The organism is candidate division KSB1 bacterium (assembly GCA_034521575.1).
In the GTDB taxonomy this organism is placed as follows: domain Bacteria; phylum Zhuqueibacterota; class Zhuqueibacteria; order Residuimicrobiales; family Krinioviventaceae; genus JAXHMJ01.
Genome location: JAXHMJ010000005.1, coordinates 1,095,758 through 1,153,428 on the forward strand (window position 1 = coordinate 1,095,758; position 57,671 = coordinate 1,153,428).

The 57,671-nt window shown below is 48.9% G+C and carries 54 protein-coding genes and 1 pseudogene (2 of these 55 running past the window's edge); 4 read left to right on the forward strand and 51 right to left on the reverse strand.

Annotated features, from left to right (window positions below; genetic code table 11):
• Both U5R06_17950 and U5R06_17955 read left to right on the forward strand, forming a co-directional pair.
• On the forward strand, nucleotides 1-138 hold the final stretch of the coding sequence (locus tag U5R06_17950) for a site-specific integrase (protein ID MDZ7724631.1). It extends 729 nt beyond the left edge of the window; 138 of the gene's 867 nt are visible here — the last part of the coding sequence; its start codon lies off the left edge, out of view; its stop codon occupies nucleotides 136-138.
• A 5-nt stretch (nucleotides 139-143) separates the two neighbouring features.
• Nucleotides 144-1,232, forward strand: coding sequence for an IS91 family transposase (locus U5R06_17955; protein ID MDZ7724632.1), 1,089 nt, complete (start codon nucleotides 144-146; stop codon nucleotides 1,230-1,232).
• Between the two features lie 382 nt (nucleotides 1,233-1,614).
• Here U5R06_17955 and U5R06_17960 read toward each other — a convergent pair whose 3' ends face one another.
• The 11 genes from U5R06_17960 to U5R06_18010 all read right to left on the reverse strand — a co-directional run bounded on the left by U5R06_17960 (nucleotide 1,615) and on the right by U5R06_18010 (nucleotide 13,025).
• Nucleotides 1,615-1,962 carry a type II toxin-antitoxin system PemK/MazF family toxin gene (locus U5R06_17960; protein MDZ7724633.1) on the reverse strand — a complete coding sequence of 116 codons (348 nt, stop codon included), beginning with the start codon at nucleotides 1,960-1,962 and terminating at the stop codon, nucleotides 1,615-1,617.
• A complete protein-coding gene (locus tag U5R06_17965) occupies nucleotides 1,940-2,182 on the reverse strand; it encodes a hypothetical protein (GenBank protein ID MDZ7724634.1) in 243 nt (80 codons plus the stop codon). The genes U5R06_17960 and U5R06_17965 overlap by 23 nt, the downstream gene beginning before the upstream one ends.
• 571 nt (nucleotides 2,183-2,753) lie before the next feature.
• Complete coding sequence (locus U5R06_17970) at nucleotides 2,754-3,074, reverse strand: reverse transcriptase/maturase family protein (GenBank protein ID MDZ7724635.1); 321 nt, start codon at nucleotides 3,072-3,074, stop codon at nucleotides 2,754-2,756.
• 489 nt (nucleotides 3,075-3,563) lie between these two features.
• Entirely contained in the window at nucleotides 3,564-4,241 is a 678-nt protein-coding gene (locus U5R06_17975) for a hypothetical protein (protein ID MDZ7724636.1), read from the reverse strand.
• Between the two features lie 106 nt (nucleotides 4,242-4,347).
• Nucleotides 4,348-5,124 carry a CsgG/HfaB family protein gene (locus tag U5R06_17980; protein ID MDZ7724637.1) on the reverse strand — a complete coding sequence of 259 codons (777 nt, stop codon included), beginning with the start codon at nucleotides 5,122-5,124 and terminating at the stop codon, nucleotides 4,348-4,350.
• Between the two features lie 169 nt (nucleotides 5,125-5,293).
• Nucleotides 5,294-6,517, reverse strand: coding sequence for a hypothetical protein (locus U5R06_17985; protein ID MDZ7724638.1), 1,224 nt, complete (start codon nucleotides 6,515-6,517; stop codon nucleotides 5,294-5,296).
• Nucleotides 6,514-9,069: an ATP-binding protein gene (locus U5R06_17990; protein MDZ7724639.1), complete on the reverse strand. Its 2,556-nt coding sequence runs from the start codon at nucleotides 9,067-9,069 to the stop codon at nucleotides 6,514-6,516. Before U5R06_17990 ends, U5R06_17985 begins: the two co-directional genes overlap by 4 nt.
• Nucleotides 9,070-9,255: 186 nt before the next feature.
• Nucleotides 9,256-11,013: an AIPR family protein gene (locus U5R06_17995; protein ID MDZ7724640.1), complete on the reverse strand. Its 1,758-nt coding sequence runs from the start codon at nucleotides 11,011-11,013 to the stop codon at nucleotides 9,256-9,258.
• A gap of 989 nt (nucleotides 11,014-12,002) precedes the next feature.
• On the reverse strand, nucleotides 12,003-12,266 hold the full coding sequence (locus U5R06_18000; GenBank protein ID MDZ7724641.1) for a hypothetical protein: 264 nt from the start codon (nucleotides 12,264-12,266) through the stop codon (nucleotides 12,003-12,005).
• 27 nt (nucleotides 12,267-12,293) lie between these two features.
• Nucleotides 12,294-12,665, reverse strand: a complete 372-nt coding sequence (locus U5R06_18005) for a Fic/DOC family N-terminal domain-containing protein (protein MDZ7724642.1) — start codon at nucleotides 12,663-12,665, stop codon at nucleotides 12,294-12,296.
• 132 nt (nucleotides 12,666-12,797) lie between these two features.
• A complete protein-coding gene (locus U5R06_18010) occupies nucleotides 12,798-13,025 on the reverse strand; it encodes an AbrB/MazE/SpoVT family DNA-binding domain-containing protein (protein ID MDZ7724643.1) in 228 nt (75 codons plus the stop codon).
• A gap of 508 nt (nucleotides 13,026-13,533) precedes the next feature.
• On the opposite strand from U5R06_18010, the gene U5R06_18015 reads away from it, so the two are divergent.
• Nucleotides 13,534-13,728: an AbrB/MazE/SpoVT family DNA-binding domain-containing protein gene (locus U5R06_18015; protein ID MDZ7724644.1), complete on the forward strand. Its 195-nt coding sequence runs from the start codon at nucleotides 13,534-13,536 to the stop codon at nucleotides 13,726-13,728.
• A 137-nt stretch (nucleotides 13,729-13,865) separates the two neighbouring features.
• Here the strand turns inward: U5R06_18015 and U5R06_18020 are convergent, their stop codons facing one another.
• Entirely contained in the window at nucleotides 13,866-14,129 is a 264-nt protein-coding gene (locus tag U5R06_18020; GenBank protein ID MDZ7724645.1) for a hypothetical protein, read from the reverse strand.
• 94 nt (nucleotides 14,130-14,223) lie between these two features.
• Between U5R06_18020 and U5R06_18025 the strand changes: the two genes are divergently transcribed.
• Nucleotides 14,224-15,237, forward strand: coding sequence for an SMP-30/gluconolactonase/LRE family protein (locus U5R06_18025; GenBank protein ID MDZ7724646.1), 1,014 nt, complete (start codon nucleotides 14,224-14,226; stop codon nucleotides 15,235-15,237).
• A 275-nt stretch (nucleotides 15,238-15,512) separates the two neighbouring features.
• On the opposite strand, the gene U5R06_18030 is transcribed toward U5R06_18025, so the two are convergent.
• The 39 genes and pseudogenes from U5R06_18030 to U5R06_18220 all read right to left on the reverse strand — a co-directional run.
• Nucleotides 15,513-17,195, reverse strand: a complete 1,683-nt coding sequence (locus U5R06_18030; GenBank protein MDZ7724647.1) for an Ig-like domain-containing protein — start codon at nucleotides 17,193-17,195, stop codon at nucleotides 15,513-15,515.
• Nucleotides 17,192-18,184: a glycosyltransferase family 4 protein gene (locus U5R06_18035; protein MDZ7724648.1), complete on the reverse strand. Its 993-nt coding sequence runs from the start codon at nucleotides 18,182-18,184 to the stop codon at nucleotides 17,192-17,194. Before U5R06_18035 ends, U5R06_18030 begins: the two co-directional genes overlap by 4 nt.
• Before the next feature lie 80 nt (nucleotides 18,185-18,264).
• Nucleotides 18,265-20,838, reverse strand: a complete 2,574-nt coding sequence (locus U5R06_18040; protein ID MDZ7724649.1) for a fibronectin type III domain-containing protein — start codon at nucleotides 20,836-20,838, stop codon at nucleotides 18,265-18,267.
• A 34-nt stretch (nucleotides 20,839-20,872) separates the two neighbouring features.
• Nucleotides 20,873-21,658: a WecB/TagA/CpsF family glycosyltransferase gene (locus U5R06_18045; protein MDZ7724650.1), complete on the reverse strand. Its 786-nt coding sequence runs from the start codon at nucleotides 21,656-21,658 to the stop codon at nucleotides 20,873-20,875.
• A 3-nt stretch (nucleotides 21,659-21,661) separates the two neighbouring features.
• Nucleotides 21,662-22,825 carry a glycosyltransferase gene (locus U5R06_18050; protein ID MDZ7724651.1) on the reverse strand — a complete coding sequence of 388 codons (1,164 nt, stop codon included), beginning with the start codon at nucleotides 22,823-22,825 and terminating at the stop codon, nucleotides 21,662-21,664.
• On the reverse strand, nucleotides 22,818-24,272 hold the full coding sequence (locus tag U5R06_18055) for a sulfatase (GenBank protein MDZ7724652.1): 1,455 nt from the start codon (nucleotides 24,270-24,272) through the stop codon (nucleotides 22,818-22,820). The genes U5R06_18050 and U5R06_18055 overlap by 8 nt, the downstream gene beginning before the upstream one ends.
• The gene (locus U5R06_18060) at nucleotides 24,262-25,302 is read right to left on the reverse strand and encodes a hypothetical protein (GenBank protein ID MDZ7724653.1); all 1,041 of its coding nucleotides are present in this window, start codon (nucleotides 25,300-25,302) and stop codon (nucleotides 24,262-24,264) included. Before U5R06_18060 ends, U5R06_18055 begins: the two co-directional genes overlap by 11 nt.
• Nucleotides 25,299-26,561, reverse strand: a complete 1,263-nt coding sequence (locus U5R06_18065; protein ID MDZ7724654.1) for a glycosyltransferase family 4 protein — start codon at nucleotides 26,559-26,561, stop codon at nucleotides 25,299-25,301. Before U5R06_18065 ends, U5R06_18060 begins: the two co-directional genes overlap by 4 nt.
• Nucleotides 26,555-27,763: an oligosaccharide flippase family protein gene (locus tag U5R06_18070; GenBank protein ID MDZ7724655.1), complete on the reverse strand. Its 1,209-nt coding sequence runs from the start codon at nucleotides 27,761-27,763 to the stop codon at nucleotides 26,555-26,557. Before U5R06_18070 ends, U5R06_18065 begins: the two co-directional genes overlap by 7 nt.
• 5 nt (nucleotides 27,764-27,768) lie before the next feature.
• Nucleotides 27,769-29,235, reverse strand: coding sequence for an O-antigen ligase family protein (locus tag U5R06_18075; protein ID MDZ7724656.1), 1,467 nt, complete (start codon nucleotides 29,233-29,235; stop codon nucleotides 27,769-27,771).
• Between the two features lie 31 nt (nucleotides 29,236-29,266).
• The gene (locus tag U5R06_18080; GenBank protein ID MDZ7724657.1) at nucleotides 29,267-30,514 is read right to left on the reverse strand and encodes a glycosyltransferase family 39 protein; all 1,248 of its coding nucleotides are present in this window, start codon (nucleotides 30,512-30,514) and stop codon (nucleotides 29,267-29,269) included.
• A gap of 98 nt (nucleotides 30,515-30,612) precedes the next feature.
• Nucleotides 30,613-31,650, reverse strand: coding sequence for a glycosyltransferase (locus tag U5R06_18085; GenBank protein MDZ7724658.1), 1,038 nt, complete (start codon nucleotides 31,648-31,650; stop codon nucleotides 30,613-30,615).
• Between the two features lie 27 nt (nucleotides 31,651-31,677).
• Nucleotides 31,678-33,438 carry a carbamoyltransferase C-terminal domain-containing protein gene (locus U5R06_18090; GenBank protein MDZ7724659.1) on the reverse strand — a complete coding sequence of 587 codons (1,761 nt, stop codon included), beginning with the start codon at nucleotides 33,436-33,438 and terminating at the stop codon, nucleotides 31,678-31,680.
• Between the two features lie 15 nt (nucleotides 33,439-33,453).
• Nucleotides 33,454-34,635, reverse strand: coding sequence for a glycosyltransferase family 2 protein (locus tag U5R06_18095; GenBank protein MDZ7724660.1), 1,182 nt, complete (start codon nucleotides 34,633-34,635; stop codon nucleotides 33,454-33,456).
• Nucleotides 34,636-34,643: 8 nt separating this feature from the next.
• Nucleotides 34,644-36,077 (reverse strand): sugar transferase, encoded by a 1,434-nt coding sequence (locus tag U5R06_18100; protein MDZ7724661.1) that lies wholly within the window; start codon nucleotides 36,075-36,077, stop codon nucleotides 34,644-34,646.
• A 21-nt stretch (nucleotides 36,078-36,098) separates the two neighbouring features.
• Nucleotides 36,099-38,411 carry a GNVR domain-containing protein gene (locus tag U5R06_18105; GenBank protein ID MDZ7724662.1) on the reverse strand — a complete coding sequence of 771 codons (2,313 nt, stop codon included), beginning with the start codon at nucleotides 38,409-38,411 and terminating at the stop codon, nucleotides 36,099-36,101.
• Between the two features lie 9 nt (nucleotides 38,412-38,420).
• On the reverse strand, nucleotides 38,421-39,002 hold the full coding sequence (locus tag U5R06_18110) for an SLBB domain-containing protein (protein ID MDZ7724663.1): 582 nt from the start codon (nucleotides 39,000-39,002) through the stop codon (nucleotides 38,421-38,423).
• 65 nt (nucleotides 39,003-39,067) lie between these two features.
• Nucleotides 39,068-40,294: an MFS transporter gene (locus tag U5R06_18115; protein MDZ7724664.1), complete on the reverse strand. Its 1,227-nt coding sequence runs from the start codon at nucleotides 40,292-40,294 to the stop codon at nucleotides 39,068-39,070.
• 86 nt (nucleotides 40,295-40,380) lie between these two features.
• Entirely contained in the window at nucleotides 40,381-40,953 is a 573-nt protein-coding gene (locus U5R06_18120; GenBank protein MDZ7724665.1) for a GTPase domain-containing protein, read from the reverse strand.
• Nucleotides 40,954-40,961: 8 nt separating this feature from the next.
• Nucleotides 40,962-41,468 carry a hypothetical protein gene (locus tag U5R06_18125; GenBank protein MDZ7724666.1) on the reverse strand — a complete coding sequence of 169 codons (507 nt, stop codon included), beginning with the start codon at nucleotides 41,466-41,468 and terminating at the stop codon, nucleotides 40,962-40,964.
• Between the two features lie 22 nt (nucleotides 41,469-41,490).
• The gene (locus tag U5R06_18130) at nucleotides 41,491-42,216 is read right to left on the reverse strand and encodes a metallophosphoesterase family protein (protein ID MDZ7724667.1); all 726 of its coding nucleotides are present in this window, start codon (nucleotides 42,214-42,216) and stop codon (nucleotides 41,491-41,493) included.
• Nucleotides 42,217-42,340: 124 nt separating this feature from the next.
• On the reverse strand, nucleotides 42,341-44,485 hold the full coding sequence (locus tag U5R06_18135) for a PBP1A family penicillin-binding protein (protein ID MDZ7724668.1): 2,145 nt from the start codon (nucleotides 44,483-44,485) through the stop codon (nucleotides 42,341-42,343).
• Between the two features lie 95 nt (nucleotides 44,486-44,580).
• Nucleotides 44,581-46,146, reverse strand: coding sequence for a bifunctional phosphoribosylaminoimidazolecarboxamide formyltransferase/IMP cyclohydrolase (gene purH / locus U5R06_18140; protein MDZ7724669.1), 1,566 nt, complete (start codon nucleotides 46,144-46,146; stop codon nucleotides 44,581-44,583).
• A gap of 60 nt (nucleotides 46,147-46,206) precedes the next feature.
• A complete protein-coding gene (purN, locus tag U5R06_18145; GenBank protein ID MDZ7724670.1) occupies nucleotides 46,207-46,860 on the reverse strand; it encodes a phosphoribosylglycinamide formyltransferase in 654 nt (217 codons plus the stop codon).
• On the reverse strand, nucleotides 46,857-47,786 hold the full coding sequence (locus U5R06_18150; GenBank protein ID MDZ7724671.1) for an LD-carboxypeptidase: 930 nt from the start codon (nucleotides 47,784-47,786) through the stop codon (nucleotides 46,857-46,859). Before U5R06_18150 ends, purN begins: the two co-directional genes overlap by 4 nt.
• Nucleotides 47,787-47,801: 15 nt before the next feature.
• Nucleotides 47,802-49,079: a GWxTD domain-containing protein gene (locus tag U5R06_18155; GenBank protein ID MDZ7724672.1), complete on the reverse strand. Its 1,278-nt coding sequence runs from the start codon at nucleotides 49,077-49,079 to the stop codon at nucleotides 47,802-47,804.
• A 49-nt stretch (nucleotides 49,080-49,128) separates the two neighbouring features.
• Nucleotides 49,129-49,695, reverse strand: a complete 567-nt coding sequence (locus tag U5R06_18160) for a radical SAM protein (GenBank protein MDZ7724673.1) — start codon at nucleotides 49,693-49,695, stop codon at nucleotides 49,129-49,131.
• Nucleotides 49,676-50,404 (reverse strand): radical SAM protein, encoded by a 729-nt coding sequence (locus tag U5R06_18165; protein ID MDZ7724674.1) that lies wholly within the window; start codon nucleotides 50,402-50,404, stop codon nucleotides 49,676-49,678. The genes U5R06_18160 and U5R06_18165 overlap by 20 nt, the downstream gene beginning before the upstream one ends.
• Entirely contained in the window at nucleotides 50,401-51,879 is a 1,479-nt protein-coding gene (ftsY, locus tag U5R06_18170; protein ID MDZ7724675.1) for a signal recognition particle-docking protein FtsY, read from the reverse strand. The genes U5R06_18165 and ftsY overlap by 4 nt, the downstream gene beginning before the upstream one ends.
• Before the next feature lie 59 nt (nucleotides 51,880-51,938).
• Entirely contained in the window at nucleotides 51,939-53,114 is a 1,176-nt protein-coding gene (locus U5R06_18175) for an NAD(P)/FAD-dependent oxidoreductase (GenBank protein ID MDZ7724676.1), read from the reverse strand.
• A complete protein-coding gene (locus U5R06_18180) occupies nucleotides 53,111-53,173 on the reverse strand; it encodes a hypothetical protein (GenBank protein MDZ7724677.1) in 63 nt (20 codons plus the stop codon). The genes U5R06_18175 and U5R06_18180 overlap by 4 nt, the downstream gene beginning before the upstream one ends.
• Nucleotides 53,155-53,199: pseudogene (locus U5R06_18185) on the reverse strand (hypothetical protein). The gene U5R06_18180 and the pseudogene U5R06_18185 overlap by 19 nt, the downstream one beginning before the upstream one ends.
• 161 nt (nucleotides 53,200-53,360) lie before the next feature.
• Nucleotides 53,361-54,770: an amidophosphoribosyltransferase gene (gene purF, locus U5R06_18190; protein ID MDZ7724678.1), complete on the reverse strand. Its 1,410-nt coding sequence runs from the start codon at nucleotides 54,768-54,770 to the stop codon at nucleotides 53,361-53,363.
• A 1-nt stretch (nucleotide 54,771) separates the two neighbouring features.
• The gene (locus U5R06_18195) at nucleotides 54,772-55,119 is read right to left on the reverse strand and encodes a hypothetical protein (GenBank protein ID MDZ7724679.1); all 348 of its coding nucleotides are present in this window, start codon (nucleotides 55,117-55,119) and stop codon (nucleotides 54,772-54,774) included.
• A gap of 1 nt (nucleotide 55,120) precedes the next feature.
• On the reverse strand, nucleotides 55,121-55,666 hold the full coding sequence (locus tag U5R06_18200) for an HDIG domain-containing protein (GenBank protein ID MDZ7724680.1): 546 nt from the start codon (nucleotides 55,664-55,666) through the stop codon (nucleotides 55,121-55,123).
• A gap of 9 nt (nucleotides 55,667-55,675) precedes the next feature.
• Nucleotides 55,676-56,491: a sodium-dependent transporter gene (locus tag U5R06_18205; protein ID MDZ7724681.1), complete on the reverse strand. Its 816-nt coding sequence runs from the start codon at nucleotides 56,489-56,491 to the stop codon at nucleotides 55,676-55,678.
• On the reverse strand, nucleotides 56,445-57,050 hold the full coding sequence (locus U5R06_18210; GenBank protein ID MDZ7724682.1) for a sodium-dependent transporter: 606 nt from the start codon (nucleotides 57,048-57,050) through the stop codon (nucleotides 56,445-56,447). Before U5R06_18210 ends, U5R06_18205 begins: the two co-directional genes overlap by 47 nt.
• A 10-nt stretch (nucleotides 57,051-57,060) precedes the next feature.
• Nucleotides 57,061-57,531 carry a DUF5683 domain-containing protein gene (locus tag U5R06_18215; protein MDZ7724683.1) on the reverse strand — a complete coding sequence of 157 codons (471 nt, stop codon included), beginning with the start codon at nucleotides 57,529-57,531 and terminating at the stop codon, nucleotides 57,061-57,063.
• Nucleotides 57,528-57,671: the 3' end of a RidA family protein gene (locus U5R06_18220; protein ID MDZ7724684.1), read on the reverse strand. It continues 243 nt past the right edge of the window; 144 of the gene's 387 nt are visible here — the last part of the coding sequence; its start codon lies off the right edge, out of view; it ends in the stop codon at nucleotides 57,528-57,530. Before U5R06_18220 ends, U5R06_18215 begins: the two co-directional genes overlap by 4 nt.

The following is a 57,671-nucleotide window of genomic DNA, read 5'->3' on the forward strand; positions in this document are numbered from 1 at the left end:
GCCGGCGTTGATCTGAGGTTTGTGCAAAAATATCTCGGCCACGAAGATCCCAAAACAACCATGATCTATACTCAACTGATCAATCAGAATCTGCCTGACCCAGTTCATGTGATCAATAAGGTTATGAACAGCCTGTGATCACAATGGCGGACATTATCCGCCAATATGGAAATGAAACAATTGCAAAATATAGACCAAGTATTCTTCCAAGTCATTATAAAACCATGCAGAATATTGTTGACTGTAGAACTTCTGCACTGGGTGGACAGACTTGGAAATGTGAAGAATGCCGCAAAATACATTACAGTTATCATTCATGTAGAAATCGACATTGTCCAAAATGTCAAAATGACCGCGCAAATCAATGGCTTGCCAAACAATATCAGACTCTGTTGCCGACATCCTATTTTTTGGCGACCATTACAATACCAAATGAACTGCATACCGCCTTTCAACAACATCAAAGAATGCTTTACTCGTTACTCTTTCGAGCCGCCGCTCAGGCGCTGCTAATTCTGGCAAAAGAGAAAAAATACCTCGGCGCCGATATCGGCATGATGGGTGTTTTGCATACATGGACGCGCGATCTGAGATATCACCCGCATATTCATTTCCTTATACCGGCTGGCGGACTGACCAAAGATGGCAAACGCTGGAAATGGGCCAAACCCGATTTTCTGGTGCATGTCAAACCCTTGTCAATATTGATTCGCAGATTATTCAAAGATGCTCTCATTCAGAAAAATTTGAATCTTCATCTGCCAGTCAATACATGGAAAAAGAAATGGGTTTGTCATATCAAACCAGTTGGAAACGGACAATCAGCTCTTAAATACTTGGCACCATACATCATGCGTGTAGCCATTTCTGACAAAAACATAATAAACTTACAACATGGCAAGGTAACATTCCGCTATAAAGATGCTCAAACAGATACCGTGAAAACCCGGTCACTGGATGCCAATGAATTCATATATCTGTTCTTACAACATATTCTTCCAAAAAGCTTTGTAAAAGTGCGCTATTTTGGAATATTGGCCACCAAAAAACGAGGTGAATTGGCATATGTCAAAGAACTGATCGGTGAACGTTTACAAACAAATATTGATGATTTAATCACAGACGATAAAATCATGAAATGCCCTGACTGCGGACATGCACTGATTTTTGTCGCGGAAATCCCGAAAACAAGAGGACCTCCAAATATTGGGCTTACAATCTCAAAACTTTAAAAAATCATTTTCAATGACATGGGTGACGTATGTCTTTTATATTAGAAAACAGTAGTTTTGCCTTGTTTACAGCTTATTTTGAACCTTGCTCAGGATTTGATACTATTCATTTTTCTAGTATTTTTTCCGAGATATATTTTCTGAACAGTTTTTAACTGTTGTGTAGAGTGCCTTCCCAAAAATGTAAATTCCATTAACTTACAACTCCACTACTAAAACTCGCTACGAGTCGTTAGGGCCAAGTCCAACCCCGCGTTCGCATATCGACCTTCACTGCGTTCAGGTCGAATGCAACGCTTATTCGTTAGCCGTTTACTTGAAATGATCTCATATACTTTAAAAAGTCTGTGCTTGATTTTGCAAATTTTTATCTATGCCCAATTTACACAGCAAAAAAGTTAGCGAGCTCTTCTTTGAAGGAAGTAATATCTTTATTGCTTAATTTACCAAATTGCTTAACGATAATCTTTTTGTCGATGGTTGCGAATCTCATACGAATCATTGAAGGTTTTGGCAAATTTGCTTTTTGCCACTCTTGAATATGATAATCGCCTAATTTAACTTTTATATCAATTTTGCTGGTGATAAAAGCAATAACAATATCTAAGCCTTTATTATATTCATCTGGTGAGACGACGAGAGCGGGGCGTTTTTTAGACGAAGATAGGTCTGTAAATGGAAATGGGACAAGGACAATGTCCCATTTTTTATAATGTATTGTAGATTTCATCTTCTTCATTATCCCATTCTGAGAATGAAAATTCTGACATTTTCATGATCTCTTTTAGGTTTTCGCTTTCTGAAAGATTAATCAATACATCCTTTTTTTCGTCAATATAGTTTTCAATTAATTCAGTTAGAATACTGCTCATTGATTTGCCTTCAATGGATGCAATAATTTTTAATGCTTTTCTTTTATTGTCATCTATTCTTACACTCATAACACTCATAATAAATCTCCTTTTTGTAGTCTTACCTACAAAAAGTAAGGTAATCATTATTAAATGTCAATGATTAAATTAAATTGCATATACAAATATTTCGTTGTGCTTGAGATTGTGATGTTTTATCAGGCTATTTTCATCGAAAACAATTTACGATTTGCTTTTTTTACGGCTAACATCAAGTATTTTATCCTGCGTTGAGCCCGGAAAAAACCGCACATGACTGCGGTTCTTCCAGGAATGATTACAATAGTTATAAATTGTCAAACAAACAAGCTCAATGCTGGATAAAATAACGGTTGAACGATGCCGCGGTCTATGCCTATCTCTATCCAATATCATAGTGTTGAAAATATTACCTTTTTGCTTTTTATCACTGATTTTATTGACATTTTTCAAGAATTCATCTCTTTTCATTCTTGTCCAACTCGAAAAAACTCGCCAGAGCATACGTCACCAATGGCCCCGAGTGAAATTTTTAAAATTGTGACACCGAAAACATCATTTTATACCTCTATGGTGGTTGATAAACCGGTAATTGCTGATCGCAACCCGGTGCTTATAGCGGCCCGGATAATCAATCACTCGTTCCGGATCGCGATAAACATCTTTGCAAACCGTAATCCACTTTTTTTAATATGCCATGATCCAAACTGTCGAAAAACTTGCTCACATCTGCATCCACTATCCAGCGAATATTCTGCCTGTAACATTGTTCTCTGAGTTCCTTGATGGCCTGGTGAGGGCTGCGCCCTTCACGAAACCCATAAGAAAAATCATAGAAATCCTGTTCGTAGACCGAACTCATAACCATACTGACTGCCCGCTGCACAACCTTGTCCTCGAATGTTGGCATACCCAGAGGACGTTGACATAACAAAGCAGGAAGCAGCTTCATTATGCCCGGGGTGTTTTGTCAACCGGTTACCCCATCGTTCTTTGGTGTGAATACAAGGAAACAGAAGGCTCTCCCAAGTTCCCAGGCTACTCTTTTGAGTACATGATCTGGTCTTAGACCCCGGTGGTGTCTCATGAACTCGCCACTTGCGTTCATGAGACTGCTGCCTTCCAAAAAATGCAGTCCGTCGGCTTTTCAAAGCGAATACCGTTCGCTCCTTATCCTTATGTCCACAACTATACATATTTCGGGGCTCAATACAGACCCTGCACCCTCGATTCCCTCAGCTTCGTACGCCCGTTACCGGGCTTGCACGTGAGGTTCACTACTGCCCTGTTGGCTAAACTTTGAGCAGGTGGGACTTGCACCCACTGGGTAACGTAATCGTATTTCAATGAACTTTGCCATCTCCCAACGATCTGGATTTAGCTTGGCACGAGCAAAATTGTGTTATGCAAAATTATGATTTACCTGATTTTTCCAAATTTATTATTCTACTTTAAATCCAAATAAATCTAATGATACAGCCATCCATTTGGCCACGTGATATGATCCTTGAGGAATTGGCTCGTTATCATAGTCTAGTTCTACATTTGAATGCTGATATACTAAATCAAAAGCCGATTCTGCGTCTGGTACTACTACTAATGTTTCCTTTGGATTCAAATTCAAGTGTTCAACTTTTATTCTCCATTCACGTTCCCACGTGTAATCAATCCCTTGATCTGGTTCATATCGTACATGTCTATATTTTAATTTGTCAGGTAATAATTTAAAATCACTTTCAGGTTGATAAATTACCGGTCTACCACCTTTTGAAAAAAGCCATTCTTTTTTTACAGCTACTCCATATGGTTCATAACGAGTTTTATCGTCTAACGATTCCGCAATATTTATTAAAGAAAACAATGACGCTAACTCTGATATTGGAGATTCTGTAAAACATATACATTTAAATCCACCACGAATATTATTCGATGAGCCCTTAAGTGAACCATCAGATAATATTTTCTCAAGAACCGATAATGCGCTTTGGGGCAATGTTCTATTATATTTATCATTTTTGATTTCAACTTTTGAATCTGGTTTTCTTGTAAAATGGAAGAGTAGGTTCCCCAAATCTCTTCGCACTAAATTTATTCTTTTTTGTAAGCGATTTTCATTCATTTATAATTTTGTCTTTACTTGCATAACGTTATATTATGCATTACTAGTTAATCATATGGTTTTCTATCGAGACATGTCTAGTAATAGTAACCATAATCAGATATTTTTATTTTTTCGATTTTTTTTCTATATATTTAATGATCCAAATATCACTTTTATCGTTGTGTTGCGGATTGTTTTTCCTGAAAGCTAGAATAATTTGTTCATCAGTAAATTTATTGTATTTTGGATAGTTTCTTCTAAGATTTGGGAAAAATGTTTCGGGTATTGTTGGTACGGGTGTAAGTTTGTTTGTTATTTGAGGCGAATTTACATTTATTTTTAAACTTTTAAATTTATCTAATATATTTTTTATTGCTTTCTGGGCTGCAATATTTTCAACGTTTTGTCCAATTTCAGAACCACGTGCAGAACCAGCCCAGACAATTTGACCGGTTTCACAATCAATAAGCTTAAGTGAGATTGCAGCCTTTGAAATAGGCATATAAGCTGGATCTGCCCCTTGAACAACCTGTATATTGGTTTGGATACATTGATATTCACTTATTGAACCTGTTAAAATTGCTTGAACCCCTAATACTTTTCCAATTGATGGAGCAGTACTTTCGTCTATAAAACCAGTCATGCCTAGTTGTTGCTCTTGAAGTATATGCATTGTTTGTGATCTATCTATAATGTTATACTGCGAATTTATTAATTGCATAGAGAGCATATCTGCTACTTGTATACCTGAACCTGGTCTATTGGGATAATCGGTTAATGGGAAAACTGCTATACGATTATATTTGCTATAATCAATATCATTCCTTACAAATACTTCGCTACTAGCACATTGAAGAAAAATGTAAATTGTAATTGTGATTAAGATTTTATACCATTTCATGACATCACCTATTTAGAAATGCATAACCCAGCATCAGCGGCGGCGCGCAGCGCCGTCTGCTGCATGCTGTTGGGCCTACATTGAGTTATGATTGCGCCAATCCTCGTAATCATGGATAAGTTGTCCTGTGGTGTGTTCCCGAGCTCAACCAATAATAACTAACTGCATCTCACGAGCCCGCCTTTACAAAATGAAGTATAACTTCCTCTCGCATCCGATTCTGCATTCTATCCCCGGCTTTTATAGATTCAGGAGGCGGCAAATAGCGTCGTCTTGTTTCAATTGGACGAGTAGTACGCGAAACAAGCGTAAGCCCATGTTGCTTTGCGAGAGAAGCCAGGGCTTCCGAGTTTTTTATAAAGACGCCGCGTATTGTTGAGTCACCAACAACAAAGATCGCTTTCCCATTCACCTTCAATACGCGGGCACATTCTTTTATAACTTGCTTCATATCCAAAACATAACGACGTATCATGCCCAAGTGTCGTTTACTCATTTCGTCAAGGGTTGCCATGGAGGACATGGCTTCCTGAATTGCTATATCTGTGGAATGTTTTATTGATACTTCCGCCCCAATGTTGCCCGATCTGATTGATCGAATTTCAGGGATCTCGTGTCCCATCCAAACAAGCGACAGTTTGTGGCCGCGAAGATAGTCTATGGCGTTCAAATACGGCGGGGATGTAAGGATAATATCCATACTTGAGCTTTCAATAGGCAATGATCTTGCATCACCATGCTGGACATTTACAGAAGGAGCGACCTTGGCTTCCATTGTAAATGGGCAGTTTTTTACCACTGTTGCCACGGCTTTCTGAAAAATATTGAACGGCTTCACAGGTGCAACAGCATAAGCACGATGGGGCCTACTATGTGAGACATCCCTTGCAAGCGAAACCCCCGCGGATTTCGTTATTATCATTCGCGAGAATGCGCACCACAAAAACATTCTTTCAGATTCAGACCGCACCCTTGAGATACAAGTCGATAAAGCGGTCAAATCACGGCGTGTTTCGGGATCGAACCAGAAATCGATGAACTTGCGGGTCTCGACGTCAGCGCCTTTAGGATATGAGTTTTCAAGCCTCAAGCATTTGGCAAGTTCTATTGCTCGCTCTAATACGAGTTTGGCGCGACGCAAGACCTTTTCTGGATCGGCATCGGCGCACCAAGTGCGCGAAATTAACAGCGCCAGTGGATCTGTATCACATCCAAAAGCGTGATGCCCTCTCATCCTTGCGCAGGCAAGCGTTGTTCCCGATCCTGACATCGGATCGAGAACTTTCAAGGAATCGCCTTGCGACGGCAGTGCATCCCACACAATCGAAGGCGCCATCCTTGCCGGGAATGGATGAACAGGTCGAATGTGAGCTTTTTGCGTTGCCGGAATCATATGTGTATTGTCCTTCTTTCCGCTTCGGGATATTGACCAACAGCCGTCTGTATATCCTGTAAAATCAAATCGGGCCTGCGGTTGATTTCAACGGTGTTCTCACGAGCATACACAACTCCGCTTGCAAGTACCTGCATTGCTTTGCAGCAGTCGACTAGTTCAGCCTTTGACATTCTTACCGGAGGCTCTCGATGCCGAAGCTCGGTCACAACGGCGGCATATTCCACTGCTTCATTCGGAACTTCTTCTGCCAATTTCCAAATAGTTTCAAGTATCTCTTTGTACGGCCTTCTTTCTGGTTCCTCTTCGGAGAGGACATCTACCCAGTCCTTACTTTCTTCAGGTGTAACACAGTCTCTGAAAAGGCCACGAAGGCGGCTGAGACCACCAATTCGCTTTGCCGAAGCGATACGGATCAATCGCGCCAAGTCGTCAATATGCATCAGCGTGATTGTTCTTCTTGTCTTTTCCTTGTGGTTGTTGATATCACGGACCGTGGCTGAATTTACTTCATTCGAGGTAGCAAAGCCATTTCCGATCACCAAATGATGGTCGCATCTGTAATCTTCCATGTGCCTTGCAATTCCCGATACATTCAGGCGATGAGCCGAAACAGTCTTACCGCTCTTTGCCTCAAGGCCGACTTTATAACGTTGAACGGAACCATCTTCCGATGCGGCTAAATGGGCTTCGGCTGTGCCATCCGGCTTGCCGCTTCCGCCGATGCGAATTACATTCGCAAAACCCATTGCCTCAAAAGCTGCGCGCATTTCTTCTTCCAGTTCGTTTGCGTCGTCACGAGCTTCGGTGAGCGCGAGTGCAATCATGCCGGCCGTTCGGCGCGCAGAGGATCTGACAAACTGTCGTAGCAGCTCGTCACGTCTCCCAATCGCATCGCGAATCACGCTTTCATCCAAGCCCATGTGGTATAAATGGGCCTCAAGGAGGATTTCCGCCATGACTACCATTTCGAGAGGAAGGCTTCGGGCAGGATCGGAAAAGAATTCCTGAAAGGCAGCGATGAAAGGATGGGAAGAATTAACGAGAAGTTTGCCTTCTCGAGCATCGAAAACCGCCAGACCGTCCTTCGAGTCCAAGACGCTGATCTCTAAGCGAAGTAAGCCATCCGCGCCTTCAGCCTGTTCCTGCAGGGTCTTAAGTAAGGCGGCATTCTCCTCAGCGGACAGTCCGGATGGGAAGCGAAGATAAAATGGCGTCGCCCGATTTTCGGCAACCATCCGGGCCAGCGCCAACAGGGGCTTTCTTGTCAAACTGCCCGGAGCTGCGGAGATACTGGCAAACATTCGGGCTGATGGCGTTTGTGTGCGGTCATGTTCCACGAGCTTGTTGCGCGCCATATTAAAGGCGGCACGTAGGAAATTCTGAACAGCTTCATACAAATCGCCTTGTTGAAACGATTCTCGTGAAGATCGGAGCGCTTCATCCAAACTGTCGATATGAACGACCATCCTGAAACGAGAAAACGTGCCATGCCGTAAGAGATTCCGCTCAATGCCAAATCCGGGATCATCAACATTGACCCTTCGTCCTCTGACATAAACGAAGAATCCACTGCTTTGCTCAAACTTTTCTTTCCCTCTATCAAGTTCATCTGCGAAAATCTCGATATACCCCGTAATCCTGCCTAGTAATTCCTCGTGATAAACTCCATAGCGGTGAATGGAATCTTCCGATTCTCTTGTGTCCTCACGCGCAATCAATCCTGTCGGGCATGGTGGCGACATTGCAATGACATCTTTGCCAAGGACAAGCTTCTTGAGGGGGCGATCCATTTCGGGAGGTGTTATCGGATCACCATCAAGAAAAAGCCGAAAATCGATCTGCTGAGGCATGGCGGTTCTCAAAACCCACCTAAGGCGCCCAATCTTGACCTTTTGGCCCATTTCTTTGAGGTTCGACATAATCGCGACGGTCCACGATTCAGATGCTTCTTCTCCAAACAGCCTGAGCGCCTGATAACCGTCCTTATCCCCACGGGTCCAATACTGAACTGCCTCTCTTGCCTGTTCCATGGTCAACGTTCGTAATGGTATCTGGATCGTTTGCTCATCAAAAACGCCCTCAGAGGCATCGGTGACGCTTCCGGTCAAGTTGGAATAATCCATTGTTGCGGCATAATACGTATCGCCGGATTTACTAATATGGGTCAACTTTGCAGCCAGGACGTATGTTGACAACTTGCCGATTCCGAATCTCCCGATGGGCTTACGTCTCGAAGAACCACCGGCTCTTCGCCGTGTGCTTTCTCCAATGATCCAATGCTTCTTCAAACCGTCTCCATTCATTCCCTCGCCATCATCAATGATTACGATTGTCGCGTCTGGAGCTCGGAGATCCGGCGCGAGTAAGATGTGAACATTGTTTGCGCCGGCGTCGAAGGAATTGGAAACGAGTTCTTCAATAGCCTTGTTAGGACTGGAATATAGCCCTTCCGAGAATAGCTGTATGATTCGATGGCTGATTCGGACATCTATTTGGTCCGTTGTTGCGCCCGCTGTCGCATAGGATGCTGTCTTATCAGGAATCGGCATTACTCGTTGTTCCTTTCCAGAACCAGATCGCGATCATCTACAAGGCAAACGATCTTGTTCATTCTAAAACTGTGTGCTTGTTGGTTTCTCAAGAAGTTGTTTCTCTTCATGCGTACGTCGGCCCAACGACAACCATCACCGGCGCGCGCGCCTTTGGCGCGTCCGGTGAATAATTTTATGATGTTTTTAATCCGCCGACCATCTTGCCTCAAATTGATCTCTTTCCATTTTTAAGCCTTGCTTGATTTTATTTGAAATATCCGCATTCATCATAGGCAACATATTCAAACTTTGGCTCACTGCGGCTCGTATACCTGCCAAACAAGTTTTTGTTTTAATCCAATTCTGAGGGCTAAAAACTCTATTGGAGGGTTGCGGCTCATTTGCAGCCGACTCCAAAGCAAAGTTCAGAGATCTTCCGGCTAAATCAACTATTTGGTCCATAAGATCAAAATCCTTTGCTCTATTAATAGCTATGCTTGGATCAGGTACGCTTTCCATTGGCATAGAATTTGATACACCGAAACAAACCGAGATTGCATAAAGGTGGTGATATGGGGCATAGGCACGCATTGCCAGTAAACTTTCATTCAATCCTAGCGGATTATTTTTTTCCCATTTTTCCCAAACCTTTTTCATCCAAACGTTTAACGCCTGAGCTTTTTCAGCAGAGTAGTCCTTTTTAAATAGTTGATCAAAATACTTATCAAAAATTCTCGTTTCACTATACGCTATATTAGGTCTCTGTGAATGCCACGTGATCAAATATTTTCCTAAATTAAGTAAATCCAACACATAGTCTTTATCTTTGGTGGCAGGAGGAATTTCACCTCTTTTGCTTACAAAATATCCATTGGAATATTTCTGTTCATAGGATTTTTTAATATTTAGAACTCTTTTGTCATTACTTCTAAGATCCCTCGGCTTGACGGCGCTTTGCGAATTTGTGTTGATACTTATTTTGTCGCCACGCTCCCGCTGGGGGATTTCATAAAACCGAAAAAGAATATAGGTGTCGTCTAATTGTTTTACTTTTTCGCTACAATTTAAAATTGTTGTTATAGATTGGCATCCGTTCACAACGCTTAAGCCGTGAAGCTTTAATTTATTATTGTTTAATGACAACTTATTACAAATAGCTGTAATTCCGTTATGATAGAAAAAAAAGTCCTTGTGTTGGTCGGAATATATTGTACTTTTAATTCCTTTATTTACCCTGTTGCTTAATCCCAAACTTTGTCTAACATTTTTTTGAAATAGGGTGCCATCCTTTATTCCGGGCATTTTAATGCACTCTTTGAGGGGTAGAGCGGCCACCACCACTTTGTTGCCAGCAATTTCAATCTCCATAGCTTTACTGTTGGCCAAACTGACCTCATGATTAATCGTTGGATTATCCTTTTCAAGAGCAAGATCGTAACGCCTTTTCAATTCGTTCTTATCAACTATTTTGATATTTGCATAAAAATCGTTAGTTTCACTAAGCTCCACTAATTGAGCTTGAAATGTATCCAAATCGGCTTTTGCTGCTTCAGTTAATTCACCGGTTGTTATAAGCTCAAATTCAATTTCGTATTCATCTTCAAGTGCTTTAGCAACCTCGGACAACTTTCTTTTTAATTTACCATTCCCAACCTCTTGCAGTCTGACCAAATCTTTTAATTGTATCCAAGAGGACAATACTTCACGTAGTGGTTCCGCATCCACAGATCCATTACCAATGAATTTGCCTTGAATGACAAAGACAGTTTGCTGATTGTCATCAATAAATAAGGCATCAATCTGCTTGTCATCAGCACCATCTGTCATATCATCTTGGGTTTCATTCATATCTCTCAAATGAATGTTGCGTAAATACCACGCAACAAATCGTTGCCCATCATTCGGAAAATATTGCTGATAGAATTTTTCTTTAATTTCATCGGTAATTTTTTGATAAATCATTACTTTCTCCTAACAAAGTAAAGTATCAAAACATAACATCAACATATAATTTATCAGACTAATATAGCTATTCATTTTTTTCTACTATTAGAAAACATTCAGGGCTCTATAAATTTTCCAGTATTAGAAAAAAGTCAAACCGCTATTCATCAACTCTGCCGGCACAACACAGGTACCCGCCAGATGTTACAGTGATCAACTGCCATAAAATTCAAGGGATAGCGATTTTTAACGCTATTTCGAACGCTATGTGAAAAAAACAATTTAAAGACAGGCGGGCAGAAATTGCCGCTGGTACACCCCTGAACGGCTCCGTGTGGGGTTCGTTTCCAAACCTGTACAACCCCAAGCGACACCCCGCGTTTTATTGTTTTTGCATTTTATTGATATTTTTGCAAAGATGCAAGGAAAAGTTACGAGTTTTAAGCGGTCATATACTGCTTTGAAAAAAAGCCAATGCATTGAAACAGGATATCCGGGGCAGACAAACACACTCGTTCTTCTGTCCGATGCACGTGTGTCCGCGTCATCCATGTTCTATGAATCAGCTGCAAAAACGGCACAATCTGGGTTTATTGCAGGTGCGCATCGAGTCGTTCCAAAGTCAGGCTGTCACCGCAGGGGCGATCCGGGCTGTTTCAAAACCCTGGATAATAACAAGCGATCCAAAACAGCAAAGCCGCCGCGAAAAAATTCAGAGGGATCTCATTCCCCCCCCGAAAGCTCGGGGCTAAGCCAAACAACAGCCGATCAACATGTTGTACAGAAATATAAACGATCTATCGAGTGAAATCCACCATCACTGAATAAATATGCAAACAAAATATTTCACAGCTACGCGCTTTGCTTTTGGATTCAAAATCACCACGGAGAAAATTTAGAGGTTTGCAGCTCCAAGAGACTACTCACATTTCATAACCAGGCGCTTTAGCGCGTGGACATCAATATTCCCAAGGGGGGGTTAGCCCACAAACACGGCGATCTGTCCATTATTCGTCTTGATCAACCGGTAATTTGGGTAATTCCTGCAGTTGACGAACATACAGAGCCTCGTCAAACGCAGTTTCAGTTTGCATGATGCTATAGATGTGAGCCATAACAACTGAAGCGATCAATTCTTTGGCTTTTTGTTGAGAATATCCTTCTGAAACAAGACGATCCAATGTCTTTTTCGTCTCCGCCGGGTTATTGTAGCGAATCTGATTATTAACGACCCGGATTAACAACTTTTTTATTTTTGGATTCTGCTGCATTTTATCCTCCTGTATAACAGGTCACGGCTAATCTGCAAAACCGTTCAACCAGGTTGAGTTGATTCCGGGTGAACAGTTTGGCTTTTTGGACTCTTTCATATCCGATACGCAAGGCGCGGGCATAGGTTTGCACGTTTTTGCCGGCCGATTTTTCACCAGATTTTCAAAGAGCGATTCTTTGTACAGCTCGTCACAAGTCGTAATGATTTTTTCAACCGCAGAACTGTCTTTTGCTTCCAACAGCGGCAGGGTCGCGATGAGTATATCCTGGTTGGCAAGGGTCCCGGATATGTCTTTCAATTCTGCCAGATAGCGGTTGGACGCAGCATAGTGGCGCCGCACAAATTTTGTTTCAATATCAACAGGCGGCGGTAAAGGCCTCAGGATTGGCCCATTCAAACGCTTTCTCCTTTCAACACCGTGCGCAGGGCAGCATAGAGCTTTGCAGCATCACCCATTCAGGTTTCGAATGATCAGTCCGTTTCCGTTCCGGTCCGCCCTTGTCTTTTGTCTCATTATTAATTAAATTATTTATGCCGAAAAACACAAGCCCTTTTTTTTAAAGTCGACTTGATGCAGCGGTTCCATCACCATTTTTCCATTACCGGCAAAAAGATTCAGATCATCACCCACATCGATCTGAGCCTCCTCAAGAATATGTTTGGGTAGCGTGTAATCCCTGACTGTTTCCCCATGTTTTGATTCCAGTATGCATATTATAACCTCCTTTACATAGTAGGATATCGCAAGTCTATACATTATATCAAAAAAATCAAAAAGAGCATCATCGGAAGAGATCTTTAAGCAAGGTGTCATTGTATGACTGCGGGGCGAAAGCCCCCTTGAAGACGTCAGGAGGATACTGAGCTGCACACTTGCACCATCCCCTTGCATTGAGTGTGGAATGATTTTGAATCCAATCCCAAAGCGTATGCCTATGAAACAGGTCACTCGCCAAAGTTGCCGGTATCCTTGCGTTACCCTGTTTGCCTCCGATGCCGAAAATATTTTGAAAAAATAACTTGCATTTTCGCATCAATTCAATTAAAATAAGATTCATCCAGTATCCGGCCCGTACCCAATCGAGACGTGTGCGTTACTCCTCTTGATTTTACCGGGCCGGATTCTTGAAAATTAACAGCATAGTGATATTAATGCCGGGGGCACATATTATAACACGGCATTTCAAAACACCCGGCTTTTACATTTTCAACAACTTAGACAGTACGTACTGCGGTACGTTCTGTTTCAAATCGGAGAGATTTTTATGAGCAGAAAACGGACACATGGTAGTGGGCGGGAAAAAATCCGAAAACTTACCAGAACATCAAAATACTCCTATTACATCACGATCCCCAAAGCTTACATTGACAAACTGGGCTGGCGCGAACGGCAAAAAGTGGTGGTAGAGTTGGAGGGTGAAACGCTGGTGGTGCGGGATTGGGAGGAAAATGGAGAATAGCACGATCTGCCGCCGCTTCCGCTCATCATCGGACAAATGATCACCCTCGTGCAGCCCGTGCACCAATGTGGAGGACCGGCGTTTGCACAAAAACAGACCGGCGTTGCCGTCCAGCCATGTTTTGCAGGAGAAACAGTCTACACCCCATAGTGCACCCTCCACTGCCTCCCTGCAATCTCGTCAAATTTCCGTGTCATCTCTGCATCCCGGTTTGTCCATTGGGGGATGGGCTTTTTGGCGTTGGTATTGACCTTGCGGCGGCCCATGCGCTTCAGATAGCGGCGCGTGTCCTCATCCGCAATGCCGAGAAAGCGGTTGATGCGGTACAAGCCTTTTTTTCCGGGATTTAGGGAAATATCTTCAAACGCGATTGAGATGGATTCAGAAACGATTTCTTGCATTTGGCGGAGAATCTTTTTATATATATAAAGCAAAAACACCCCGGATAATCGGGGTCAAAATACCATCACTTTGGACAGCAAAAAGGAAACAGACATGAAAAAACTGATTTGGACAGGACTGGCGCTGGCCGTCATCGGATCGGGATGCAGCGGCAGTCAGGCGCCGGAGAGCATCGGCAGCATCCACCGCGACGACGCACGTATCAATACACTCATCCCGCAGGATGCGGTCATCGAGGCGCTGGCCGAGGGATTCGAGTGGAGCGAAGGACCGGTCTGGTCAAACAAATATGAATCCGTGCTGTTTAACGATATTCCGGAAAATACCACCTATCAATGGAACGACACGGACGGGCTGTCGATTTTTCTACGTCCGGCAGGGTATGCCGTGGGCGACAATCCGCCGGGCAATGAACTGGGAAGCAATGGGTTGTATGTGCATCCGCAAACTGGCGATCTGCTATTCTGCGATCACGGCAACCGCTGCATCGCCGTGTTAAACCAGAACAACTGGACCAAATCCATTCTGGCGGATCGATATGAGGGAAAAAAGCTCAACAGTCCCAATGATCTTGTCATCAGCTCAACCGGGCACATTTATTTTACAGATCCCCCTTATGGGCTCAAGCGCCCGGATTTCCCGAATCAGGAACTTGATTTTTCCGGCATCTTTCATCTCACTCCGGATGATGAACTGATCCTGGTGTCCGACGAACTGGATCGGCCGAACGGCATCGGCCTGTCTCCGGACGGCAAAACGCTGTATGTGGCCAATTCCGGAAAACGCAAACTCTGGCTGGCGTTTGATGTGGCAACAGACGGCAGCCCGGGAAAATCGCGCGTCTTTTTCGACGCCACCGGTTTTGACAAATACGGCCGGGGCGGCGGCTGTGACGGTCTGGCCGTGGATGAACAGGGCAATATCTGGGCGACCGGTCCCGGCGGTGTGATGGTGTTCACCCCCGAGGGCGAGCACCTGGGCAGCATCGAAACCGGCACCGCCATTTCCAACTGCTGTTTCGGCGGAAAACACGGCAACGAGCTGTATATGACCGCGGATATGTATTTGTGCCGCGTCAAGGTCAATGTAAAAGGGCTCGGATTTTAACTGCAGCAACAATCCCGGCACGAAAAAGCAGTGCATATTTCTTTTATCGACTATTAAAACAGCTGACCCCATCAAAGGTACAAATAGTTGTGGTCAGTTGTTGATCAATGAAAACTCTCAGACAGGGTGGGTCGCGGAGAAAACCCGGATGATAAACGGTATTTCGATAGACACAGATATCCCTATAGACTTTTTGCGGGGAAACCCGGGGGCCCTGAATCATTTTAAAACCATCATTCGCCCGGCAGAAAAGACCGCATTCACCGTTCTTATTGTCAGCGCGGGATGATTATATCATTGCCTTCATTCGGCCAGCGCGACCGGATGGACACGGTGTCGGAATAAACGAAAAAGACTTCCGCCGGCTGCCAGGGTAAGGCCTGTCCATAGCTGTAGCGGCCGTTCTCATCCGCATCGCGAAATCCCTGCAGCAGATAATCTCCCGGCAACAATCCCCGGAAGCGGAACGGACCGTCCGTCGGCAGGATGATTCTATGGGGTTTATCCGCATTTCGTTTGCGCGCGTACAGAAACACCGGACCCTGCGCAGCGGTATCCGGATCAATGACCGTACCGGCGATCTGTGACAGGGTATCGGGATTCCAGGTTTCAAAGTCCTGCTGCACCAGGGTATCGCTCAGTGCATTTCCGGCCCGGTCGGTTACAGCTGTGACGTCGAGACAAAAGCGATAATGGGTATGCGGCGCCAGTGAATCGGGAACAAAGCGCATACGCGCCAGATTCGGCCATTCAAAGCGTCCGCCTATCGTATCGGCACCCAGGGTATCGACCAGCGAAAAGGCCTGCTGCACAGACCACTGGTCCATGGCTTCGGAAAAGGTCATCTCAATTGGCGTGTCCGGTGGCTGCAGGCGGGTGGTGTCATTGGGGAACCGGGCTATAACCGACGCGGCGGCCGTATCCGGCTGAGCGGCGCCGTCAAATTCCAAAGTCGCGGAATCCGGCGGCAGGGGATTGTAAAACGTATCGTAAGCTTTGGAAATGCGCATGCGGTACGGGCCGGGACGCTGGGTTCCGGTCACCAGCCGCAGCACAGCGTTATTGCGAGAGTCCCAATAAGCATCGTATACAGCCAATGTATCGCCATTCCGGGTCGGGGGCTGCAGAAACAGGGAATCCGGATGCGTTAGCATAGCTTTGGAGAAACGCACATTCAGGTGTATGGCATCGGGAGCCTCCGCCCTGGCGATCACCGGCGGCATCGTATCGCGCATCGCGGTGCGGATCCCGATCCACGGCGTTTCAGACGAGTCCGTGTACACATCGGCGGGCGCCACACCCAGCTTGTCGAATCCGGCGTTGTAGAGATTGTTGAGATCACGGTCCAATACGGCAAACAGACGATACCGGCCCGGAGCCATATAGTTGAGAGAAAACCCGCCGTCTTCCCCCACCTGGGTGATATACAGAGGCGACTGCCGGGCCGGATCAGGATTTAATGAATCATTGAGAGAATAAGCCCAGACTTTGGTTCCTTTGACCGGTTGATCCGAGTACACCTGTCCGGTTAATTGTCCGCGGTCAATAGACTCGCCGGTCGAAAACGCCAACGTAAAGGAATATCTCATGGAATTGCTGCGGCGGTCGCGGGTCCCGGCGCCGATAGTGATCACATAGGTTTTGTCCGGCATCAGGGGATCCTTAAACCGGAGGGTCAGTTCCCGGTCTTTTTTCCAGTCAAACTGCAGACGGTCGCGACTGACGAACGGGGTGATAAACACGAGTGGTTCACAGGAATTGGGCTGCACCGGTTCGCTGAACCGAATAATTACATCTGTCTGCGCCGAGACGCCGATGCTGTCTGCAGCAGGCACGGTTGAAAGCACAACCGGCGGGGTTTCATCCACCGGACCGCCGCCGGGATAGCCCTGTGAGGCGCAATGCAGTCCTGCAATCACTGCCGGCATCATGATGAGTATCAAACAAAAACGTCTCATAACCTCTCCGTTGTCTTGGATTGCCCGGTTTGCCTTAATATCGACTCGAGTTGATTCAGCACCCGGTCGGCTGTAAAGTGTTGTTTCACATAATCAAAGTTAAACAATCCCATGCGAATTCGCAACGCTTGATCGTCCGTTAGCTGTTTTAAATAGCTGCAAAGGATATCCGGATGCGGTTCATCACAGAGAAACCCCATTTTCCCATGCTGAAAAAAATCCTTGATACCGCCAGCGGGACAAGTGACCACCGCGCATCCGAATGCCATTCCTTCCAGAACGGCGGTCGGCATACCTTCCCCGTAAGTGGTGGGCAGCAGCAGCACATCGGCCTTTTGCATCAGTCTCTTTTTGTCCTCACCCTGGACAAACCCGTGAAACCGCGCCGGAACTGATTGCGTTTGTGCATGCTGCTGTGCAGCTGTTAATTGCGACCCGATCCCGGCCACATTTAGCTGGACATCCGGATGTGAGTATTGCAGCTGTTTGACCGCGTCCAGAGCGGGAAACAGACCTTTGCCGGGCTCCAGCCGCGCCATGAACAGAATGCGCAGGCCCGGGGAGCCGGCTGTTTCACGAATACGCTGCTCATCCCAATCCGCGGTCTCGTCGTCATTGACAAACGTGGACAACCGGTACACCTTTCCTTTGAATCCCTGTTTACAAAGTGCAGACTCGAATTCAGAGGCCAGTACAATCACCGCCTCTGTCTTGAGTAATGCAAACCGGATGAATCCGGGGGCCAGTTGCTGCATTTTGTTTACAAACGACCAATCCCAGCCGTGAATAAAAACCACCGCTTTTTTGCGCCTGACCCGACATACATGCACAAACAGCATGTCTCGCATGACGGATTTGAATCGCATCGAGGTATTGATCAGGACAATGGAATTGCGGGAGAGTTTCTGATTAAAACGGATAATATCGCCGACAAAGCGCAACACATTGCGAAACAAACCGGATTGCCCCAGACGTTTGCCGGTGATCATCAGATCAACAGGCAGGGTAAATTTGGGAACAAGGTGACGGAAAAAGTTACCGATTCCGCCGATACTGCGGATATCCTGGGTCAGGCATAATACACGACTGTCCGCTTTACCGTAGCTTCCGCATGAATACCACGGGGAGAAGAAGGAGGGGTAAAGTCCAGGGGACGGTCCGCCTGCAGATTCAGATTATCAAAGGCTACGGCATCGTTGTACGATCCCAGTCCCAGTTGTCCGGCGGGCAGGGACAGCGACAGTGAGAAACAGAGTTTTTTATTTACAGCGGCTTTGAGTTCACCATTGTAAAAAGCCAGATCAAACCGATGCTCCTGATCCAGATTGACCGTCAAAGGATACTCTTGAAACAGCACGCGTTCGCCGTTTTCAATATGATTCACCGCCACATTATATGTGTGTACCTGAACATACCAGTAGTTAAACGCGTCTTCATAGGCAAAGACCACCGCGTAATCGGCGTGTGCGTTGGAGAGCAGGTCTTCCAGGCTTGACACGTGGCAGCGCAGATAAAACCGAGTCGAGTAAAATATACTGTGAGGGATAATCATATACTCTCCCAGACGTTTTCCGCCCGGACTGTCAAAGGATGTGGATTCCAGAACAAGAGCCCGGTCTTTACCCTGTGGAATTATGTTCCATCTGTCCGGATTCAGAAACTGATAAGAGCTGAACGTGGAGGATTCAAAATCATCAAACCAATCTTTGAGAATCACAAAGCGCGGGGAATCCACACGGATCAGAGGAACGGGAGTCACCGACTGGTCTGTCAGGTTACGCACAGTGACATAATAGGACATCCCGGTTTGCAATTCGGACACATTCAGGATCACAGTCTTTTCATCCGCGTCCAATACAGCGGAATTGACCGACCCGGAGGGATAGAGCGAATAATTGGATACCGTTTCCGCGGTCAGACGGCTGAGGGGCTGTGAGAATTTGATTTGAACGGAATGCCTGCCTGCGATCTCGACGTCACGAATCCGCGACACGCTAAAATCGGCCGGAGTGGTCAAGGATACCGTGGCGGGCTGTTCGGAGAGATTGCCGGCATTGTCCACGGAATAAACATTATAGCGATAAAACGTGCCGGCATCGAGTCCCGCATCGAAAAATTCCGTATTGAACACATCCGTGATATAGCTGCCATTGCGGTATAGTTTGTAAAAGCGGGGCTGATCGCCGTCCCGAGCCGCGTCCGGAGTGGTCCATTCTAGTCTGATGGTATTCGAATTGTCTTGATATCCCTGCAGATCATCCGGTTTCAGAGGCGGGATATCGTCCGGGTCCGAGGACTGTTGGCGCGCCGGTATTTCAAACATAAACAGATCACCGTAGGATGTGTTATAGGTGCTTCGAAACACGATGCGGTTGCCCTGGCGATTGATGACCGCGTCCGGCGTGGCAAACTTGCCGGTCCGGCCTTGCACAGGCCGGGAGCGGTGATGCAGCAGCCGCCTCACCTGGCCGGAGCCGTCTGTGGGAATTTCAAGAATCTCGCCCCAGAACGGCGCCCAAAGTTCATAGGGATCATCGGTGCGTGTAGAGGTCAGGGACACATACAGATAATCGCCGCCGTTGACGGAATTGCAAGCGGACATGCTGTAATGCGACCAGATCGGCACGTCTTTGAGCAGCCGCACATAGCCGTCGCGCAGGCGGATCGATATAAAATCGCCGGTGCTGATGCCGTCCAGGGCGTCAAACTCGGGATAACTGGTGGTGCCGGCGCAATAGACCACCTGTTCGCCGTAAGCATCCACTCCGGTCTCCCAGTGAATGATGCCTGGGTAAATTTGCCGCTGAAAATTCCAGTTTTTGTCATAGACCTCGATGCCGCGATAGCGTCCGATTCCGGGATCGGTCCCCCAGGCCACAATGATATAATCGCCGCGCGCGGAAATGGTCGCATAATCCACACCCACTGAACCCGATTTTGATCCCAGACTGCCCAGATCAAAGGTGCTGACCGGGTGCTTTACATCTTTGATGAGATCATAGACAAACATTTCCTTTGCATCGCCGTCCAGCACCCAATAGCGGCCGTCATCCGACAGGTCGCCCTCTCCCCCGGATGGACCGATTTCACTGTACTCGTCGAACTTGCGCAGCACCACATAATCGTTCATACTGCGCACATCGTAAAGACGAATCTCGTTGCCCACATAATTGTAAAAATGATAATTGGGATCCATAGTGACAGTCACCCCGTTCACGGTGTACTGTTTGGCCAGCGCCCAGCGGATCTGATAGGGACGGATATGGTCGCGTCCCAGCAGTTTGATGCGTTCGCCGGTCAGGCCGTTATAGAGAAATGTGGTTAACGGGTAATTGTCGCCGTCCCACTCGTTCTCAATGGCCAGAAAATAAAATCCATCCTTGTTAAAATAGCAGATTTCCGCGTTCGAAAAGTATCCTCCAACCACCTCATCGTTGAATCGGGAACTGTTGGTCATGCGGGTCACCCGAGTGCCAAACACCGGATCGCTGTAGGTACTGCCCACAGATAATGGCGGATGAAAGCTGTCATAATCCGGGGGAATGATTTTTTTATCCGTGTATAGCCCGATTTGTTCAGCTGCAGAGACGAGCCCGCCACCAAAGATCGCCAGACTGCAGAAAATAGCTGTAAAAAACTTCATTATAACCTCAAAATAATTAGAATGTTTAATCAATTCAGCGGCGTTTTCGGAATAATCGGTTCCAGGCCAGTTTTCCCATCAGGAATATAAATACCGTGTTGGTGATACAATAACGCTTCCACATGCGCCGGGGTTCCAGGATCAAGCGGAACAGCCATTCCAGGCCGGTTTCCTGCATCCAGCGGGGCGCCCGGCGCGTCGCCCCGCCCAAAATGTCAAAACTGCCTCCCACACCATGAATCACCCGGACGTTCAGATCGTTTTTGTGCCGTTTCACCCAGTTTTCTTTCATGGGTGTTCCCATTCCCAGCAGCAGTATATCCGGATCGGCTTTATTGATAGAAAGAACGGTCTCTTCCTCATCGTTCATGGTTTCAAAATATCCGTGCCGATAGCCCGCAATATTCAGATTCGGAAACACGGTCTGCACGTAATCGATAGCTGATTTCAGCACAGCCTGACGGGCGCCCAAAAAATAAATCGTATAGCCTTTTTGAGCAGCCAGCCGGATCAGTTTTTCCATCAAATCAGTGCCGTTCACGCGTCCCGGAAGCGGATCACCCATCAGCCGGGATGCCCACACAATGGGCACGCCGTCCGCGCCGACCAGATCGGCATTCCAGAGCACGTCGCGCAAATCAGGATCAGATTGAGCCTTGACCAGCTTGGCCGCGTTGATCACCACGATATGACATTGTCGTTTTTCTATAATCGCGGATTCCAGCCGCTGCACACAGCCGGATATCGACATGTGATCCACAGGACAACCGAGTAGATTTATTCTGTGAAATGTCAGCTCATTTCCAATTCGCGAACGCACGCATCAGCCTCCGGTTTTCATAAGCTCGTCGTACACCGTCTCAAAAGCGTTTATCATGGCTGTTTGTGAAAATTTTATCTGAACGCTATGCCGCGCGGATTCTCCAACCGTCAGTCGTTCCGGATTTTCAGTAAGACTCTGAATCTCGGATGCCAGGGCCCCGGCGTCACCGGGAGCGCTCAAATACCCGGTTTTTCCGTGCTCGATCAGCTCCGGGTTGCCGCCAACCCGGGTGGCCACAACGGGTTTTGCCAGATACATAGCTTCGAGAATCGTATTGGAACAGCCTTCCACCTGACCGGAGGACAATACCACGGCATCGGCCGCATGGTAATAATTGGACACGTCGCTGCGCGTTCCGGTAAAGACAATCCGATCCCGAATCCCGAGCTCTGCAGCCGTCTGTTCGCAAGCGGAGCGCAGCGAGCCATTGCCGACGATAAATGCATAGACCGGCGCAGAAGACTGTACTGCCCGGTGCACGGCATCAATAAAAGTCATGGGATCCTTGACTGTCTCCAGACGCCCCACCCAGGTCAGGATAAACGCCTGTGCCGGAATGCGCCACTGTTCGCACAGCTCGTGGCGGCTGCGGGTTATGAAAAGCCGATCCGGATCCAGACCGTTATAGATCACCCGCACCTTTCCGGGCGCTGCTCCGCGGGACATCGCAAATCGTTTACCCGCCCGGCTGTTGGCAATGATCAGGTCCGATTTGCGCATGACGAATTTTTCGGCGAACACGTAAAATCGGCTACCGGGGGTCGAATAAATCACCCGCGCCGTACGTTCCATACTGATGACCCGGGGAATACCGGCATAGCGGGCCGCCATCAATCCCCACAGCCGCGCTGATACATTATAAGACTGCAGAATCGAAAAACGGCCGCGTTTCAAAACGAAAATCAGCCGGAAAAATGCAAACAGGTCAAAAGCATTGCGTTTGTAAAGCCGAACGAGTCGGATTCCGGGGCGCACGGGTACTTGAGATTCCAGTTCATATCCGGCATACAGCACAATCACGGTTATCCGGAACCGCTGCGCATCCAATCCTTTGACCAGAGACAGCAATTGCATTTCAGCGCCGCCGGTCTGCAGAGACGGAATTAGAAACGCGAGATTTATTTTATCGGGTTGCTGCATACTCTGCCCGGTTTTTTTAGGCATATCCCAGTTCACGCATCTGGTTCCAGATCTCTTTATCGAATCCGAAATGGGTAGATTTTGCCACATGCGGGGTAAACGCATCCATCCAGCTTTGCAGCCCGGATTCACACTGTTGTACGTATGGCGCATCGGACGTATAGCGGTTAACCGATTCCGCACGGTCGGCATTCATATCAAAGAACTCGTGATCCCCGTCAGAGGCCCGGATCAGTTTATGATTCGTGGTTTGATAGGCGCGCAGATCGCGTAAATAGTGTCTGAATTCTTCCTTTGTCAAGTCCTTGCGTCTGTTGAGCCAACGGTCTACCATCAGCTCGGGGTTATAGGTTTCGGTCAGGACCGCCGTACGCAAAGCTCCGCTTAAAAACGATTGACCCTGACAATCCCGACTATATGGCCAGTCTATACCCAGCCCGTCCAGGAGGGTCGGCACAATATCCACGGTTTGCGTGAGCGCCGCCGAGCGTTCGTTTATTCGGAACCAGTCCGGGTAACGGACAATCAGGGGCACACGGATCAACTTGTCATAAAGACAAAAAGCATGCCAAAAATATCCCTTTTCCCCCATATTTTCGCCGTGATCCGAGGTAACCATCACCACGGTATCGTCCCAGAGGTTTTGTCTGCGCAGCCAGTCGAACAATCGTCCGAGGCGCCAGTCCAGATAGGCAATTTCGCCGTCATACAATTCCAGATAGTGGCGCACATCGGTTTCGCTAAACCCGACATGACCGGCAAAATATCCCATATGGTCGAATTTGAGGTATGCGCCTTCTTTCCAGTGCGACCCGGAAAAAAAGCGTCGGCGGTACGGATACGGCGGAAAATAAATGGAATGCGGTTCCTGGTAGTGAATATAGGCGAAAAACGGCCGATCCGGTTGGCGCGCCCCGATCTGCTGGAGGAACGCGGATTCCGTGGCGCAGGCGCCGTCATCTCGAGTCAGCATCCTGCGTTTGTTCGATTGATCCAGCCAATCTTTGATATAAAACCGGGCGCGCATGGGCACGGCATCTCGAAGCGTCCGGTACCAGTCCGATTCGCCGGAACTGTGGTCGCCCGGCTGCGATTCGGGTTTTCCCTGATAGAGGAATGTATCAAACCCCTTGTCCAGTCCGGTGCGGCTGCTGACGTACATATTATTGGAAAAGGATAAAGTCTGATAGCCGTGCTCCCGGAGAATCTGCGGCAGCGTGATAAACTCCGGATCCAGATAATAGTATTTATTGGTATATCCGTGCACCGTCGGATACAGGCCGGTGAGCAGTGACGCCAGCGACGCGCCGGTCCAGTTGGCGGCGGTAAATGTATTGTCAAACGCCACGCCCTCGCGGGCCAGCAGGTCCAGGTTGGGGCTGGTTTCGCGCGCGCAGCCGTAACAGGACAGCCGGTCGGATCGCAGACTGTCGATGGAAATCAATAAAATATTCGGGGGTTTATTCGGCATGCTGCTCCTGATGTTTCAAATACGATTCGAACAACCATCTGACCCACAACGTCTGCGGCCGGCAAGGTTCTGACACCCAATCAAGCCCGGAGGATGTATTGACATAATAGCCGCCTGCCTCGTACAACGGACGGTCCTTGTAGCCATAGGACATTTCGGAGACGACAAAATCATCTCCGGTGAACAGGATATCGTAACACATGGAATCAAAATGTAAGGTTTTATTCAATTCAAGGCAATAGCGAATGACAGGTTCGGGAACCGGGCGTTCATAATCGATCACGCCGCTGCCGCTGGCCCGGAAATCATGGCGCCGGTTTTGCCGCCAGAATGCATAGGCATAACGGTCGCCGATTACGGTGACGCGCAGATCCGCGGGATTTCCGCCGATAAACTGCTGCACATAGGCCAGGGCCGAGGTTTCGAACGGCGCATGCAGCCGCTGCCAGACGCGCATCCAGAACCAGGAGGAGAACAGGTTGGACAGTTTGGCGCGAACCGCCCCGTTCTGGCATTTTTTGTCTTCGTAAAGGGGAACCGCAAACTGCCGCTGCAGCTGCCGGCGGGCGTTTTTCCGGGATTGCAGCAGCTTTACATGTTGCCCGGCTGCACCGTCCGATTGTTTGAACACCAATGGAAACTCGCTGTGATCCATCACGCGGTCCGTCCAATTGTGATCCATGAACACTCGGGTTTGCGGTGTTTTGATATCATAATACGTAAACAGATAATGCTGCGCGGCCTTGCTTTCAAAATGCCAGATGCTTTCATAATTGGGAAGCACGCGTTTACCGGAAATCTTTTGCATAAAATACACTTTTTCCTTGAAAAACAAAGCCGATTTCACCCCCATGAAATGAGGTTTCCAAAGCACGATATCAGCATCCTGAATCTGTTGCATCCAGTCCGGCGCCTCCATATTGACCGTTTTATAGTCAAAAGGAAACCCGGCATTTTCGGATTTCAGGGCCTGGACAAACCGTGTATGCCAGTTCAGTTTATCCTTGCCCACCGCGATAATGCAGCTCATACGCTCCTCTTGTTGGGAATTTTCCATCCGGTTTGCCTGCGAATAAACTCGAATATACCCCGCGCCCGGGTTGGATAGGTGTAAGCGGACACCTGTTGTTTTGCCGTCCGCGCCAGCTGTGCAGCAAACGACGGATTGTCCAGCGCCTTGCGAATACCGGCAGCGAGGTGTTGCGGGCTGCCCGGTTTGACGAGTACGCCGTTGCGGCCGTCGTCAAGAACTTCGCGAAACACCGGCAGATCACTGGCCACAACCGGAGAACCGGCGGCCATATATTCGAACAATTTCAGCGGCGACGTATAATCGCGCAGCGCATAATCCGGAGTATTGGGCAGTACCAGTACATCGGCGGCTGCCTGATAGTCGCCGACAACCCGCGGCGGCACAAACCCGGGCAGATGCACATTATCGTATTGATCCGCGCGCGTCATGCGCCGTAGTTCCGCTATGGTACGCGGCGCCCCGCCCAGCAGATAAAATTGAGTTTCGCTATCAGCGAATTCGGCCGCGCGCACCACGATCTCGGCGCCTTTACCGCGGGAGAATCCGCCGGAATAAACCACCAGATTTTTCTCCGGATGGGGGATGCTTAGCTGCCGACGCAGCGCCTGTTTATCTGCAACCGTGTGATCGACCTGGCGCACGCCGTCCGGCGCCACATGAATGCGCCCGGGATCAAGATTGAATTCCTGTACTAAATCCTGTTTCAATGCCTGCGTGATGCTGACAATACCGTCACAGCGGCAAACCACAGACCGGAACAGTCGTTCGGGTTCCTGGGACAGGGCATGAGCCTCGATAAACACGCGCACCGGTTTTTTCTGCAGCAGGCGTTTGTGCTTTAAAAATACAGCCGTTGAATTCAGATTGCGTGAATATATTGCAGTCGGCTCATCGAACGCATGATCGGTTATCTGACTATAAATAAAAGCACCGGTGGATAAAATAACAGAGGCGCCGCCGATTCCCGGAAGCAGTTTTCGATCGCGCGCGGTTTTGTGATAGCCAATGTCAATCCCGTAGCGCGGTTTGCTCAAACTCAATGCAGACGGCAGGATGCGCATGTTAAACGGAGTCTCAATGCCGTAAAATAAAAAGATATCATCCGAATGATAGCCCGCCATATCATGAAACCAGGGCCGCACAAACGTCAAATCCACACCAAGCCGTGCAAAGGATTCCGCCACATGCATCTGCTGAATACTGACGGCATCCCGGGTGGGGAACCTTTCGTTTGAAAAATAGAGCAGTCTCAACATGCAGGCTCCTCCCCGCTCAATTGTCCGCGAAACAGATAAAGCAGCCCGTAACCGGCAAGCAGACGCAGCAGACCAATCGACAGCAATGCAAGGGCCGCGCCGGTGACCGAGAAAGCCTTGACCATGACGTACAGCAGGCCGATGTAAAACAAAGTGCTGACCATATTGACTCGCGTATACCAGCGCAGCGCGACATTATTCAGTTTGCCGACTATGAGACTGGATGACAGGGTGTAAATCAATTTGAGCGCACCGGCAGCGGCCAGAATACGCAGCACGCCGACACCGCTGTCATACTTGCCGCTGTACAGCAAGTGCAAAATCGGCCGGGCAAAAACCACAAAAGCGGCCAGCAACAGCAGGGACAACGCTCCGACCGCGAGACTGATGCGTTTGATGCGCACAGATGCGGTACGGCCGAATTCGGGCACCCAGACATACTTGCCGGCGCGTCCCAGAATACTGAAACCGCGAACGGGCACCAGACAGGCCGCATATAGACCCAGCGCTTCATAGCCGAGCAGGTAGGGAATCATCAGGCTGTCCATCGAGTTCATCACCGTGACCGCGATCTGGGAACCCATCAGGATGAATCCCGACCGATAATACTCACCCGGTACCGGCGTCGGGCCGGAAGGTATGGATTTCAGAGCATACAGGGTACCCGCAACAGCGACAAGTGCCAGCATGCCGACATAGCCCGTCACAACAGAATACAGATTAAGCACAGAAAACAGACCCAGTAGTAAAAGCAGCGGCAAAAACAGTCCCCGGAATCCGTTCAGGATCAAAATTGCACGGTTGTATCGCTGCCGGCTGCGCACCAGATTGGATACGAACAGGATCAGGGTATAAAAAAGACAAGCAACCGCCAGCATCCATACGTTAAAGCCGTTCAGGTCATAGATGAAAAACGCAGCAATCACGGCAGCTGCGGATAAAATCATAGCTACGCACCACACCTTCCGGAACGCCGCATGCCAGTTGTATGTTTCAGGGGAATGACGGCTGAAAAATCGCGCCGTAGACAAATCCTGTCCCCAAATGGTCAAAGGCGGTATAAACAGAATCAGGGTGCGCATCAGAGAAAACTGACCAAAGTCGGATTGGGGCAGAGACCGGGCCAGCACAATGGAAGACAGCGCGGCCAGGATCATAATCAGACCCAGGACAAACGACACGCCCCCGATATGTTGCAGCATCTTTTTCAAGATTCACCGATCCCCGGCTGCGCGGATTTTGTAGTCTGCATATGTGAGGACGCCGCTGCAATGGCCATAATAATGTAAAACGGGGCATAGCCGCTGGGCGGATGTTTATCCACCAGGCCATGCAGACACATAGCGCCGATTCCGGCCAGCAAAGCCATATTGATAACGGCGATGGTTTTATGGCCGGATTTTAACGTCTGCAGCAAACCCTTGATCAGCATGATCATCAGCAGCATAAGCATGCTAAATCCAATCACACCCGTCTCTCCCATCACCAGGAGATACATATTGTGCACCGGGCGCGAGATCGTCTCAAACTGCAGTCCCAGAATGCTGTCATTGTACTGCCGCATCACTTCCTGGTAATTGTTGATGCCGACACCGCCGATGGGATTGTCCGTGATCAAATTAAAGGCAATACGCATCATGGGAATGCGGCTCATAGCGGATCCGTGATCCTCTCCGTAAAAACGTTGATAGATCATATCCGAGAACACAAACGAAACCACGATCAACAGGAAAAGCGTGAGAAACGCAGGGCCGACCAGGGCTTTCCAGCGCACACGCCTTGACTTGAGCAGGAAAAAAAAGAGGACACCCATGGCAAATACAAAACTGACCCAGGCGCCGCGCGAGCCGGTCATGATGAGAGCAATCAAACCCAGTCCGATAATGGCGGTTAATGCAAATTTGTACAGCTTGCGCGTTTCAATAAAAAAGAGGGCGACGCACAAAGGCAGCAGAATCTCCAGATACATCGCCAGCCGGTTGGGATGGCCCAGAGTTCCCATCACGCGCCAGGGTCCTGCGCCCGGTCCGTCTATACTGGCCTCACCGAAAAACGCCAGGCCCAGTGTACCGCCGGTCACGGTTTGCAGCAGAGCGATCATGCCCTGCATGCCCACGGTCAGGGCCAGCATCCAGACAAGAAATCTGAGGTCCTGCGGTTTTTCCAGATAATTGGCCAGCACCAGATACATAAAAAACAATTTAATCATTTCAACAATCTGCATAATCGCCAGATCAAACTGCGGCGCCCACAGGAGTGTGATAATACAAGCCTGAATGTATAAAATTGCAGGCACGGACAGACGCGGATAAAAGTGCATATCCACATTCGGTTTGCGGACAGCAAGCTCGAACAAGCGGAGAAACAGCAGGATCAATACAAAAATATCAATAGCAGAAATGCCCATGGTATGGGCGCCGGCCTGATTTCTGAAATGATGATAAAAATTTACATCAATATGCAGAGGGATCAGCAGCACGATACCGCCCATCAGCAACTTGCGCACATTACCGATAATCAGAAGAATGAACGGAAAGCTCAGAGCAGCAAGGGCGGCCATCAGAATTTTGGTCGACAGATCGGACAGTACAAAAAAAGACAGTCCGATTCCCAGAGCCAGCAGCAGGAAAAGAAGGACCTGTAAGGATTTGGTATATTTCAACGTATCGAGCATAAATAGAGTCCCGTGTGCAGGGCGTGCGCAGTTACGAGGGATTGAGTTTGGATTTGAGCAGAAAATATATACCCTGCGCGGTGAACAGCAGAATATACGGTTCCACAGGAATCCTGTAGCGCACCTCTGCAGCGATCAGAGAGTACCCTGCCGCCATTGAGAAAATGGTCAACATCATCAAGAGCGTACGATGCTCGAACGGATGATCGGTGATCAGCCCGAGAATCGCGAGCAGAAATACCGGCAGCATGACCGCAATACTCAGCGCTTTGACCCATCTCCACACACCAAACCGCGCCACCGGCACGACCCGGGAATCCTTTTTACGCATCCGGGACAAATAGTCCTGATCTTTCATATCCAGACGGTCGGGATACAGCGCCCAAAAATGTTTCATCTCACCAAGCATGAATTTAACAGAGCGCACAGGATTCATAGCATAGTTCCGGGCAATTTTCAAGATTGAATCATCATCCGTGCCTGTGGGATTGGATTTGAGATAATCGGTGGTTTCGGCAAAGCCGCTTTCAATTTCTTTTTCATTTGATGATGACTGTTCAAGATCCGGGAAAACCGTATGCGGCACCATACGAACCAGGGTAAACCGGCCGTATTTTTGATAGTTATTCATCGTCCAGGGCGTCAACACGAGCGCAAACAAAACCGCAAACGAAACAACATGCAACAGTCGGGCTTTGCAGCCGAAATTTTTACTCAACAGCAGCCAGAGCAGCCAAAAGGGGAAAATAAAAAAGATACAGGGGATGGTCAAAGCAGAGACTCCGGCCGTCAATCCGGCCAGCGCATAATATCCGATTTCCCCCTGCTCTTCCGCATTCAGCAGCAGCAGGGTGGTCAGCGCCAGAAACAACGTAAATATATTGGTCGAGTATAAAATACCCGTAATCAGGACAAAGTGCGGAAATACCGCCGCCAACCCCGCTGCGATGAGCGCCCGTTTGTGATCAAACAACCGGATACCGATCTGATAGATCACCCAAATCAGTGCCAGACCGGCAATGATTTCAAAGAGTCGCATCGCGGTAAAAGACGGACCGAAAAGCATATAGACGCCCGCCATGATGACAGGATACATCGGCGATCGATTGTATTGCTCTCCGAACCCCTCACCCGCTACAAGTTGTTTCGCCGCACGATCATAATGGCGTGTATCCGTGAAATAAATCCCGTTCGGATTCAGAATACACAGAAATGCCACTCTGATCAGCAGAGCCAGTGTAATCACTATTAAAAGTTGAGACGTTTTTGTCTTTAGCATGCGCTCCTCTACCCTCGAATTCTCATATCCAGAACCTGTCCGGATTCCTCTTTAGACTCTCATATCCAGCGAAAAATCTGATAGAACCAACCGCCGGGTCAAAACCCATCGTATTGTTTCTCACTGCCGTGCCCGCAAGGATTCAAAGCATGCATCAAAAAGCCGTACCCTTGTCCGATTCCGTAACTCAAATGCGTGGCAACATAAATTACAAATAAATTTGCAAAGTACAATGGTTTTCCGGCTTTCAGGGCGGCGAAAATACTGTAACAAAAAACAAACAGGCAATACAATAAAAACGGCACGGCCGGCCAGACGGATAAAAAACCAAACACAGCCGCAAGCAGGCAAATCACCAGCAACAGCGGCGCAAACAATATGGGTTCGACAAAGCGCGGATGTTTCAAAATCAGGCGGGCCCGTCCTTTGCCGTAAACAAACATATTCTGCATCCAGCTGCCCGGACTGTCGCGCATAAAGTGCACCACCGCGGCATCTTTTAGATACAAGAGCCGGTACCCCGCCTTTGAAAGGCGAAAACTGAGGTCCTGATCTTCACCGATATTTCCCAGCGCCTCATCAAATTTCAGCGCTGCGATCTCTTTTTTACGGTACAACACATTCACAGTGGGCAAATGCGGTACATAACAATCGGATTCAAAGCGTTTACCCTGTACGGAACCATGACTTCCCAAAAAGGTGTTTAAAAAAATATTCAGCGTCGTGTAAAATCTCCCCTGGTCCGGCGGCGGGACATTGGCGCCGCCCACTCCGACCAGTTTGGCGTCTGTTTCCGCATAGTGCCTATAACCTTCAGCGAGCCGTTTCAGCCAGTTGTGCGGGGCCGTGCAGTCCGAATCGATGTACGCCACATAGGGAGACTGGGCTTCGGCCAACCCTATATTACGGCTTTTGGCGATATTGCGGACCGGATTGACCACGACTCTGGCGTTGGCATGCCGGGAGGCGTTTGTGTGCAGCCATTCCAGTGTGCCGTCTGTGGACTGATTATCGACAAACACTATTTCATACAAATCATCTCTGAAAGTCTGACGCACAAGCGATTCAAAGCAGGCTTTGATAGTCTTGATGGCGTTGTAACAGACAACAACAATTGTGATTCGGGGCATATTCATGGATTTCGCGGCTGCTGAAATTGGGCGTTAGCGGTTTTCAGATTTTTTATTTTTGTCGCGTTTGCGTACAAGATAGTTGCCGATCGCCAGTTCATGAACACATCCCCAGAGCAGATGCTCAACCGCTTCGCGCGGGCGATGTACAATGGGCAGGCCATGCCGATTAAAACTGGTATTCAGGACCACGGGCACGCGTGTTTTTTCATAGAAATGCAAAAGCACCTGATAATATTTTTCATTGGCAGGCGTGACCGTATGCACGCGCGCGGTTTTATCGACGTGGATCGCAGACGCAATATCCTGTTCCTTGCCGGGCTGTACATCAAAGGCCAGGGTCATAAACGGAGACGGACAGAAATTGACAAAATGGCTATGTCCTTTATCCTCGAGACAGCTGGGAGCAAAGGGCATAAACCAGTCGCGATTTTTCATCTGACTGTTGATAACATCACGGGTCTCTGCTTTGCGCGGATCAGCCAGCACGCTTCGCCGGCCCAGCGCCCGCGGCCCCCACTCTTCGCGACCCTGGAACCATCCAACGACTTTGCCCTGCGTCAATGCGGTTGCCACATATTCCGCAAGCTGCCCGTTGAGCTTTTCATATTCAATTTGGTCATCATATTGCTTGAGGGTCAGTTCAATGGCCTCATCATCATATTCATCCCCGAGGTCGGCATCGGTGAGTCGCCGGACCGTCGGATCTCCGGTTTTTTCATGATAAAGTTGCAGAGCCGCACCGACGGCTGTGCCGCCGTCACTGGAATGCGGATGAATAAAAAGCTCATCCACAAAATCGAGTTCACGGATAAGTTTATTGAGTTTAACGTTCAAAAAGGTGCCGCCGGCCATGGCGATCCGGGAAAATGCAAAACGTTCGCGCAGCGCTTTTATGAATTCAAGCACGCGTTCTTCAAGCAGCCGCTGGGCGGCAGCGGCCACGTGTTCGCGTCCGTGTTTTTGAATCAGGCTCATAATTTTTCGGCCCGAGTGCGTTGCCTTGAGAACAGACTCGCGCGGCACCATGATATAATCGATCCAGTACGGATAGCCGTTCCATTTGCCGTTCTCATATTGAAACACCATATCCTTAATATCATCATAGCACACATCCGGGTCGCCATAGGCTGCCAGTCCCATGGTCTTGCCCTCCCCGTCCATATATCGCAAACCCAGACAAACCGTGAACGCGGAATACCAGAGCGCAGTGGCGTACAGGGGGATTTCCTCCATCAGATGCATATTGCCGCCGCTGCACTGATAAACCTGGCCGGCAATATTTACCCCGTCGCCGTTTGGGCCGAATCCGTCCATACTGAGGGTGAGACAATCCTCAAATCCGGAGCAGCGATAGGCGCTTGCCGCATGCGAAAGATGATGATCCATAAAGATGATTTTTTCCTTGGGCGCCCCCAGACGCAACAGACCATTTTTAAACTCGGCGGGTTTGTACATTTTTTTGATATTGGGAGCCAGATATTTTAAAAAACCGGTGAAATTATGCCCGATCAATCCGAATACGGATCGCGGTAGATCGCGGATACTCTGCGAAAACAGGTCCATATAGAACGACGAAGGGGGATATCCCACTGCGAAATAGTCTATGTCATCCACGGTCAAATCTGCAGAACGCAGGGCGTGCTGCAGCGCCTGCTGCGGAAAGTTCATATCATATTTAATGCGGCTGAACCTCTCTTCAGAGGCGCCATAGCGAATATTGCCGTCGATCACCAGCGCCACACTGCTGTTATGATGGGCGCCGGCAACATCATTCAAGCCGATTATATTCATCAAATCCTCGTATTTTCAACGGTTCCGATTCAGGGGTTCCTGGTTGATACCCAGCAGGCTCATATAAAAGGAAGAAAAAACAATCTGAACACCGAGGATAATCAGCGTCGATGCGAACAGGGCCTCACGCACCTGATCAAGGGCGCCGAAATCTTTGGATATCCATGTGATCAATATATAAAGATTGATAACAAATCCGAAGAGAAAAACAATCCCGCCCGCTAAAATTCCGCGTTCCAGATTAAAAAATTTAAAGGCCTGTTCCAACTGCCGGTCGCGTTTGATGAACCGGTGAGTGAGTGCAAAAATGCGGGCGTACAAACCCAGCAACACGATCTGAAATCCCAGTATGGTCAGCATGCTGCCCAGGACCATCACGTGTGTATCAAAATTGTGTCCGGCAAAATAAAAGGGGCCCGGAAGCAGAATAATCATGATGAGCAAACCGAGGGCAAACAGTGTAAATCCGGGCCAGAGAAAAAGGTGCGTGGGACTGTACAGGAGCATAAAGCGCAAATGTCGCCAGCCGTCGCGAAATGAACGCAGGTGTGGTGAACCGCTGCGGCCGTCCCGGTAGAGAGTAACCGGGATCTCTGTCATGCGCAGGTCTGACAATGCCGCTTTGATGACCATTTCCGAAGCAAATTCCATCCCGGCGGTGGTCAGATTCATGGTATCGTAGGCATGACGGGTAAAGGCACGCATACCGCAATGGGCATCCGAAATGCCGGCGCGAAAGAACAGGTTCAGGACCCCGGTCAGCAGCGGATTGCCGATATAGCGGTGCAGCCAGGGCATGGCTTTTTTCTCAATACTGCCTTTGAACCGGTTGCCCATGACCACGTCATAGCCTTTTTCCAATTCGCGCACAAACCGCGGAATATCGCCAAAATCATAAGAATCATCCGAATCCCCGATGATGATGAATTCGCCGCGCGCCGCGGCAATGCCGGCGCGGTAAACATTACCGTAACCGCGTTTGGATTCCTGAATGATTCGGGCCTGATGGGCGCGCGCAATATCCAGAGAAGCATCGGTCGATCCATTGTCCGCGACAATAATCTCGCCCTGCATATCAAGGGTTTCCAATGCGCGTTTCGCTTTTTCGAGGCAGATGGCCAGGGTTTGCTCTTCATTGAGACACGGCATGACCACAGAAACGCGGGGTTGTTGCATAACGGATGATGTATTGGACATGATACGGCCTATTGTCCTGTGCATTTGAACAGAACGGGTACGGTTTTCATCAGAATTTTGAAATCAAGCATGATTGACCAGTCATCGATATATTTTAAATCAAGTTTCATCCAGTCCTTGAACGCCATATGATTGCGTCCACTGATCTGCCACAGACAGGTTAATCCCGGCCGCATGCTGAACCGGCGTTTTTGCCAGGTTTCCTGGATGCCTCTGACATCGCGCAGCGGCAGGGGCCTGGGTCCCACCAGACTCATATCCCCGCGGATCACATTAAAGAGTTGCGGCAGTTCGTCCAGGCTGGTTCGGCGCAGGAAACGCCCGACCCGGGTGATCCGCGGATCATCCTTTATCTTGAATACAGGACCGTCTGTCTCATTCAGATGTTCCAGTTCAGTTAGCATATCCTCCGCTCCCGGCACCATGGTTCTGAATTTCAGCATGGAAAATTTCCGCCGGTTGTAACCCATGCGCTTTTGTTCAAACAGCACAGGTCCCCGAGAATCGAGTTTGACCGCAACAAAGATCAACATAAAAATCGGCAGACAAACGATCAGCAGCACACTTGCAATGGCAACATCAATCAGACGCTTTAGCCACAGATATTTCATCTGGCGCATCGATCCGGTGTATAAAGTCATAATGGGCAGCCCGTCCAGATCAAAGGCATCGGTTTGATTGGTTTTCAGATCGAACCAGTTGGACGGAATGCGGCAGGTGACACCGATTTCCTGACATTGTTCAATGATCTCCTTGACTTTGCGGTAATACGCTTCGATGGGCAGTGCAATATAGACTTCATCAACAATTGTTTTATTGAGAAACTCGCCGAATTCATCCAAAGAGCACAAGGTGTGCGCTTTGGCTTTATCCGCGGTTTCCGTTTGTTCATCGTCAATAAATCCGAGCAGTTTATAACCCAGTTCCTTGTGGCTCATAATCTTTTGAGCCAGTTCGATCGAGCCGCGGTTGGCCCCGACAAATACCACAAAGCGTTTATTGCGCCCGCGTTCACGCAGATGCAGCAGGATCATTTTTATGATCAATCGCCCCATAAAGGTAATGACAAAACAAAGAGGCAAAAAGTACAGCAGCACATCCTTGCTGATGTTTTTGCGTACGAACAAAAGCGAGACCGCGCCGATCAAAGCCGTACCGATGCCGATGGCCTTGACCAGCTGCATCAATTCTTTATAGGAATTCATCACCCCGCGGCGCTGATACAGTCCGAACGTTTCAAAAAGTTTCAGCCAGATCAATATCAGAATTACGGCAGCGGCCAGATTGACAATCGTAATTTTGAAGGACAGAAAATCAACGATATTAGCCGGATACTCTTCCGGCGCATGAATGTAGAGCGTCGCCATGAATGTAGCGAGCATGATCAGCACATCATGAATCCGTAATACATTGTCAGCCACTGTCCGGCGCAAATTTCTCATTCAACGTCCTGTTGCAAAAATTCAAACTTTTCTTTTTTTACCAGCCGAATAATACGTATAATAGTAATCGTAATTCCCGTATAGATGCCGGATCTGCACGCGATTGAGTATAGACCCGAGCAAATTTCCCTTGACGCGTTTCAGCGTATTTTTGGCTTTGGTCAGAATCAGTTTATCATTACGTCCGGATTCCACGACGATCACCGTAGCATCCATTAGCGGCGCCAATACAGCAGCATCGGTAACGGCAATAATCGGCGGTGCATCCACAATGATCGAATCGAATTGCTGAGCGGCAAGACTCAGAATATCTTTCATCAACTCCATACCCAGAGCCTCGGAAGGATTCGGCGGTATGGTTCCGCTGGTCAGCAGAGAAAGATTGTCAACTTTGGTTCGGTGAATCACTCCGTAGAGGGCAAGCTCCAGGTCTACCATTTTTTCCACAGCCACCTGGGCATGAACCGATGTCGAACCCGAAGCGTGGTCATAGGAAGATTCTTCGTGCGGGTGAACCTGGCGGATTTTATCATGCCCGCCGTGATGCAGCAGGACATCGGCAAGACCGGGATCGCGATTCACATTAAAGATACGGTGCTGTGTCGGGCGCCTGAGGTCCGCGTCAATGAGCAGGGTTTTCAGTCCCATCTGCGCCGTAGCCACTGCCAGATTGGCGGAGGTGGTGGACTTGCCTTCCTGGGGTCCGGCGCTGGTCAACATCAGCGAACGCAACGGGTTGGACGCATTCGAAAAATTCAGATTGGTGCGCAGGGTCCGATAAGATTCTGCAACCGGCGAAGACGGAAGCAGGAACGTCACCAGATCGCCGGGTTCACCCGGCTGGGTTTCCGGAGATGTGGCATAGCGGCCTTCCCGGGACAGCGGGATGGCGCCGAGAACCGGCAGACCCAGTTTGTTTTCCAATTCTTCCACCGTTTTCAGGCCCGTGTCCATTGCTTCCATAAAAAACGCGAGTCCCACCCCCACAGTCAAACCCAGCATGACGGCAATCGCCAGGTTCAGGGCGCTGCGCGGTTTGATGGGCGAACCGGGGAGATGCGGACGGTCAATAATACGCAGACTGCCGATTTTTTCAGCTTCATTGATGCGCGCTTCTTCCCGGCGTTCCGAGAGCATCATATAGATACTTTCCGCCAGATCACGTTCCCGTTGCAGCCGCGCCAGTTGATACTCTTTCTGCGGCAGCTTCTGCAAACCGGTCTCGTAGCGCTCCAATGCCTGCTGCAGGGAGCGCTCCTGGGTGCGGTACATGTCCAGTTCCAATTCCAGCTTTACTTTTTGTTCATAGAGAGATGACATATTGGAAACCGGATCAAACCCGAATTCGGATTCAGCGACCCGGCGGGCTTCTTCGGCAAGTTCTTTCTGCACCGTATTGATTGAATTTTGCAGTTCGATCATTTTGGAATTGGTTTCCGACACGCCCTGCAGCTGCAGATTAATGTACTTGCCCTTGAGGACAGACAACTGTTGTTTAAGCTGCTGCACCTGCTGTGTGGACATGTCTGCAATGGACGGGGCCAACTGTGACTTTTGCTCCTGGATTTTCGAATTGATGGTTTTCAGGTGCTGTTCGGCTCTCTCCCGTTCCGATCGCGCCTCCTGATATCGCAATTCGATATTGCTGGACAGCTTTAGCTGTTCCTCTATTTCCCGGTCCAGAGATGTGACCTGATTGTTGGTTTTAAACCGCCGCAGGGCTTCTTCGGCGTCTTCAAGACGCTGTTTGTAATTCAGCTGCTGCTCTTCAATGAACGAACGCACGCTGCTCACTTCCTGCCGACGCAGACGCAGGTTTCGTTCTTTCAGCACATCACACAAGGTATTGGCCAGAGCCAAGGCCAGCTGCGGATCATGGTTGGCGGTCAGTTTGACCTGAATGATATCCGATTCCGCCAATGGAGCCACGGAAAGGTTACTGCGGATGATTGCGGCATAATAGGCAGATTTGTCAAAGTGATCCGGCCGGTTCTCCGGCAGCGAAAACTGTTCACGCGCCCACTGCGGCAAACTTTGAGCCGTTTCCATGGCCACCGAACGGCTCTTGATCTCCTGGATCTGATTCAATATGGTTTCGTTTTGCGGATACCGGTAGCGCTGCTGACTCATATTGACAGGTAAATTGGGTTGTTCATAAATAAGCGTGGCTGATGCCTCGTAAACCCGTGTGGCGGTGTGGTTATAATACAAAACCGGCGCCAGCAGTACAATCAGGCACAGCGCCACACACCACCAGCGGCGCTGCAAAAAATCAATGAATGAATACAGAAAATTCTGTTCTTCTTCTTTTATGTCCAGTTCTTCAGCGTTCAATCAAAACCTCTATTTGGAACGTAAATACCAGGCATATACGCTGGCGATCAGCGCAACCTGATGCAGGGCCTGAATAAACTCTCGCCATCGGTACCATTTTGTCGTCTTGACATGCACAATATCACCCGGTCTTAACACCGGCGGCGGTGTTTCTGAATCCCGGTTGCTTAGATATTTATTGACGTCAAAAACCACCACCTCGCGGGCCGAGGCTTTAAGCTGCTGCGTCACAAATTCTTTGCTGATTTCACGGTCTCCGGCGCGTTCGGCTATTTTTTTCAGGGTTTCCTGATCGACGTCGCCGGCAATTCTGGGACGTGTCAGCTGGACATTATTCAGACTTGCATCCTTTGTCGGGCCGCCGGCAATGGAAATCAATTCAATCATATCCGTATCGTAACTGACCCGGTATTCGCCCGGATTTCTGACCTCGCCCCAAATATGAACCTGCATTTCCAGTTTTTCTTCGGACCCGAGCAGGTATTCACTGCCGGACGTTTGCGCCTGCAAAGGCATCCATTGGAATGCGAGCAGAGAAACAATAATAATCACCGAACTCTTGTACCTGATTGTACCGTGAAAACAATTCAAAGGTTCACCTCTTTTTAGGCAGCCGTTTTTTAAAATATAAATAATGCAATGTAAAGTATCAACCCTTATTCAGGGTCTCTATCTTTATCTTTTACATGCAAATCGGGGACACCGCGTAAAATAACTCCGCCGGCAATCATGAGAATAACCAGAGCTCCCACAGCTGCCTTGTATTTGACTATATTACCATAGCGGGCAAACGCTAGAGCAACACCGCTCCAGACCATCGGACCGATGATAGCGGCGACTTTGCCGGACAGAGCATAGAGCCCGAAAAATTCTCCCAGGTTCTCATTCGGAACCAATGTAATCAACAGAGGTCTTGCAGCTGTCCAGGTTGACCCCAATAACACGCCCACAATACCGCCCAGTATCCAGAACAGAGTGGTGCTCATGGTCACAATCAGGATAATCAGACAAACACACCAGGCAAACACAACAAAAACCAGTGTCTTTTTGGGGCCAAAATGATCAGTTACAATTCCGCACAGGGCGGAACCGATAATCGCAGTCGGGATGACCAGGATAAAAAACTGATTCGCCTCCACATTTGAGAATCCCATGACCGCCTGGGTATACAGACCCATAAATATAATGATCGTTTGTATACTGTCTTCGTAGAGAAGTTTGGCGACCAGAAACCGCAGCAGACCGGGATGTTCCTTGGTGTTTTTAAGCGAATTGATCACACGTTTATAGGATTGATTGATCTTCCAGGACTGAGTCTGTGAATATCCGACACCTTTTTCCTTGACAAAAATAAATATCGGCGCGGCGAACACTGCAAACATAATCGAGGTCGGAATAAAGGCAGCCACACGTCCGCCGGCTTGTACTCCTTCGATCGTCCAGCCGAACACAGAACCGTCCACGAACAGCCTGGCCACCAGCAATCCGGCGATTGACCCCAGATACCCCAGTCCGACCCCGTATCCGGAAACACGCCCCATTGAACGGCGCGAGGCAACGGCAGGCAGCAGTGCATTGTAAAACACCAGTCCACCCTGAAAACTGTAATTGGTAATCACATACAGGACCAGCAGCATGGGTAAAAGCAGAGATGATGAGGTGACCGACAGTCCCAGAGCGCCGATCAAAAAGGTGCCGACAATGCAGATAGCGGTAAATATGAACAAGGCCGGAAGTTTTTTCTGTTTCCGATCTGACCAGTCGCCCAATAACGGCATGGTCAAAGCAACCAAGATCATAGACAGAGAATTGACAATCGACACCCAGAAATCACTATAGCCCAGCTCCAGCACCACCCAGGTACTGAAATAGAGAGACCACATTCATAGAATAGGGGGTATTGGCAAAATCATAGAGGATCCAGGAGAGTGTAGCTGTCTTTTTAGGTACCATAGTTGTCTTTACAATTTCAGGCATATTCAACGGCACATTTGATGGCCAATTTCAAAGTTTCCATTACGCCTTTGCCCTTGATGGCAGAGGCTTCAAAAAAGGGAACATGTTGTCGGTTAAGATGTAATTGGAGGGTTTGAACAGTGTCAATATTGTTCAGATCGCGTTTGTTATACTGCAGCAGCCAGGGGACCTGGCCCAGGGCGAGTCCCTGATTGTTCAGCAGCTGATTCAATTCTTTCAGGCTGTTGATATTATCAGCGCGTCGGTCCATTTGCGAGTCCGCGACAAACACAATAACATCTGCACCGTGAATGACCAGCTTGCGTCCGTAACCGTAGTGCTGTTGTCCCGGAACCGTGTACAGGTCAAACCGCGGCCGTTTGCCGTCTATGGGGCCCAGAGACAGGGGCATAAAGTCAAAGTACATGGTGCGTTCTTCACGCGTCTTGAACGATATTAATTTTCCGCGCCGTTCCGGATTTAGGGATCCGTAAATATATTCCAGATTTGTGGTCTTTCCACCCAGCCCCGGTCCGTAATAAACGATTTTGAATCGGATTTCGTTGTGTTTCCAGTCAATATGCATGAATAGAACTATCCCAGAGCTTTATCCAATTCATCATCAAGGCCTTTCTGAAAGTTATCATCCAGGAAACGGGCGACCTTGCTGTTTTCCTGTTTCAGACCCTCAAGATACCGGGACAATCGATCAACCGCTTGATGCGTCAGTAAACGCACCAGGCCGACGGGAATATTCTTTCTGAACACAATGATCATCATGTAATCCTCACCCACACTGCACATATACGTATTAAAAGGAACACCTTCATGGAAGATATGCTCAAAAGCAGGGGTCTCACTGATGATTTTTGACATCTCGTTCGAAGCCGCAAAACTCCCGGCCGCCACAGCCGTCAGTTCAGAAACATTAAAGTCCGGATTATCTCCGTTATACTCGACCGGATAACCGCTCACATCCGCAAACACGCATATTTCCGCCCGCAACCGAACACGCAATTCATACACGATACGCGAAATCTTTTCGTACGTATCGTGTGAAAAAACCATTCGATCACCGTTGTTCATATCTGTGAGATCCATCTCATTTCTCCCTTTCACGGTCTCAACGTCCAACCGCCAAACGTTCGATCAAAAATTGAGGCAATTTTTGTTCCCGCATTTTTTCCTGAGTTTCGGCTATGTCATATTTCAGACGAATTAGTTTATACGTTTGGTCAGACGAATCATAAAAGCCCACACAGGCTTTGGGATTTGTATCCCGCGGCTGTCCCACACTGCCCACATTGATGATATAGCGGTTATCAGGATGCAGATCAAGAGACTCGCCGGCTTGCAGGACGATTGTATCATTCGCCTCGACTGCGATCATGGGGGCATGGGAATGGCCGACAAAACATGTGTGTTGAGAAAACGCTTGAAATGCCTGCAGGGCATCGATCCGGCTCATGACATAATGCCAGTTCTCAGGCTCAAACGGCGAGGCATGCACACACAAAGCATCGTCGATTTCAGCCTGAACGAGTCCGTCAGCCAGAAAACTCCTGCATTCCGACTGCAGCCGCAGGCCGGTCCACGCTATGGCCTGACGGGCGTATCGATTAAAATAGGAAATATCCATCCGTCCGATCGCCGCCTGGTCATGATTACCCAGCAGAACAATATCCGCCTTTTCTCTAATGCGTTCACAACACGCATTCGGATCCGGACCGTATCCGACAATATCTCCCAAACAGACCAGTTTATCGTATTCGCAAGAGTCCAAAAACTGCAAAACACGATCCAAAGCCGCCAGATTGCCGTGTATGTCGGAAATCAATGCATATTTCATGACATCATCAACCTTTTAGCGTGCATGTTCCTCGACAACAGTTCGCAGCCACCTGACCATAGCGACTATCATAATCGCTGCAAACATTACACCAGAAAAATTCATCGCCAAGCCGGGCCCGGCCTTAATAGCGAATACGGCGTTTGCTCCGGTTGTTCTGCATGGATTTCTGTTCACCCGTATGCACCTGGCAGGTATCCTGCGGCAGGTATCTGACATCACAAATCTCATCCGCCACATTCGGACAGTAAGGGGTGGCGATCTTTTGCGTTTCCAGACAAATCGAAACATCCACGACACCGTCCGGGCGCTCCAGCCACTCCACCGGAAGATCAAGCGTGTCATGCGCTGCTTTCATAAAACTTGCAGTAATGGGCAGCGCTGCCACTGCACCGGATTGACGGTTTCCCAATGACAGGGCCGGATCATCCAGCCCGACCCATGTACCGGCAACGATCTGAGGTGTAAAGGTCACATACCAGGCGTCTGTAAAGTCATTGGTGGTGCCTGTCTTACCGCCGGCCGGTCTGTAGAAATTATACACCGACCGGGACATGGCGCCGGTGCCGCGGCTGGCTACGGTCTGCAGCATGTCGGACATGATATAAGCCGTTTCCGGCCTTAACACCCCCCGGCTCTGGGGACTGATCGTCTGCAGCAGATTATCGTACTTGTCGTAAATCTCTGTCATCGCATTGGGTTCCACCCGCACGCCCATATTCGGGAACACACCGAACGCCGTTATAATCTCGATGGGGATGACCCCGATTGCACCGAGTGCGATGGCGTCGACTTGCTGCAGCGGGGTTGTGATGCCCATGTTACGCGCATATTCAATAACCGTATGCGGCGGAATATCTTCCTGGACCAAGCGGACGGAAATCAGATTCAGAGAACGCCGCAGACCTTCGCGCAGGGTGGTTTCATTGCCCACAGACAGGTCATAATTGGCCGGTGTCCAGCGGCTGCCGTCCGGCATTTCGGCCACCACCGGCTGATTGAGTTTTTGATAATAGGGCATATAACCGTTATCAATAGCTGCGGTGTAGACAATGGGTTTAAACACAGAACCCGGCTGGCGTCTCGCCTGGGTGACACGGTTATATTCGCTTTCTTCAAAGTCGCGTCCGCCTACCATAGCCAGGACATGCCCGGTAGAGGGTTCCAGCGCCACAAAAGCCACCTGCACCCGGCACTTTTCGTCTATGAGAGAATCCACAAACGCGGTATCCGCCATCAATTGTTCCAGGGTTCGGGATTGCAGTATGCTGGGCGGCACCAGTTCTTTAAAATTCTTGCGCTGGCGCATATCGCGTTCAACACGTTCCTGCAGTTTGGGCAGTTGTTCCGCTATAGCACGATTGGCACAGGCCTGCAGCCGGGTATCCAGCGTGGTTTGAACCTTTAACCCGGTTCTGTAAATATCATAACCGTACTCATCATACAGCTTGCGCCGGACATGTTCGACAAAATAAGGTGCACGGTCCGGGTTGAGAGTATCCGATTTTGCGGCCACATTCAATTCTGTTTGAATCGCATCATCGTACTGCTGTTGTGTGATCTCTCCTTCTTCCAGCATACGGTCCAGCACCAGGTTACGGCGATCCAAGGCTCCGTCATAGTTCGTATAGGGATTCAGAGCACCCGGGCGCTGAAGCATGCCGGCCAGGAGCGCACTTTGTTCGAGGGTCAAATCATGGACAGATTTTTTAAAAAAATAACGCGCGGCTGATTCTACACCATAAGTCGAATATCCGAACTGCATCTGGTTCATATACATTTCCAGAATCTCAGTCTTGGTATACGTCCGTTCCAATTGAATGGATGTCAGGATCTCTTTTAATTTCCGGGTGACGGTCTTTTTCGGCGTCAAATAAAGCCGGCGTGCCAGCTGCTGGGTCAGCGTACTGGCGCCCTGCTGTTTGCTGCCGGATGTCATATAACGAAAGGTCACAAACATCAGACGTTCCGGATCCACACCCCAGTGATCATAAAACCCATAGTCCTCAATGGCCAGAACCGCATCCAGCATATGTTCCGGAATTTCAGACAGGGGTGTATAAAAACGCCGCTCAGTAAACAGCTCTTTCACCAGTTTGCCATCAGCAGAATACACATGTGTTGCGAGTTCCGGTGAAAAATTTTCCAACTGCTCAAAAGAAGGAATATCTTTGCTCAACCAGACCACCAAAAGGACGCAAGCGGCAACACCGACGCCGAGCGCAATCAAAGCGATCTTGAACAAAAGATAGTTCTGAAACCATTTCATTATTTGTCCTCAATTTCAAATTTATACAAAAAGGGGCGATATTGTATCGCCCCGAACAATCAATATGTTTAGACCGGTCGAAACCGGTGCATGGTCTAATGACGGAAATGCCGGTGTCCGGTGAATACCATCGTCATATCATGTTCATTTGCAGCCTCGATCACCTCGTTATCGCGGATTGAACCGCCCGGCTCGATGACAGCACGGGCTCCGGCTTTTGCGGCGGCATCCACACCGTCACGGAACGGGAAAAAGGCATCTGAAACCACCACAGACCCTGTCAGATCGAGTCCGGCATCTCCCGCCTTGCGTACGGCCAGGCGTGAGGCATCGACTCGTGACATCTGTCCGGCTCCGATTCCCAGGGTCTGATGTGCATTCACATAAATCACCGCGTTGCTCTTGACCCACTTGCACAACGTCCAGCCGAACTGCATGGCCGCCCATTCGTCTTGTGTCGGTTCCCGGCGGGTCACAACTTTATACTCGGCCGAATCCTCCACCAGCCGGTCATGATCCTGCAGCAGCAGTCCGCCATCCACTGCTTTGATATCATATCCAACATTCACGGGCTTGTCCACAGGCCATTTTAGCAAACGGATATTCTTTTTCTGTGTCAGGATATTTAGCGCATCCCGGGAAAAGTTCGGCGCTACAACCACTTCGGTAAAAATCTGAGAGATGCGCTCTGCCAGATCCGCTTCCACCGAGCGATTGACAGCAACAATCCCCCCGAATGCAGATACATTGTCTGTTTTCAGGGCATTGTCATACGCGGTCGCCAGGTCTTTATGAACTGCAGCGCCGCAGGGGTTGCTGTGTTTGATAATGGAAACCGCAGGCTGTTCAAATTCCAGCGCCATATTGATCGCGGCATTCAAATCCATGATATTGTTATAAGAGAGTTCTTTGCCGTGCAGCTGTTTAGCAGCCACAACACCGGCGGGTTCAATAGAGGCATCCGCATAAAACGCTGCTGCCTGGTGCGGATTTTCTCCATAGCGCAAATTCTGCACCTTTGACAGCTGAATGGTGATATTCTCACCAAAACGCTGCACAGCGCCCTGCTGTTTGGCCAAAAAGGCCGAGATCGCCTGATCATACTGTGCCGTGCGCTGAAAGGCCGCAAGCGCCAGTTTCCGGCGCAGCTGCAGCGTGGTTCCCTGATTTGTTTCCAGCTCTTGAATCACCGCTTCATACTGGTCCGGATCGGTCACCACAGCCACATCCGGATTGTTTTTTGCGGCCGCGCGCACCATGGTGGGGCCGCCGATATCGATATTCTCAAGCGCTGTCTGCATGCTCACATCCGGATCCGAAACCACCGTTTCAAACGGGTACAGATTGACAATAACCATATCAACAGGAACAATGTCATGCGACTTTAGTTCCCGCATTTGTTCGCTGTCCGTACGTTTTGCCAGAATGCCGCCATGGATGCGCGGATGCAGGGTCTTGACGCGGCCTCTTAAAATTTCGGGGAATCCCGTGACATCGGAAACCCGGGTCACAGGAATATCGTTCTGCTCCAGGTGTTTTGCGGTCCCGCCAGTGGACAGCAGTTCAGCTCCGAGAGAATTCAGGGTTTTTGCAATGGACAGTAAACCTGTCTTGTCATACACGCTGACAAGAACGCGTTTCACGTTTTTCAAATCACTCACAATATAATCCTCATTTTTTAAATGATCGCATATATTTTGAATTGACACCAATGGAAATCTTTACCTCACCAGGCGGACTTGGTCGCGAATCACAACCCGGCGTCCGTCAATTTCGATCCGCTTCTCGGCAAACAGACGCACGGCACGCGGCAGTATTCGATGCTCAACCTCGAGAACCCGGGCGGCCAGAGAATCCGGGGTATCGTCGCTGTACACCGGAACGCATTCCTGGACCACCGGCGGACCGGTATCGTACTCGACATCCACAAGATGCACGGTGGCGCCGGAGACTTTGGCGCCGTAATCCAGAACCGCCTGATGCACATGCCGGCCGTAAAGTCCTTTTCCTCCGAATGCCGGCAGCAGGGCCGGATGAATGTTCAGAATCCGGTTTTGATATTTTTGGATCACAGCGGTCGGAACTTTTTTCATATACCCCGCCAAAACAACAAGTTCAGTGTTCAGATCAGTCAGAATCTGCAGCATACGCTGTTCAAATTCCCGGGCATTTGGACAGGTTTTACCGGACACATGCAGCGCCTGGATTCCGCGATCGCGGGCTTTGCTCATCACGCCGCATGTCGAATTGTTGCTGATGACCCCGACGATCTCTGCATCAAGCTGACCGCTTTGAATTGCATCATAAACGGAATCAATATTGGATCCCCGTCCGGAACCCAATGCTGTAATACGCAAAGGATGTCTGCTGCTCATGTCACGCCTTTCTCCAAAAACTGCACAGTATTCATATCTGCATCGATACGCACCCGGCACCCGAGGGGCAGAGTGTACTTTTCATGAATATGACCGTAGGGAAATCCTGTTATCACCGGAATCGACAATGATGACAAATAATGCTGCATCAGATCCGCCAGTGTGAGAGGCGGATCGTGATCATCCGGCATCAGATCAACAAACTCACCCAGTACAACTCCGGCAAGGCGGTCGAGGATACCGGCATTCCGCAACTGCGACAGGTAGCGGTCAATTTTATAAAGATTTTCTCCCACATCTTCGAGGAGAAGAACAGCGCCGTCAAAATCGGGACAATAGGCTGTACCGATCATCGCCGAGATCACGGACAGACAGCCGCCCAACAGAGGACCTTCTGCCGACCCGTAAAAATCCGGCCAGTCGGCAGGCGCCTCACCTGACTCTAATATCCCGGGATCATCACCGGTCAACACAGCCCACAAGGATTGGCCGGTCAGCGGAGCAGGACGGCTCAATTCTACAGCCACCAGCGGACCGGAAAAGGTAATCCATCCGAGACGCTGATAAAAGGCCAGCTGCAACGCGGTAATATCGCTGTATCCCATTATAATTTTGGGAAACGCTGCAATACGATTCCATTCGAGCTGGTTCAGCAGGCGTGTGCTGCCGTATCCGCCGCGGCTGCAAAACACAGCTTTAACCTCCGGGTCCAGGAGCATGCGGTTTAAATCTGCGGCTCGTTGTTTATCCGTACCGGCCAGATAGCCGTATTGGGAGCGAATAAATTTTCCTGTTTTTACACGGTATCCGCATCGCTCAATATAGCGGACCCCGTCTTGCAGCATCTCCAGTTTACCGGGACTCAGACTTCCGGCCGGAGAGAGAATGCCGATCAAGTCGCCGGGATGCAATGCAGCCGGTTTCATACCCATAACACCTGATCACTGATTTCCGGCATAGCGCTGCAACTCATGTATGGAAACCGGATAAAGCATCTCGTAATTGCCGAATCCGGTCCGGTCGTAAAATTCAAACTGGCGGTTGATGGAATAATATTGCCACACCTGATAGGGCCGGGAATTGGCGGGATAGTTATTGGAAACGATATTATCCGGAGGTCCCAGGATGATAAAAACCATACCGCGGTCAGTGCGCCAACCGTCGCGTTTCATCACACCGAAATGCCGGTTGGCCGCTTCCACCCTTGCGTAAAAATTATACATAGTTTCGTTGTAATCATTACCGGGGGTGGGATCTTTATCAGCCCAAAACTCCTGAAACGCTTCCAACTGTTCATCGCCTTTGGCCTTTTTCAGCTTTTTCCACTCGTCACCCTTTGCGGCGTAGCGGGCCTGTTGAATAGCTGTCTCTAAATCCTGTGCGTTACTGGGCAGTCCCTGCCAGCGGATATAAAACGGTTTTTCCAGCTTGAAACTTTTTTCCTCATTTTTCACACGGATGGTCAGCATGTACGCGTCGTGTTTGAGCGTATCAGTGGTCAGCGGAAACGTAATGACATCTTTTTCGCCTGACAGGAAAAAAGGAAATCCTGACTTTATTTCCATATCCGTGTGCTCGCCTTTAATCTCATAATCGATCTGCACGGAATCCAGCCGGTTCGGATTGTAAATTTCAAAATAAACCTGTGTATTGCGCCCCAGACCTTTTTGCCGGGTGGTCACCTCCGGTACGATACTTTCCACACCTCCCCGGGGATTGCGGTTGACATGCCGGGTAAATGTCAGACCGCCTGCTGAAATTCGATCCGTTGGAAAATCCTGCAATTTGACCTCAGCCTGAGCCTTGTATTGTTCTTTGCGCTGTTCATCCTGTACGTAAACCTCCACGTCGTATTTGTCCGGTTCAACTTCAAAAGCGGCATTGGTCAAAGACACATTTCGGCGGCTGTTGGTCAGCTCGTAGGTATCCACATTCACGGTCTCCTGCCAAAGATCACCGGTCACCTGATTGCCGTTTTTCTTAATGGCGACGCTCACTTCATAACTGGCGGTATAGCCTTTTTCCGACTTTAGAAATTGTAAATCATCGTATACCACTTCCAGCAGCAGAGTCAGCCGCGATTTATCCGGATTCTGTGGAGGCTTGCTGTTGACGATATCATAAAAAAACATGCTGTTTTCCCGGGTGCGTTCCAGTACCGTCTGTCCCCGGAGGACAGAAACAAATAACAGACATATTAAAAACACTAAAAATTTCATAGTCAACCTCGGGTTACATTTACCTTTGACAGCTGATTCCGGGTGAGATTTAAACATACTCTCCTTTTAAATCATAAACATCAGCTGAGGTAATTTTAATTCGATAAAACATTCCGGGGACTGCATCGTTACCGAGCAGAACGCTGTTATCAATTTCAGGCGCATCCCAAACGGTTCGCGCTGATACAATATCCGGGGAAACAAATGAATCTGCCAATATTTTAACGGTCCTGCCGACAAGTTGTTCATTTTTTGCCAGTGAAATATCGGACTGCAGCTGCATAATTTCGGACTGACGTTCGCGCTTGACCTCTTCCGGCACAGAATCCATCCATCGAAAGGCCCGGGTGCCTTCTTCATGAGAGTAGGTAAAAACACCAAGGCGTTCAAACTCTGTTTGCCGGATAAATTCCAACAGTTCATTGAACTGGTCTTCGGTTTCACCCGGAAAACCGGTGATCACCGAAGTGCGCAATGCCAGATCAGGGATACGTTGTCTTAATTTCAGAATCAGGTCTGTAATATCACGCCGGGTCACAAAACGTCCCATACGCTTGAGGATCGGATCAGATATATGCTGGATGGGAAGATCAATATCAGGGCACAATATGCTCACTGTCAGCGAGCACATCGATCAAACGATCGGTCCAATGGGCCGGATGGGTGTACAAGAGGCGGATCCAGTGAACACCGTCCATGACATTCAGGGTCTGCAGAATATCGCTCAGACTGACGTCCGCACTCAGATCCGCGCCATAGCTGGTGATATCCTGGGCCACCAGGATGAGTTCCTTGACATTGCGGTTGATCATCTCACCCGCTTCCCGGTAAACGGCTTGCGGTTCCCGGCTTACAAGGTCTCCCTTGATCAGAGGAATAGCGCAATAGGAACAGCGATTATTGCAACCGTTTGAAAGCTGCAGATACGCATAATGCGAAGGCGTCAAATAGTGGCGCATAAAATCCGCGTCGCCAAAAGCCAGATCGGTCTTTAATTCCCGCAAGGTTTGATAGGGATTGATAGAAAAATAAAATGCGTCGACCTCGGGCAGTTCTCTGACGAGTTCAGATTTATAACGCTGCGGCAGACACCCGCTGACCACAACGCGACGGCTGCGGTTTCCCTGCAATGTAACGATATTCAGGATTTCATCAATAGACTCTTGCTTGGCCGGTTCGATAAAGGCACAGGTGTTGACGAGCACCACATCCGCATGAGTGATATCCTGTGTAATCTGGACATGCGGCTTTAATCCACCTAAAATAATTTCAAGGTCAACCTGGTTTTTGGGACATCCCAGATTTATACAAGCCAGTTTTTTCACTGTAGCAACGCCTCTACAAAGGTTTCCGGATCAAATTCGGTCAGATCATCCACCTGCTCTCCCACACCGACATAGCGAACCGGCAATCCCAGTTCACGCTGGATGGAAAACACGATTCCGCCTTTGGCTGTACCATCCAGTTTGGCCAGGATAACACCATCCACATCAACAATCTGAGTAAACTGTTTGGCCTGGGACAGACCATTCTGCCCGGTGGTGGCGTCCAGGATAAGATAAACTTTATGCGGCGCTTCGGGAATGACTTTTTTCATCACCCGATGAATCTTTTCAAGTTCCTGCATTAAATTGCGTTTGGTGTGCAGTCGTCCGGCGGTATCGACCAGAACGATGTCTGATCCTCTTGCTTTTGCCGCCTGCAGGGCATCATAAACAACAGAGCCGGGATCACCGCCCGGCTGATTGTGGATAAAATCCGAATGGGTACGCTCCGCCCATATCTTTAACTGATCAATGGCCGCAGCACGAAACGTATCTGCGGCCGCCATCAGAACCGTTTTTCCCTGCGTCTGAAACAGAGCGGAAAGTTTGCCGATGGTTGTGGTTTTACCCACCCCATTGACGCCGACAATGCTGATCACACAGGGTTTTTCAGTCATCGAATCAGCAGGAGCCTGTTCAAGTTCAGCTGCGAGCTGTGCCTTTAATTCATCAAACACAGATTCTTTGCTCACTTTATTCATACGGTCACGTAAATCATCAATAATGCGTTCAGCCGTATCCACTCCCATATCACTGAGCAATAAGAGTTCTTCGATTTCATCAAGCACATCCTGGTCGAGCTGGCCTCCACCCACCAATTGTGAAATACCGTCAACCAGTCCGCTGCGCGTTTTGGATAATCCTTTTGATAATTTTGAAAAAATGCTCACGTATTGGTTTCTTCCTTTTTTCAATTTACGAACCACATCCTGATGGGTTCGGTAGTAACTCACCAACGTCGCGGGAATCAGCACAAGCGAGACTGTAAGCAGAATCCATTTGACAACCGGAATTCCTATAGTAAAACTGATAATCACCAGCGCCAGACAGGTGGCCGTGTATTTGCCCAGTGTATCCGATTCTGCAATCAGGCGAATTTTAGAGATCACAAAAAGACTGGTCACCAGAAGGATAACATCACGCCCGATGACAATCAAAGCATACCAGAGGGGTAAACTTTTATTTGCGGCGAGAACCAGCATGACAATACCGACACTCAATTTGTCAATGACCGGATCCAGGATACGTCCGAGATCGGATTTCTGGTTATAATAGCGGGCAACGCGTCCATCAAGAAAATCGGTTACCCCGGCCAGAAACATAAACAGCAGCGCGTAATAATCGGAGGATGGCGTATCCTGCTGCAGAAAATAAACGATAAACGGCAGGAAAATGATCCGCGCCAATGTAATAAAGTTAGCAGCGCTCAACCGATGTTCATCTTCTTTGATGATGTGAAACAGGGCAAATTTCATTTGCGGTCCCATTCAGTTTATTGAAAAGAAACATACAACCCGGTTAAGCCACTCGTGCATTACGAAAATACTTTAATCGCGTCCAGTATCAGTCCCGGCTTTTTAAAAAGTGCGATTTTAAACAAAGAAATAAAGGTACGTTTATTTTCAGGTATTTTGAGAACAGAGGTTGCAATAGTTTCAAGTTCATCGTCTGTTAAATTGTAGACATAATTTTTGATCTTGTAGCTCAGTCTGTGATTCCTGCCTTCTTTTTTATGCCAGAGTTTTTCATATTCTTTCAGGCGTTTTGCACTGACATTCTGTTCGGCCACCGCTTTTGCGGCCACGCGTCCCGCGAATTGTCCCGCCAGCATGCCGCTGGCGATACCGCCGCCGGACATGGGATTGGCCTGATGCGCTGCGTCACCGGCCAGCATAAAACCATCTGCCGTGATGCAGTCGAGGGTCTGGTCGCAGGGTACACTGCCCGCCACGGCAGACAAAACCGATGCCTCGGGAAAAAAAGCCTGCATAAATTCGACCAGATACTCACGCGGTGTTTTCTCGGCAGCAAAGGTGCCGGAAATACCCAGACCGATATTTGCCACGCCCTCTCCCTTTGGAAATACCCAGACATAGCCTTGCGGCGCCAGATGCGTTGAAAAATACATATGCAACGTATCTTCACGGGCGTGCACATTTGCCGCGGTCACCTGATAACAGGTTTCGATATCGCTCAGGGAGGTATGCGTGCTGATACCGGCCCAGCGTCCGGCGCGTGATTCAACGCCGTCCGCGCCAATGACGATTTTTGCCTTGATCTCAACATGTTTGCCCAGATGCGTCATACGCACACCGGTAACGGCATTGTCCGGCTTGACAAGACCATAGACATAAGCGCGCGTCAACACATCAGCGCCGGCATCCACAGCTAGGCGCGCCAGATCATAATCGAAACGCTTGCGGTTGAGAATAAACCCTTTTTCATTTTCAAGACTTGCGGAAACCGCTTGTCCGGCCGGAGAATACAAATTCACCCGGGCGATGACCTGTTCGATCCAATCCGGATGAATTCTGTCAACACTCTCCAGTAAACCTTTTTCACTCACACCCTCGGCGCAACGCACGGGAATGCCTATATCCCGGTCTTTTTCCAGAACCAACACCGACGCTCCACCGCGTGCAGCAAAACGCGCTGCTGTGGTGCCTGCCGGTCCGGCGCCAATGACGATCACATCATATTCACTTTTCATCGATCACCTCCAAAGCCCGCACCGGACACACTTTGATACAGCGAAGACACAGGGTACACTTTTCCCGATCGATGGTCAAACTCATTTCCGGCAATTCTATTGCGTCGACCGGACAAACAGCCACAGCAGGTGCCGCACAGATCACATTCACGATGCTCGCAGATCACTTTTTTCATCTCGTCTCCTGGTCAAAATCGCACGCTGTTTTTCTGGTAATAGCCAGCAGCCTGTTCGTTTTGCCTGATTCTATTCATGCTGATGTTTACTGATCGTCTTTTCAACCGGGATCGGATACTCTCCGGTAAAGCAAGCGGTACAATACCCGCCGCAATCCGACGGCACCGAATCCAGCAGACTTTTTACGGATAAATAGTGCAGACTGTCACAGCCCATATAATCGCGTATTTCATCCACGCTCATCTTGTTGGCGATCAATTGATGCTTTTCGGGAAAATCCATGCCGTAAAAACAGGGAGAAATGATGGGCGGGGAGCTGACACGTACATGTACTTCTTTGGCTCCGGCCTGACGGAGCAAGGTGACCAGTTGCCGAAGCGTGGTACCCCGGACTATCGAGTCCTCAACCACCACAACCCGGCGGCCCTTTAAAATCCCGCGCACCGGATTAAACTTGACGCGCACGCCGAAATCGCGCATATCCTGTTTGGGGCTGATAAACGTACGGCCGATATAGTGATTGCGTATCAATCCCAGTTCAAATTTCAATCCCGACCGCCTGGAATATCCGACAGCCGCGGTATTGCTCGAGTCAGGTACTGATATGACAATATCCGCATCTGCAGGACTTTCCAAAGCCAGATTTTTCCCCAGTTTGCGCCGCACTTTGTCCACATTTTCATTGAAAATCCGGCTGTCCGGTCTGGAAAAATAAATAAATTCAAAAATACATTTATGAGATCCATTGGATTCAATGAACGGTGTATGTTTAAATCCATGTTTGGAAATTTCAACCGGCTCACCCGGCTGAACATCACCGTAATACTCGGCGCGCACCAGATCGAGGGCACAGGTTTCGGATACAGCGAAAAAGACTCCTTCTTTGCGTCCCAGACACAGGGGCCGGACGCCGTTCGCATCCCGCATAACAAACACCCGGTTTTTCGCCATCAGGGCAATTGAAAAAGCGCCTCGAACCTGCCGCAGCGCAGATACGATCCGCTCTTCCAGGGTTTCATCCTGAGCACGCGCAATCAGATGCGCCAGAACTTCGGTATCTGACGTGGTTTGAAAAATTGCGCCTTCATTGACCAGATGTCTGCGCAGAGTTCCTGAATTGGTAAAATTTCCATTATGACTGATGGCGATGGGACCGTCCTTGGTGTTGGCCAGCAGCGGTTGAGCATTCAATATATGTGTGCCGCCGGTAGTCGAATAGCGGTTATGGCCAATGGCCATATCACCCTCGAGCTCTTCCAGCACCGACTGATCAGAAAACACATCCGCCACCAGACCTTCGCCCACATGCTTGTGCACGTATTTTCGGTCAAAACTGACAATCCCTGCACTCTCCTGGCCGCGGTGCTGCAGCGCATAGAGCGCCAGATAGGTGAGAAACGATGCTTCCGGCGTGCCGACTGCAGCAACCACACCGCAATTGGATTCAGGCTTGTCCAAAGCCGAATATTTTATGTTCATATTACTCCATTGTCACATTTATAATGAATAATCCCGCAGCTATTCCCAGAATATCTGCAAACAGATCCTTGTAGCTGAATTTATGATCATAGCACTCTTTTCCGATCCCCAGAGAGATCGAAACACCCGCCGCCGCACCGGCTGCGAACCTGTTGTCAAAGCCGGCTTCCTGCCGCGCCGCATAGTATCCCAGACCGGTCAGCACAGCGCTTGTGGTAAAATGATGCGCTTTATCCAGCGCAAACCAGCGGTCCTGGTGTTGCTGAATCGAGAGAGAATCCGATGACCCGGCAAATGCGAAACCATTCAAGGTTAACCCTGTCAACACGATGAATACGGCACGCATCATTTTACAATCCCAGATCATCACTGATTTGTTGCATTCCGTTGAGGGAAATGGAAAGAAATTCGTCAAGCGGTAAACCGAATTCTTTACACGTCTGGATTTGTTCCCGACTGGCGCCGCGAGCAAAACTTTTTTCTTTATAGCGGCGCATCACAAAGTCAGTGGTCACCGAGGCGAGCTTTTTCTCGGGATGCATCAAGGTTGCCGCCACAATCAGTCCGGTCACCGGATCTGCAGCGTAAAGCGCCTGATCCATCAGAGTTTCGCGCTCAGCCTTGTGGTTGTGACATTTGATTGCATGGATAATCTCCTGCGACACATCCTGATCTTTGAGCAGTTCTTCGGTCACCAGAGTGTGTTTTTCCGGTGTATCCGCGGTCTCTTCGTAATCCATATCATGTAAAAGCCCGGCCACTCCCCATGTTTCCACATCCTCTCCAAAATGAGCGGCCAGTTCGCGCATCACCGCTTCTACGGCCAATACATGTTTAAACAGATTTTTATTGGAAAACCGTGGTTTTACCAATGCATATGCCTGATCTCGTGTCATAACAAGCCTTTAAAAATAGTTATGAGTTGCAACAATATAAACAAAAATGCAAAAAATAGCAACCGGACAGACAAACCGGATCAAAAAGGTCCAGGCGCGTCTGAAATAAAAAATATTGGCATGCTGCTCGATTTCAGACCGAACCGCCTGTATTCCCCACCGGTATCCAACGAACACGGAAATGAGCAGTGCTCCGAGCGTCAGGGAATAGTTGCCGAGCAGAATATTCAAAAGATCAAGAAATCCCATGCCCATACCGGGAATGGCGCTCAGCCAGTTAACACCGCCAAAGGAGATAGCTGAGGGAATTCCGAAAACAATGGTAATCGCCGCGACAATTAGGGCGGCTTTGCGGCGTTTCCACTTGTGTTCATCAACCAGATAGCTGACACAAACTTCGAATAGAGATATCGTAGAGGTCAGAGCCGCAACACTCAGCAGCAGAAAAAATCCGGCGCCGAAAATACCGCCAAGAGGCATTTCGTTGAAAATCGTCGGCAAAACCACAAACACCAGTCCGGCGCCGCCCTCCGGATCAATATTCATTGCAAACAACGCGGGAAAAATCAGAAAACCGGCCATAATTGCAATGGCCGTGTCGAACAGACACACCCAGCCCGCGGAAACAATCAAATTATCGGTTTTGGATATATAACTTCCATAGGTGATCATAGCCCCCATACCCAGACTCAGGGAAAAAAGCGCCTGCCCCAAAGCCATGACCACTGTAACCGGAGTGATTTGTGAAAAATCCGGGTTGAGATAAAACTGCAACCCTTTACCGGCGCCGGGCAGAGTGACAGAGCGAAGGGTGAGTAAAATCAACAGAATGAGCAGTTATAGGCATCAATATCTTGACCCAGCGTTCGATACCGCCGGAAATACCTCCCATGACCACCATCGAGGTCAGAGTGACAAACACAAGCAAAAGCGCCAGATTCAAAGCGGGATCTCCGACGAATTGGGTAAACAGTTCCACTGATTCTTCGGAACTGAGCGCCTTTGCAAAGTGCCGGCCAGAAGTTTTAAAAAAATATCCAACGGTCCACCCGGCAATCACCGAGTAATAGGATAAAATACCGATGCCGGTCAGAACACCGAGCATACCCACACCTTTCCACAGGCCTTTGGGCACGATTTTGCGAAAGGCTCCCACCGGATTGAGCTGAGTGGCCCGACCCAGGGACAATTCAGCAATCATCACCGGCAGTCCGATCAACACAACAAATCCGATGTACAAAAGTACAAACGCCGCGCCGCCGTTTTCGCCGGTGACATAGGGAAACCGCCAGATATTGCCCAGCCCGATCGCAGAGCCGGCGGCTGCAAATACAAATGCTATTCTCGACCCCCACGCGCCTCGTTTCGCATTATCCTGATCCACTCGCTCGCCTCTATTTTATTTCAAAGATGACATTTACAGTATAAATATGATTCAGTTCTCCGGTATACGCGAACGGCTCGGTCCGGCGCTGCAGAGACAGTTCAGGGCCCGCATCAAAATCGGATAAATGTGCATCCACATAAGCATCCGCCATACTGTACAACACAGACGCACCCAGCCACCACAGCGACAGGTTGCGGTTATCCCAGTAAAAATCGCGTTCGCTCTCGGAATCAGCCTGTTTCATGTACTGATGCAGTACAACAGCATTGGTGATCAAACCAACTTGGGCGCCGGCGATAATCGTACCTTTCAGCCATTTGCCGTTATAAAACTGCCCCCATCCGGGAACAATTGCCGATCGCAGCATGGCTCCCCGGGGATCCTTACTCCGGCTGCTGTCTGTGTCCGCCTCTAAAGCCGAACTTGGGCTGCACAGAGCGGTGATCAAAACGATATAAACCAGAGTATACCGCATCATGAGCGGACCGCAGCAATGGCTTCGATCTCAATACGACCGTTTTTCGGAAGCGCAGCCACCTGGACCACGGATCGTGCCGGTTTGTGCTCTCCAAACATCTGAATGAATATGTCATTCACGGTCTGAAAATCTGCAATATC

Excerpts from the sequence above, each read along its gene's own strand:
- U5R06_17955 (MDZ7724632.1), top strand. The coding sequence starts at position 144 with ATGGCGGACATTATCCGCCAATATGGAAATGAAACAATTGCAAAATAT.
- U5R06_17960 (MDZ7724633.1), bottom strand. The coding sequence starts at position 1,962 with ATGAAATCTACAATACATTATAAAAAATGGGACATTGTCCTTGTCCCA.
- U5R06_17965 (MDZ7724634.1), bottom strand. The coding sequence starts at position 2,182 with ATGAGTGTTATGAGTGTAAGAATAGATGACAATAAAAGAAAAGCATTA.
- U5R06_17970 (MDZ7724635.1), bottom strand. The coding sequence starts at position 3,074 with ATGAAGCTGCTTCCTGCTTTGTTATGTCAACGTCCTCTGGGTATGCCA.
- U5R06_17975 (MDZ7724636.1), bottom strand. The coding sequence starts at position 4,241 with ATGAATGAAAATCGCTTACAAAAAAGAATAAATTTAGTGCGAAGAGAT.
- U5R06_17980 (MDZ7724637.1), bottom strand. The coding sequence starts at position 5,124 with ATGAAATGGTATAAAATCTTAATCACAATTACAATTTACATTTTTCTT.
- U5R06_17985 (MDZ7724638.1), bottom strand. The coding sequence starts at position 6,517 with ATGATTCCGGCAACGCAAAAAGCTCACATTCGACCTGTTCATCCATTC.
- U5R06_17990 (MDZ7724639.1), bottom strand. The coding sequence starts at position 9,069 with ATGCCGATTCCTGATAAGACAGCATCCTATGCGACAGCGGGCGCAACA.
- U5R06_17995 (MDZ7724640.1), bottom strand. The coding sequence starts at position 11,013 with ATGATTTATCAAAAAATTACCGATGAAATTAAAGAAAAATTCTATCAG.
- U5R06_18000 (MDZ7724641.1), bottom strand. The coding sequence starts at position 12,266 with ATGCAGCAGAATCCAAAAATAAAAAAGTTGTTAATCCGGGTCGTTAAT.
- U5R06_18010 (MDZ7724643.1), bottom strand. The coding sequence starts at position 13,025 with ATGTATAGACTTGCGATATCCTACTATGTAAAGGAGGTTATAATATGC.
- U5R06_18015 (MDZ7724644.1), top strand. The coding sequence starts at position 13,534 with ATGAGCAGAAAACGGACACATGGTAGTGGGCGGGAAAAAATCCGAAAA.
- U5R06_18020 (MDZ7724645.1), bottom strand. The coding sequence starts at position 14,129 with ATGCAAGAAATCGTTTCTGAATCCATCTCAATCGCGTTTGAAGATATT.
- U5R06_18025 (MDZ7724646.1), top strand. The coding sequence starts at position 14,224 with ATGAAAAAACTGATTTGGACAGGACTGGCGCTGGCCGTCATCGGATCG.
- U5R06_18030 (MDZ7724647.1), bottom strand. The coding sequence starts at position 17,195 with ATGAGACGTTTTTGTTTGATACTCATCATGATGCCGGCAGTGATTGCA.
- U5R06_18035 (MDZ7724648.1), bottom strand. The coding sequence starts at position 18,184 with ATGATCACCGGCAAACGTCTGGGGCAATCCGGTTTGTTTCGCAATGTG.
- U5R06_18040 (MDZ7724649.1), bottom strand. The coding sequence starts at position 20,838 with ATGAAGTTTTTTACAGCTATTTTCTGCAGTCTGGCGATCTTTGGTGGC.
- U5R06_18050 (MDZ7724651.1), bottom strand. The coding sequence starts at position 22,825 with ATGCCTAAAAAAACCGGGCAGAGTATGCAGCAACCCGATAAAATAAAT.
- U5R06_18055 (MDZ7724652.1), bottom strand. The coding sequence starts at position 24,272 with ATGCCGAATAAACCCCCGAATATTTTATTGATTTCCATCGACAGTCTG.
- U5R06_18060 (MDZ7724653.1), bottom strand. The coding sequence starts at position 25,302 with ATGAGCTGCATTATCGCGGTGGGCAAGGATAAACTGAACTGGCATACA.
- U5R06_18065 (MDZ7724654.1), bottom strand. The coding sequence starts at position 26,561 with ATGTTGAGACTGCTCTATTTTTCAAACGAAAGGTTCCCCACCCGGGAT.
- U5R06_18070 (MDZ7724655.1), bottom strand. The coding sequence starts at position 27,763 with ATGCTGCAACATATCGGGGGCGTGTCGTTTGTCCTGGGTCTGATTATG.
- U5R06_18075 (MDZ7724656.1), bottom strand. The coding sequence starts at position 29,235 with ATGCTCGATACGTTGAAATATACCAAATCCTTACAGGTCCTTCTTTTC.
- U5R06_18080 (MDZ7724657.1), bottom strand. The coding sequence starts at position 30,514 with ATGCTAAAGACAAAAACGTCTCAACTTTTAATAGTGATTACACTGGCT.
- U5R06_18085 (MDZ7724658.1), bottom strand. The coding sequence starts at position 31,650 with ATGAATATGCCCCGAATCACAATTGTTGTTGTCTGTTACAACGCCATC.
- U5R06_18090 (MDZ7724659.1), bottom strand. The coding sequence starts at position 33,438 with ATGAATATAATCGGCTTGAATGATGTTGCCGGCGCCCATCATAACAGC.
- U5R06_18095 (MDZ7724660.1), bottom strand. The coding sequence starts at position 34,635 with ATGTCCAATACATCATCCGTTATGCAACAACCCCGCGTTTCTGTGGTC.
- U5R06_18100 (MDZ7724661.1), bottom strand. The coding sequence starts at position 36,077 with ATGAGAAATTTGCGCCGGACAGTGGCTGACAATGTATTACGGATTCAT.
- U5R06_18115 (MDZ7724664.1), bottom strand. The coding sequence starts at position 40,294 with ATGTGGTCTCTCTATTTCAGTACCTGGGTGGTGCTGGAGCTGGGCTAT.
- U5R06_18120 (MDZ7724665.1), bottom strand. The coding sequence starts at position 40,953 with ATGCATATTGACTGGAAACACAACGAAATCCGATTCAAAATCGTTTAT.
- U5R06_18125 (MDZ7724666.1), bottom strand. The coding sequence starts at position 41,468 with ATGGATCTCACAGATATGAACAACGGTGATCGAATGGTTTTTTCACAC.
- U5R06_18130 (MDZ7724667.1), bottom strand. The coding sequence starts at position 42,216 with ATGAAATATGCATTGATTTCCGACATACACGGCAATCTGGCGGCTTTG.
- U5R06_18135 (MDZ7724668.1), bottom strand. The coding sequence starts at position 44,485 with ATGAAATGGTTTCAGAACTATCTTTTGTTCAAGATCGCTTTGATTGCG.
- purN (MDZ7724670.1), bottom strand. The coding sequence starts at position 46,860 with ATGAGCAGCAGACATCCTTTGCGTATTACAGCATTGGGTTCCGGACGG.
- U5R06_18150 (MDZ7724671.1), bottom strand. The coding sequence starts at position 47,786 with ATGAAACCGGCTGCATTGCATCCCGGCGACTTGATCGGCATTCTCTCT.
- U5R06_18155 (MDZ7724672.1), bottom strand. The coding sequence starts at position 49,079 with ATGAAATTTTTAGTGTTTTTAATATGTCTGTTATTTGTTTCTGTCCTC.
- ftsY (MDZ7724675.1), bottom strand. The coding sequence starts at position 51,879 with ATGAAATTTGCCCTGTTTCACATCATCAAAGAAGATGAACATCGGTTG.
- U5R06_18175 (MDZ7724676.1), bottom strand. The coding sequence starts at position 53,114 with ATGAAAAGTGAATATGATGTGATCGTCATTGGCGCCGGACCGGCAGGC.
- purF (MDZ7724678.1), bottom strand. The coding sequence starts at position 54,770 with ATGAACATAAAATATTCGGCTTTGGACAAGCCTGAATCCAATTGCGGT.
- U5R06_18195 (MDZ7724679.1), bottom strand. The coding sequence starts at position 55,119 with ATGATGCGTGCCGTATTCATCGTGTTGACAGGGTTAACCTTGAATGGT.
- U5R06_18200 (MDZ7724680.1), bottom strand. The coding sequence starts at position 55,666 with ATGACACGAGATCAGGCATATGCATTGGTAAAACCACGGTTTTCCAAT.
- U5R06_18215 (MDZ7724683.1), bottom strand. The coding sequence starts at position 57,531 with ATGATGCGGTATACTCTGGTTTATATCGTTTTGATCACCGCTCTGTGC.